We start from the raw sequence: 57,671 nt of genomic DNA, 5'->3' as shown, positions 1-57,671 counted from the left end.
GCCGGAGCCGGTCAGCGCCGCCCTGTTCGGCCTGGGCCTGGCCGGCCTGGCATGCGCGCGCCGCAAGGCGAAGCAGTCCGGCAACGCGTAATTCCCGCGGACGAGGGCCGGCTCCCGGCCCTGCCGCAGGGCATCCCGGCCGGCCGTAAAAGGTGCTACGCTACCGGGATGACAACACCGCAACCACCTTATACCGATCCGGCCCGCATCCCCGACGCGGTGCGCGACGATGGCTATGCCCTGCTGCGCCCGGCCGACGTGGCCCGGCTTTCCGGCTGCACGCTCGACGAGCTGATGGCGCTGGCGCCCAGCTGGGAACGCCTGGAGCTCGACAACTATCTCAAGGACGGCGGCCGCTATCGCCGGCGCCGGCACTCCTGCTTCGTCGACAGCGGCGACAACCTCACGCAAAGCCCGCACCGCGCGCACTGGCAGCCGGTCGAGTACAACGCCCTGCATGGCGGCATGCACCGCCTGTTCGTGCCCATCGAGCCGGCCACCATCGAACAGCCGGCCTGGCCCCGGCTGCTGCGCGCGTTGGGGGCCGTGTGCTCGCAAGTGCGCGGCCCGCAGACGTGGTACGTCGAGGCCCACCAGTTCCGCATCGACACGGCCGACGGCATCGGCCGCCCCACGCCGGAAGGCGCGCACCGCGACGGCGTCGATTTCGTCGCCGTCATCCTGATCGGCCGCGCGAACATCAAGGGCGGCGAGACGCGCGTGTTCGAAGCGAACGGTCCCAAGGGGCAGCGCTTCACGATGACGGAACCCTGGACCCTGCTGCTGCTGGACGACGCCGCCGTCATCCACGAATCGACGCCGATCCAGCCCGTCGGCCCCAACGGCCACCGCGACACGCTCGTGCTGACCTGGCGCACCGGCGCCTTCCAGGGCGACGACGCCGAAACGACGGGCGCCTGAGCTTTTCCGCCGCCTGCGCCCGCGCGCAGGCATCGCTGCGGCCGGAGATGTTATCGCCGGACAAATACTGATAAAAAAAAAGCCCGCATCCTTGCGGTGCGGGCTGAATCCAGGTTTTCGGAGAAAAACTGGAGGAGACAGGTACTACTATATTCCTATTTTTTGTGCACCGCAATACGGTAGAACTACGGTATCTAGAGGGCGGCCTCTAGAGCGGAAAGCAGAGACTCAGGCACCGACGATACGGAATCCCGCACGTTTTTGCGGCATTGCGGGAAAGACCTGTTCCAGGCGTTTATCGCCTAACATTAAATGTTCTTCAGAAATCTGCGCGAGCACCGAACGAAAATCGGTCGTGACGGGTAAATCGCGGCCCTCGTTCAGTTTCTCGTCCGCGACGCCTTCCCAATCACCATAAACCTTACCTCCGCGCACTGTTCCGCCCATGACCCACATCACGTTGCCGTGACCGTGGTCCGTGCCGCCGTTGCCGTTCTCGCGCGCCGTGCGGCCGAATTCCGACATCACGACGACGACCGTGTCGTCGAACAAGGGTCCCAGGCGGTCGGCCAGCACGGCCAGGCCCTGCCCCAGCGGCATGAGGCGGTTCGCCAGCTGGCCGCCGGCGGCGCCCTGGTTCGCGTGCGTGTCCCAGCCGCCCAGCGCGACGAACGCCAGCTGGATATTCGGGTCGTTGCGCATCAGGCCCGCCAGGCGGGCCGCGTCGTCGGGAAAGCCGTTCGGCAGCGGCGCGCCGCGGTCGGCGGCCTGCATCTCGTGGCTCTCCAGGGCGCCCATGACTTCGCGGTGCGCCGCACGGCCCTCCGCGTACGCGCGCCCGAAGCGGGGGTGGCCGTCGTACAGCTCGTCGAAGGCGGCCTTCACGGCGGGCCGGTCGAGCAGGTCGGCGCGCGCCGCGCCCGCGACGTTCGGCAGGTTCACGGCGGCGGCGCGGCCGGACAGGATACGCGGCAGCACGGGGCCGATGCCCAGCAGCCGGCTGGGCGACTGCGGACCGGGCAGCGCGGCCACGAGGCGGTTCATCCAGCCGTCCGGCGTGTTCTTGCGGCCGGGCGTCGCCGATTCCATGTAGTCCTGCGCGTCGAAGTGGGAGCGCGTCGGATCCGGCGACCCGCTGGCGTGCACGAACGCCAGCTTGCGCGCCTGCCACAGCGGCTGCAGGCTGGCCAGCGCGGGATGCAGGCCGAAATACCCGTCCAGGGCGAGCGCGCCGCCGTCCGCGCCGGGCGCCGCCAGGCCGATGGTCGGGCGCAGGCGCCGGTAGTTCGCGTCGCCGACGGGCGCGACGACGTTCAGGCCGTCGACGGCGCCGCGCAGCATCACGACGACGAGCTTTTTGCGGGTCGGGTTGGCGGGCGTGCTGACGGCCCAGGCGCTGCGCCCGACGGGCAGCAGGATGCCGGCGCCCAGCGCCAGCGTGTTGAGGAAGTGCCTGCGGTGCATGTCGATCTCCGAGGAATCAGCGCTGCATGAAATCGGGGCTGCCGAGCAGCATGGCCGCGCGCAGCTTGTCCGGATTGCGCTGGACGATGGCCTTCGTGCGCGTCGAAATCGAGCCGCCCAGCGTCGCCTGCAGGCGGACCGGGTCGACCGGCGCCGGCCGCGGCGGCGCCATCGTCGCCGGCGGCGCGGCGTCGACCGGCATTGCCGCCAGCGGCAGCCTGCCGGATGCGAGCGCGGTGGCGAACGCGATGCGCCGCGTCAGCGCGTCCGGATTGAGCCACGCGTCCTGCGTGTTCTTGTACCCGTCCGGCGTCTGGCAACCGTACAGCGGCATGCCCAACTGGTTCATCGTGTTCACGAGCGGCTGCACGTTCGCGACCGGCTCACCGCTCGCCCTGACCGCCGAGACGACGAACTGGTACGGCGTCTTGAACTTGGCGCCGACGGCGCCGGATGCCATGAATTCGCGGCTCCCGAACAAGGTCGCCAGCACCGCGCGGATGTCGCCCCGCGACGCGAGCCACGTGGCGGCCATGCGGTCGACGAGGGCCGGCGGCGGATCGTCGCTGACGAAATACTGGGCCAGCTCGCGGCTCACGTGATGGGCCGTCGCGGGATGCATGGCCAGCACGTCCAGCGCATACTCGCCTTCCTGCTCGCCGGCCGGCGCGATGGCTTGCCCGAGCCACGTCTTGGGGCCGGCGTCGTGGCGGCGCGCGTCGAAGCGGAACAGGTCGTCCGCGCGCGCAACGTGCAGGAACTTCGGGCGCTGCTCGAACGTCCAGCCGGTCAGCATGCGCGCCAGTTCCGTCACGTCGCGCTGTGTGTAGCCGCCGTCCGCGCCCAGCGTGTGCAGCTCCATCAGCTCGCGCGCATAGTTCTCGTTCAGGCCGCGCGCCTTGCCCTTCGCGTCGGGACGCGGCGCCGACGACACGGCGTTATCGAGGTAGAACAGCATCGCCGGATGCCTGGCCGTCGCGCCCAGCAGCGCGCGGAAGGAGCCCAGCGCGTACGGGCGGATCGCGTCGCGCTCGTAGCTCGTCACGAGCGCGCGGTCGATGCCCTTGCCGGCGAAGACGTTGAAATGGTTGTACCAGAAGTCGACCATGACTTCTTCCAGCTGGCGCGGACTCTCGACGGCGCGCAGCAGCCTGGCCTCGGCGGCCTGGCGCGCCACGCGCATCTCCACCTGATGGCGATGCTGTTTCGCGCCCTCGTCGTCCATCTTGACCTCACGCCGCAGCGTCAGGAATTCGTCCAGCGACTCGCCGGCGCTGCGGTTGACGGTATCCAGCGCCGCCAGGCGCGCCGTCAGGTCGGGCGGCAGCGGGATCGTTTCCGGATGCAGCTGCTGGTCGATCCAGCGCTGCACACCCATGCTCGCGACGCGCTCGACGTCGCCGGGGCGCGGCCCGAACGCGAGCCGGTTCAGCACGTGCAGCGCCTGCGTCTGCGCGTCCGGCGCGGGCGCGGCCGCGGACACGACGCCCGTCGCCATCAGGGCGGCGGCCAATACAACCATCGATGCGCGTTGGATCATGGTGAGCACTCCTCGTTGACCGCCATTAAACCGTGAATGGATGAGCGGGAGTGTCGATACGACGTTTCAGTGGTAAGGATTTGTAACGCGGCTTTGCTACACTGTCCGGATTTGGCTTCGCCCCTCTCCGCCATGTCCTGGATCGTCATCAAATACCTCGTCACCGCCGCCGTCGTCGTCCTCGTGTCGGAAGCCGCCGCGCGCTCCGACCGCCTGGGCGGCCTGATCGCCTCGCTGCCGCTCGTCACCGTGCTGACGCTGATCTGGCTGCACGTCGAGCGCCAGCCCCAGGAAAAGATCGCCAACCACGCCTGGTACACGCTGTGGTACGTGCTGCCCACCTTGCCGATGTTCGCCGCCTTCCCCTGGCTGCTGGCACGCTACGGCTTCTGGCCCGCGCTGGGCGCCGGCGTCGCGATCACGCTGGGCAGCATACTCCTGTTCGCCATCGTGCTGAAACGCTTCGGCATCCAGCTGCTCTGACGGCGGCGTAAATCCGTCCCCAGGAAAAACAAAGCCGGCGCGAAGCCGGCTTTGACAGGTGGGTGGAACTCCGATCAGTAATCGCGGCTGCGGCCGCCCAGCAGCTTGGCCAGCACGAAGCCGGCGGCGGCGGCGATGGCGATCGCGGTGCCCGGTTTCTGGCGCACGTACTCGAAGCTCGCTTCCTTCCACTGGCCATAGGCATCGGTCAGCTGCTGTTGGCGTTGGCCCAGGTTGACGGTGGCGCCGCTCAGCATGCCCTGCAGCTTGTCCACGCCGGCGTGCGCGCTGGTCGCCAGGCGGTCGACGACCGGACGGGCCGCGTCGGCGGCCTTGTCGACCATCGGACGGGCGGCATCGGCCGCCTTGTCGATCGACTGGTGCAGGCCTTGCGCGCGTGCGTTCACCTGCGCGCCCAGGTCCCTGGAATCGCCGCCCACGCCCGAGCCGGTAGCGGCGCCGGCGGCGCTCTGGCTGTTCTGGCTGCCCAGGCTGCTGCTGCCCGAACCGAGCGAGCTCCCGCCGATGCTCGAGTTCGTGCCGCTGGCGGTCGAGCCGCTCGCGCTCATCGACCCCATCGAACCCATGCCCGACGACGAGCTGCCGGCATTGCTGGTGCCGCCGCCGGTGCTGCTGCCGGTCGTCGAGCTCTGCTGGTCCTTGCCCTGGTTCAGGGGGCTGCTCTTGCCCAGGCTGCCCGAACCGGTGGTGCTACCCAGGTTGCCAGAGCCGCTGGCGTTCGGCAAGCCGCTGTCCTTGCCCTGGTTGCCGGCGCCCAGATTGCTGCCTTTTGCTTCGCTCGACTTCTGATTATCCATGATGAATTCCTCTTGTAAGATTTTGACCAACGCGGAGTAGACCGATCTTCTTGACCGTGCATCCGTACAAAAGTTCGACCGATAGGCGGTCCTTTCGCGTCGCGCTGCCGCGCGATGTCGGTGCGACACCGTCATTTTGCGGTGTCTCAATAAAAAAAATATAACTTTTTGTCAGTCCCGACTGTGCGCTGCATAACAAAGCAAGCCGGGACGATCATGAGGACATCAAGGAAGGAAGGGCGGGCGGCGGCGGCGCCGGAAAGCAAAAAGGGCCACCCTGCTGGGTGGCCCTTTTCACTGTGTTGGTGCCGCTGACCGGAATCGAACTGGTGACCTTCGCATTACGAATGCGCTGCTCTACCGACTGAGCTACAGCGGCTAAACCGGAACAACCGTTTAACCTGTATCCGCACTACCTGCCATCGGACTGCTGGCGGCTCGAAAGCCTTGCTGTTGCCCCGCTGAACGGGCTGCATCGCAAAGGAGCCCGCATTCTAACAACAACTTCGCAAACTTGCTAGTCCGGCTCGGCAATTTTATGCGGGCACGTTAAAAATCATTCCTGATGGTAGCTCGTCACGCGCTCCACCTCGCTCTTCGCGCCGAGGAAGACGGGCACGCGCTGGTGCAGTTTCTGCGGTTCGATGTCGAGGATGCGCTGGCGGCCGTCCGTCGCGGCGCCGCCGGCCTGCTCGACGATGAAGGCCATCGGGTTCGCTTCGTACATCAGGCGCAGCTTGCCCGGTTGCGACGGGTCGCGCTGGTCGGCCGGGTACATGAAGATGCCGCCGCGGTTCAGGATGCGGTGCACGTCGGCCACCATCGAGGCGATCCAGCGCATATTGAAATCCTTGCCGCGCGGGCCGGTCTTGCCGGCCAGCATTTCGTCGACGTAGCGCGTGACGGGCGGATACCAGTGGCGCTGGTTCGACATATTGATGGCGAATTCCTTCGTGTCGACGGGGATCTGCATGTCCTTCTGGGTGAGGACCCAGGAGCCCATCTCGCGGTCGAGCGTGAAGCAGTTGACGCCGTTGCCCGTCGTGAGCACGAGCATCGTCTGCGGGCCGTACACGGCATAGCCGGCCGCGACCTGCTTGCTGCCGGCCTGCATGAAGTCGGCTTCGGTCGGCTGCGACATGCCTTCCGGCGCCTTCAGCACGGAGAAGATGGTGCCGATCGACACGTTGACGTCGATGTTCGACGAGCCGTCCAACGGATCGAACAGCAGCATGTATTCGCCCATCGGGTAGCGGTTCGGGATCGGGTGGATGGATTCCATTTCTTCCGACGCCATCGCCGCCAGGTGGCCGCCCCATTCATTCGCTTCGAGCAAGATCTCGTTGGACAATACGTCCAGCTTCTTCTGCACTTCGCCCTGGATGTTCTCCGTGTTCGCGCTGCCGAGGATGTCGCCGAGCGCGCCCTTGCCGACCGAGTGGGAGATGGTCTTGCAGGCGCGCGCCACCACCTCGATCAGGAGGCGCAGCGACGCGGGGATGTTGTTGTGGAGACGCTGTTCCTCGACGAGGTATTGCGTCAGGCTGACACGTTTCATGGACTTCCTTCAGTTTGTGAAAATTCGTTGTTGCGGTGGCGGCGCAATGGTGGGCACAGGGTGCCCACCCTACCGCGCTCAACACGTAGGGTGGGCACCCCGTGCCCACCATGATCGACCAATTCAATTGGCGAGGGCCTTGCCCACCACCTCGCGCACGTCGTTCGACAGCTTCGCCTGCCCCGCCACCTGCTGCAGCGCCCGCTTCATGTGGGCCTGCAGGTCCGGCGTGTAGCGGCGCCAGCGGTCCATCGCGCGGGCCAGGCGGCTGGCCACCTGCGGGTTCAGCGCGTCCAGCGCGATCACCTGCTCGGCCCAGAAGGCATAGCCGTTGCCGTCCGGCGCGTGGAAGCCCACCGGATTGGCGGCACAGAACGTAGACACCAGGCTGCGCGCGCGGTTCGGATTACGCAGCGTGAAGGCCTGGTGCGTCATGAGTTCGCGCACGCGGCTCACGTCCGTCGTCGGGGCCGATGCCTGCATCGCGAACCATTTGTCCACGACCAGCGCCTCGCCCCGGAATTCGTCGTAGAAGCGTTGCAGGGCGTCGCTTGCTGCCGGCGCGCGCGCATGCACGAGGGCCGACAGGGCCGCCACGCGGTCCGTCATGTTCGTCGCCTCGTCGAACTGGCGTTGGGCCAGGGCCAGGCTGTCGTCGTCCGGCGCGGCGCACAGATAGGCCAGCGCCAGGTTTTTCAGGGCGCGCTTGCCGATCGATACCGCGTCGGGGCTGTATTCGCCCGGGGTCTGGTTCGCGTCGTACTGGGCCCGCAATTCGGTGCGCAGGCGCGCGCCGATGTCGGCGCGCACGAACTGGCGCGCCTGGTGGATGGCGAGCGGATCGACGACATCCGTCTGGTCGGCGATCATCGTTTCCGACGGCAGCAGCAGCGCCTGTTCGCGGAAGGCCGGGTCGAGCGTGTCGTCCGTGAGGATCTTGCGCATGGCGTCGACGAACACGTCGTCCAGGTCGAGCCTGACGTTCGCGTTGCCCGGGTTCGCGGCCACCTGGCCGGTCAGCTTGAGCAGGCGGCTCATCGCGAGGCGCTGGCCCGCTTCCCAGCGGTTGACGGGGTCGCTGTCGTGGCTGAACAGGTGCACGAGTTCGGCGTCGTTGTAGCCGTATTTCAGGATCACGGGCGCGGAAAAATCGCGCAGGATCGACGGCGTCGGCTGTTCCGTGACGCCCGTGAACGTGAAGGTCTGGTCCGCGTCCGTCAGCTCCAGCACGGCCGTCGTCCCGTAGTCCTTGCCGTCGACCGTCAGCGGCAGGTCGCGGCCGCCCTTGCCCAGCAGGCCGACGGCGACCGGGATGTGGAACGGCAGCTTGTCCGGCTGGCCCGGCGTCGGCGGGCACGACTGGATCAGGCGCAGGGTGTACGTCCGCGCCGACTCGTCGTAACGGGTTTCGGCCTGCACGACGGGCGTGCCGGCCTGGCTGTACCAGCGCTCGAACTGCGTCAGGTCGCGGCCGTTGGCGTCCGCCATCGCCATGCGGAAGTCGTCGCAGGTGACGGCCTGGCCGTCGTGGCGCTGGAAGTACAGGTCCATGCCCTTGCGGAAGCCCGCGCGGCCCAGCAGGGTCTGATACATGCGCACGACCTCGGCGCCCTTTTCGTAGACCGTGACCGTGTAAAAATTGTTGATTTCGACGAAGGAATCGGGACGGACCGGGTGCGCCATCGGGCCGGCGTCTTCCGGGAACTGGGCTTGGCGCAAGGTGCGCACCTGGTCGATGCGGGTGACGGCGCGGCCCGTGCTCGTGCCGATCATGTCGGCCGAGAATTCCTGGTCGCGGAACACGGTCAGGCCTTCCTTCAGCGACAGCTGGAACCAGTCGCGGCAGGTGACGCGGTTGCCCGTCCAGTTATGAAAGTATTCGTGGCCGACGACGGCCTCGATGCCCTGGAAGTCGACGTCCGTCGCGACGCGCGGATTGGCCAGCACGAACTTCGTGTTGAAAATGTTCAGGCCCTTGTTTTCCATCGCCCCCATGTTGAAATCGCCCACGGCGACGATCATGAAGCGGTCCAGGTCGAGTTCGAGGTCCCAGCGTTCCTCGTCCCAGCGGATGCTGTGCTTGAGCGACTGCAGCGCGTAGTCCGTCTTGTCGAGGTTGCCCTCTTCCACCCATACCTGCAGCAGCGCGGTGCGGCCGTCGGCCAGTTCGACGTCCTCTTCCTGGCACACGAGGCGCGCGGCGACGAGGGCGAACAGGTACGACGGCTTCTTGAACGGGTCTTCCCACAGCGCGTAGTGGCGGCCGTCCGGCAGCGGGCCTTCCTCGATCAGGTTGCCATTCGACAGCAGCACCGGATATTTTTCCTTGTCGGCGCGCAGCATGACGGTGTAGCGGGCCATGACGTCCGGACGGTCCGGGAAATAGGTGATGCGGCGGAAACCTTCGGCCTCGCACTGGGTATAAAAACTGCCATTGGACGTGTACAGGCCACTGAGAGTAGTATTGCTTTCCGGAACGCAGATGGTTTCGATTTCCAGCGTCGCCTCTTCCGGGGCGTTGGGGATGCGCAGCAGGGTGCCCTCGACGACGTAGTCCCCTTCGGCCAGCGTCCTGCCGTTCAGGCGCAGGGTCACGAGCTCGATGTCCTCGCCGTACAGCTCGATTTCGCGCTGGGCGCTGGCGGGATTGCGGCGCACCGTCATCCGGTTGGCGACGACGGTACGGGCGGGGTCGAGGTCGAAGCCGAGTTCCACGGTGTCGACCAGATAGCTGGGGGCAGTGTAATCCTTCCGGTAGATGGTCTGAGGCGTATCGGTGCGCATGGTCAGGGGTCCGCAAAGCCGTTGGTGGGATGCTTATTTTACCAACAGCTTCGTGCCGCACTCGGTGTTACCTGTCATTTGTATCGGCATGTACACCCAGTAACCGTACGTAAATGTCTCGACGAACATCACGCATCCGGAATAATATGGTTTTCTGAACAAGTCCGATCAGAGGAATGACACCCGGCATACGGGTTATCGAATACGAATAGATGGAGCGCATCATGAAACGTACCATGATCACGGCGGTCGCCGCGCTGAGCCTGTTGCTGGGCGGCTGTGCGACGACGATCCGCAGTGACGTCACCACCTTCAACCAGTGGCCCGCCCAGTTGTCCGACAAGAGCTATGCGTTCGAGACGCCGCCGCCGCAGGACAACACGCTCGAGCTGCAGAGCTACGAAAACCTCGTGCGCGCCCAGCTCGCCCGCCTCGGTTTCCACGAGGCGCAGGAATCGCCCGCGCTGAAGGTGTCGATGCGTTTCTCGACCATCGACGTGCCCACGCAAGTCATCTACCCGTCCTTCGCGCCGATGTACTCGCCCCGCTTCGCCTACTTCGGCTGGCGCCGGCGCTACTGGGGCGCCTGGCACAGCCCGTTCTACGACCCGTTCTGGGGGCCTTACCCGGACTATGACGTGCAGGAAGAACACCGCTACCACCGCCAGTTGCAGCTGTCGATCGCGTCGGCCAGGGACGGCAAGCACCTGTTCGACGTGACGGTGCGCAACGTGAGCAAGCAGATGTCGACCCCGGCCGTGATGCCGGCCCTCGTACAGAGCGCGTTCGAAGGGTTCCCCGGGCCGAACGGCGGGTCGCGCGTCATCGAGTTGAAGCAGGATCCGCGGCAGAACGGTTGAGTTCGCTCTGCGCATGGTGGGCTCGGAGAGCCCACCAAACCTTCACCCCAGATACGCTTCCGACAGGAACGTAATCCCCACGATCACCAGCACCGCCAGCATCAGCACCACCAGCAGCCGTCCGAAGCGCGGCGCCGTCGCCGGTTGCGGGTCGACCGGCGGTTCGTTATCGTCACTAAATTCTCTCATGGCAGCAGGATCGTCTTGCCCGTCGTGCGGCGCCCTTCGAGGGCGATGTGGGCCTGGGCCGCGTCGGCGAGGGGGTAGCGCTGGTGGATGTCGATGCTCACTTGTCCGCTCGCCACCACATCGAACAGATCGGCCGCCATCGTCTCGCGTTGCGCGCGCGTGGCCGCATAGGATTGCAGGGTCGGCCGCGTGATGTACAACGAGCCGCGCGCCGACAATTCGCTCAGCGCGAACGGCGGCACGGGCCCCGACGAGTTGCCGAAGCTGACCATCAGCCCGCGCGGCCGCAGGCAGTCCAGCGAGCGCGTGAACATGTCCTTGCCGACGGAATCGTAAACGACAGGCACTTTGTCTCCGTTCGTGATGTCCAGGACGCGCTGCACGACGTCCTCGGTGTTGTAGTTGATGACATGGGCGGCCCCGCGCTGCCGCGCCAGCGCCGCCTTGTCGTTTGACCCCACGGTGCCGATGAGGTTCACGCCCAGCGCGCGCGCCCATTGGCACGCGATCAGGCCGACGCCGCCGGCCGCCGCGTGGAACAGGATCGTCTCGCCCGGCTTGACCGCATAGGTCTGCTTGAGGAGGTATTGCACGGTCAGGCCCTGCAGCAGCATCGCGGCGCCCGTTTCGAACGAGATGGCGTCCGGCAGGCGCACGAGGACGTCGGCCGGCATCGTGCGCAGCTGGCTGTAGGCGCCGTTCGGACGCGCCGCATAGGCCACGCGGTCGCCCGGCTTGACGTGCGTGACGCCCGCGCCCACCGCCTCGACGACGCCCGCCGCTTCCTGGCCGAGACCGCTCGGCAGGTCGAGCGGATACAGGCCCGAGCGGAAGTACGTGTCGATGAAGTTCACGCCGATCGCGTGGTTGCGCACGCGCGCTTCACCGGGTCCGGGGTCGCCGACCTCGACGTCGACGTATTCCAGCACCTCGGGACCGCCCGTGCGCGAAAAACGGATCGCTTTTGCCGTCGTCATGGCCGGCCTCCCGCCGCTCAGTCGGCCGTCGACTGCAGCTGCGACAGCACCAGGTGGGCGCTCGCCACGTTGGTCGCGCACGGGATGTTGTGCACGTCGCAGGCGCGCACCAGCGCGTTGATGTCCGGCTCGTGCGGCTGCGGGGTCATCGGGTCGCGCAGGAAGATCACGCAGTCGATCTCGCCGTTGACCAGATGGGCGCCGATCTGCAGGTCGCCGCCGACGGGACCGGAATGCATGCGCGTCACGTCGAGCCCCAGTTCGTTGATCAGACGTCCGCCCGTGGTGCCGGTGGCCGACAGCGTGCAGCCGCGCAGGAAGTCCACGTATTCGGCGGCGAGCGCGATCATGTCGTCTTTTTTCTTGTCGTGGGCGATCAGGGCGATGCGAGGTTTCATGTTCCGTTCCGTTCTGGTTTCAAGGTTATTTTTTCAGCGACAGCAGATAGATCCCGCCCAGCACCAGGCCCGTTCCGGCCAGTTGCACGGTCGTGATCGGCTCCCCCAGGACGGCCCAGCCGAGGAACAGCGTCGACACCGGACCGACCATGCCGGCCTGGGATGCCGTCGTCGCACCGATGCGCTGGACCGCCGCCATCGTCATGAAGACAGGGAAGATGGTACAGAATATCCCATTCACGAGCGAGAGCCCGTAAACCGGCAGCGGCTGCACAAGCAGGCTGACGGGCCGCAGCACGAAGAACTGCGCGATGCACGCGATGCTGGACACGCACATCGCGTACGCGACGAGGCGCAGCGCGCCGATGCGGCGCACCATCTCGCCCGTGCCCAGCAGGTAGATCGCGTAGCATGCCGCCGAGCCGAGCACCAGCAGCGAACCCGTGACGGTGCTGCCCTCGCCACCCTTGAGGTCGTGCGCGAACACGAGCACGATGCCGCAGTACGACAACGCCAGCGCCAGCCATTCGATGCGCGCGATGCGGCGCTTGAACACCAGCGCCGTGATCAGGAGGACGAACGTGGGCGTGAGGAACAGGATCAGGCGCTCCAGGCCGACGGTAATGTATTGCAGGCCGCAAAAATCCAGGTAGCTCGACACGTAGTAGCCGATCAGGCCCAGTCCCGCGAGACGCCAGCGGTCGCGCACGGCGATCGGCGGTCCGGTTCGCGTCTTCCAGAACGCCACGGCCGCAAACACCGGAAACGCGACCAGCATCCTGAACCCGATCAATGTGACGGCATCGATGTGGTAGCGGTACAGCAGTTTGGCGACGATGGCCTTCACGGAAAACAGGACGGCGCCTCCGATGGCGATCGCCAGGCCGCCCAGCATGGCCGGGCGTGGGGTCGACGCAACGGGAATGTCTAGTGCAGATTTGCTCATCCGACGATTGTACGGGGAATCTGCATCTTCGGCTGAGGACGCCTCCGAACCCGGCCCGGTGCGCGCGGTCCAACCGGCATCACTGCTCAACGATTGACCGGAGGATGTCCATGGCACCTTGCTGCACCCTTTCGCGCCGCCCGCGGGCGCAACCGGCCGGAGCCCGCACGCGATGAACCGCGCCAGCGGCGTCGGCCGCCCCGGTGCCGACCGCACCGTCGTCCTCACCCTGCTGGCGCTGCTCGCGGCGTTGTGCTGGGCCTGTCTGCTGTTCCTGCTGTTCCGCGCCGGCCGCCTGTCGGCGCTGGGACTGGGCACCGGCGGCCCCGTCCGGGTCGGGCCGTACCGCGCGGCCGACCTGGCCGTCCTGCTGGCGCTGTGGATCGTCGTCATCGCCGCGATGATGCTGCCGGCCGCGGCGCCTTCCGTGCTGCTGTACGCGCGCGTCAAGCGGCTCGTGCGCGAGCGCTGGGTCTACCCGTCCACCTTCCTGTTCATGCTGGGCTATCTGTTCGTCTGGGTGTGCTGCGCCCTCGCCGCCACCTTGGCCGACTGGCAGTTGCACGACGCCGGCGCGCTCGACGAGACGATGGCCATCGCGCACCCGACGGTCGGCGCCCTCGCCCTCGTCGCGGCCGGCGTCTACCAATGGACGCCGGCCAAGCACGTGTGCCTGGACAATTGCCGCGCGCCGCTGGCATTCGTCCTGACGCACTGGCGCCGCGGGATGTGGGGCGCGTTCCGCATGGGCGTCACGGATGCCCGCTACTGTACGGGCTGCTGTTGGCTGCTGCTGGCGCTCGTGCTGCCGGCCGGCGTCTTGAACCTGCCCGTCATCGCCGGCCTGATCGCCCTGATCCTGGCCGAAAAACTGCTGCCCGGCGGGCATGTGGTGGCGTGCGCGACGGGGCTCGGACTGGTCGGGCTGGGCACGGCATTGTTGTTTCCCTGACAGTATTTAGACGGGGGCGCTATGATAAAATGTCGAGGATTATCATACCCGGGGCCTCGATGCTTGCAATCCAGCGAGGTCCTCTGCCTAAGGAAGACTCGACATGGCTGGACACAGCAAATGGGCCAACATCAAGCACAAGAAAGCCGCAACTGACGCCAAGCGCGGCAAGATCTGGACCCGACTGATCAAGGAAATCACCGTCGCCGCCCGCATGGGTGGCGGCGACGCCAATACCAACCCGCGCCTGCGCCTGGCCATCGAAAAGGCGGCCGACGCCAATATGCCCAAGGATAACGTCAACCGCGCCGTCCAGCGCGGCTCGGGCGGCCTGGAAGGCGTCAACTACGAAGAAATCCGCTACGAAGGCTATGGCATCGGCGGCGCCGCCGTCATCGTCGACTGCATGACCGACAACCGCGTGCGCACGGTGGCCGAAGTCCGCCACGCGTTCAGCAAGTTCGGCGGCAATATGGGCACCGAAGGCTCTGTCTCGTTCATGTTCAAGCACGTGGGCCAGTTCCTGTTCGCGCCGGGCGTCGACGAAGACAAGCTGATGGAAGCGGCCCTGGAAGCGGGCGCCGACGACGTGATCGCGGACGACGAAGGCGGCTTCGAAGTGCTGTGCGATCCGAACGCCTTCGCCGGCGTCAAGGACGCGCTGGAAAAGGCCGGCTTCAAGGCCGATTCCGCCGAAGTCATCATGAAGCCGGACACGGAAACGGTGTTCACCGGCGAAGACGCGCTCAAGATGCAGAAACTGCTCGACGCGCTGGAAAACCTGGACGACGTTCAGGAAATCTATACGAACGCAGTCATCGAAGAGTAATCAAGCATCCATGAAAATCCTGGTAGTCGGCTCTGGCGGCCGTGAACATGCCATGGCCTGGAAACTGGCCCAATCCGATCGCATCCAGATGGTCTATGTCGCACCGGGCAATGGCGGCACCGCGCGCGATGCGCGCCTGGTCAACATCGACATCACCGACCCGGCCGCGCTGGCCGATTTCGTCGTCGCGGAACACGTCAACCTGACCCTCGTCGGCCCGGAACAGCCGCTGGCGGCCGGCATCGTCAACCTGTTCCGCGCGCGCGGCCTGAAGGTCTTCGGCCCGACGAAGGAAGCGGCCCAGCTGGAAAGCTCGAAGGACTTCGCGAAGGCCTTCATGCACCGCCACGGCATTCCGACGGCGCAGTACCAGACGTTCACCGACGTCCAGCAGGCCCACGCCTACATCGACGAACAGGGCGCGCCCATCGTCATCAAGGCCGACGGCCTGGCCGCCGGTAAGGGCGTCGTCGTCGCCATGACCCTGGAAGAAGCGCACCAGGCCGCCGACGACATGTTGTCGGGCAATCGCTTCGGCGACGCCGGCGCGCGCATCGTCATCGAGGAATTCCTGGCCGGCGAGGAAGCCAGCTTCATCGTCATGTGCGACGGCAAGAACGTCGTGGCCCTGGCCACGTCGCAAGACCACAAGCGCCTCAAGGACCACGACCAGGGCCCGAACACGGGCGGCATGGGCGCGTATTCGCCGGCACCGGTCGTCACGCCGTCGATCCACGCGCGCGTGATGCGCGAGATCATCAACCCGACCATCCAGGGCATGGCCAAGGACGGCATCCCGTACAGCGGCTTCCTGTACGCGGGCCTGATGATCGACGCGGCCGGCGTTCCGAAGGTTATCGAATTCAACTGCCGCATGGGTGACCCGGAAACGCAGCCGATCATGACGCGCCTGAAGAGCGACTTCGTGACCGTGCTGGAACACGCCTGCAGCGGCACGCTGGACAAGGTGGAACTGGAATGGGACCGCCGCACCGCGGTGGGCGTCGTGATGGCGGCGGCCGGCTATCCGGACGCGCCCGCCAAAGGCGACGTCATCGACGGCATCCCGGCGGACACGGCGGAATCGATCACCTTCCACGCCGGCACGCAACTGGTCGGCGGCACCCTGCAGACGTCGGGCGGCCGCGTGCTGTGCGTCGTCGGCCTGGGCGACAGCGTCAAGATGGCGCAGAAGCAGGCGTACGAAACGGTCGAGAAGATCCACTTCAACGGCGCGCAGTACCGGCGCGACATCGGCTGGCGCGGGATCAAGCAGGCGTGACGACTGAGCGCCGCGCAGCATGAAAAAACGGGACAAAGTCGATGACCTTGTCCCGTTTTTGTTTGGCCGCGCTCGCCGCGTGCGCGTGTACTCAGTCCTGCCAGCGCACGTGCACGACCTTGTAACCGTTGTCCTTCAGCGCCTTGAGCATGGCGGGCAACGCCTGCGCCGTCGGCCCGTTCGCGTCATGCATCAGGATGATGCCGCCGCCTTTGGCCTTCAGGTTATCCAGCAGGCGGCGCACCAGTGCGTCGACGCTCATGTCGTTCGGCGCCCAATCGTCGATCCCCAGGTCGACCGACATGACCGTCATGCCCTTCGCCTTCAGCGCGTCCAGCATGGTGGGCGTCTCGCCCAGGAACGGAAAACGGTAAGCCGGCGGTGTCCTTCCGAACGCAGCGACATAGGCCTGGATGCCTTGCTCGAGGTCCTGCAACTGCGCGTCCGGCGTCATCTGGGGAAGTTGAGGATGCCGGAAGCTGTGCGACGCGGTCGCATGCCCCCTGGCCGCTACCTGGCGCGCCAGCTCCGGGTACGCGGCGAGATTCTGGCCAACCATGAAGAAGGTGGCGCGCACGCACTGATCGGCCAGCGCGTCCAGCACCTTGGGCGTGGATTCCGGACGCGGGCCGTCGTCGAAGGTCAGCACGACTTCGCCCTTGGCGAGCGGCAGCGGCGCATGCTGCACGGTGCCGTAGGCGGCATATTCGCGCTTGAGCGTCAGGGTACGGGTGGTGCCCAGCCTGTCGGCCGGACAGGTGCCGGCAGCGGGCCCGGACGCGGACGCGGTGACCGGAGCGGGCGCTGCCGCTCGAGTGGCATCGGCCGTCGTCCCGAAACCGGCGCATCCGGACAGGGCAACGACGAGTGCGAGGGACGACATACAGGACATGCGGCGCATCTGCCAAATCTCCATGTTGCGCTTGAGATTCAACCCGGCGGGGCCGCGGCCCCGCCGGCAACGCTCAGCCCCGGCGGCGGCGCGCAAGGCTTCCGGCGGCCAGGCCGCCCGCCATCAGCGCCAACGTACCCGGCAGCGGCACCGAACCGCTCGGACCGGCCGCTTCCACGTTGACGTTGTCGATCTCGTTGAAGGCGCCCGAGCTCAGGCGCAGTTCCGTGATGCCGGTGAGCTGCGTGCTCCACGTGCCCGAGTCCTGGATCGAGCCGACCACGGTGCCGTCCGCCGACACGTCGCTCGTGTCCAGGAAATAATCGAAGCTGTTCAGGTTGAACTTGCCGCCGCCCACGCGGCTCACGGTCACGAACGAACCCGCACCGTTTTCCATGCCGTCGTGCCAGTTGTAGGTGGACGGATCGAACGTACTGTCGCCGATGTGCGCCGCGCCGGCGTCCGCATTGGGCGCGTTCAGGGTCACCTGGAAGCCGGACTCCACATACGTCAGGTTCAGGCCGTCATACGTCATGGTGTCGGCCAGGGGAAAGCCGTCGCCGTACATCATCTCGGTCAGGCCGTCGAAGGTCAGGACGGTGGCGCCGGCGCTGCCGGCCGCCATCAGGGCGACGGCGGCGAGGATGGATTTGAATTTCATGAGAATCTCCGAAAATATTCGATACTGCCGGCGCCACCCGGGGCGCCGGCCTTGCCATCATCAATAGGTGAACAACACGCCGCGGCCCGCGCCGGCGGCATACACGCGTCCGGGGATGGACTGGTCGGCCGCCAGGTTGCTGATGCCGGCGTACTGGTGCTGGTCGTTGTTGATGCGCGTCCAGGTCGTGCCGCCGTTATCCGAGCGGTACACGCCCCACACGCCATTGATCACGCCCACGATGTAGATCGACGACGAGTACGTCGCGCCGGCGGGCGCCTTGCCCAGCGCGATGGAGGTCGCGCCGTACACTTCCGGGAAGTACCAGGAGGCATTGTTGCCCCAGTCCGACGCGGTCACGTTCAGCTTGCTCCAGGTCACGCCCGAGTCCGTCGAGTGCAGGATGTTGTAACCGTCGACCACCCACACATCGCCTTCGGCGTTCGGATTCACGGCGATCGACGAGTTGCCGAATTCCGCCACCTGCGCGCCCGCGCTCACGAACGTCGTGCTCTCGGTGAACGTGTGGCCGCCGTCCGTCGAATACCAGAGGTGCGCCGTGTCCGACCAGCGGTTCCACCATGCGCCGCCCGAGTCGAAGGCGTAGACCTTGTTCGGGTTCTTGCGGTCGGCGACGATGCGGTAGGTACGGCTGTAACCGATGTCCTTCAGGGCCGGCAGATTCGTGTACGTCCAGGTCGCGCCGTTGTCGGTCGTGTAGGCCGGCTGTGCACGGCCCGGTGCCCAGATGACGTTGTTCGGCTTGGTCACGGCGACGTAGGACTGCTCGGACTGGTTGGTCAGCGCATCCGGGTGGTTGGTCGCAAACGGCGTCCAGGTCACGCCCGAATCGGTCGAGTAGGCGCCGACGCGGGTCGGGGTATCCCACTGCGGGCGGCCGATCGCGACCATATAGGCCGGATTCGACCAGGCCATGTCCGCGCTGTAGCCGCTGCCGAACCAGTGGAGCGGGCCGCGCGTCGGCTTCTTCAGCAGTTCGGTCTGGACGTGCGTGCCGATGTCGCCCGAGCTGCGCAGCAGCAGGTAGTTGGCGCCCTTCGGCGGCGTCGCCAGGGCCAGCGTGGCCGTTTCCTCGAGGCCGACCACGTCCAGGTTCCAGCTCGGCGTCGGATCCGACGCATTCTTCGTATCCCAGATGCCGCCGCCGTACACGTGCAGGATGTGGTCGGGGTTGTTCGGATCGATCTCGACGTCGTCGATCCAGCCGTCGAAGCCCTCATCGGAGTTGTGCGGGGTCATCGACGCGATCTCGCGCCAGGTCTGGCCGTCGTCGTCGGAGATCTGGACGATCGGCTGGCCCTGCCAGTTGCCCCACGAGTTCGTGACGCCCAGGGCGATGCGGGTGGTCGGGCCGGAACCGGACACGGACAGGCCGCCCATGCCGAAGTTCACCCATTGCTGCGTATCGTAGCTCTTCAGCAGCGTCCAGTTGCTGCCGTCGAATTTATACAGGCGAGCCGGACCGCCGGCGCCCGGGCCCATGTCGCGGGTGAACGCCATGTAGATCATGCCGTCCTTGGCGCGCACCATGTGCGGGATGTGGTAGCCCGACACCGGGGTCGGCACGCCGGTCCAGGTCGCACCGCCGTCGGTCGACTTGTACAGGTTGAAGCTCAGGCCGGCGGCGTTCGCGTAATCCGGCGCCACGGTCGTGTAGATGGTCTGCGTGGCCGTGCCGCTGCCCGTGCTCGACGTGTCGTACAGCACGCCCTCGATGCCGGCCGCGCTGCGTCCCGGCAAGGCCGAGATCTGGTCGCCGGTGAACTGGAACGACGACAGCGACGTCACCTGGTTCCAGGTCTGGCCGTAGTCCTCGCTCTTCCACAGGCCCGCCGCGCGCGACGCGTAGAACATGACCGACGGCTTGTTCGGGTCGACCATCAGGCGCTCGCCGATGGCGCGACCCCAGTCGTTGGAACCGACGCGGAACGGCAGGTCGACGTGCGTCCAGTGATCGCCGCGGTCGGTGGACGTGTACAGGCGGCCATTGTGGCCATCCCAATCGTACATGCCGGTGACGAGGTACACGCGCTGGTCGTCGGTCGCATCGAGACCGATGCTTTCGGCGCCGTTGAAGAATTGCTCGCGAACGCCGAAGCCGTCCGTGATCGGCACCCACGCCGAGGTCGCCGCGTTCCAGCGGTAGACGCCGCCCATGTCGGTGCGCGCGTACAGGACGTTGGGGCTGGTCGGGTGGAAGACCAGGCCGGGCACGTAGCCGCTGCCGCCGTATTTCACGTTCTGCCAGCGGGTGCCGATCGCGACCGAGGCGCCGCCGCCGGAGGCGCTGCCGGTCATGGCGGCAAATGTCGGCGATTGCGAGGACGGGCTGCTGCCGCCGCCGCAGGCTGCCACCAGGCCGGCCACGGCGCAGGCAAGGGCGAGAGTTTGCTTCTTCATGCGTGAACTCCAAAAAAGTGATGAATCGTGGTCGCCGGTACGGCGCACAAACCGCCGCTCGGATCGACGCACGCCGACCGGCGCGGCGTGCGTTTATGGCAATGCACCGCCCGCCGGGCACGGCCGAACCCGGTCCGTTCGTGCGGAAGGTACGAATGCTTGAAAGAAAGATGGATGGCGTCGCCGCCGTGGCGCGGTGGGCGCTACGCTCGTGAGCGGGGGGGGATGGTTGGCTGCATGGCGGTCTCCGGTCGATGTCGTGTTATGTCTTTCCGATGCGGCAGGCATGGAAAGCGTTTTGTTGAGGCCAAGCGTATTAGCAAAAACTATCCAATGCTTGCATTCGCGACTATAAAACCTAGAAATGTGCAGAATTTTGTATAGATTTACATAGCATTAATAGAGACTTAACGCAGAAACAGCCGACGGCGCGGCTGGAATGTGCTAGCAATTTCCAAGCGGAAACTAAAAACGGGATCGGCTGCCCATCATGGGAGCACGATCCCGTTCTCTTTTGGGGACCTGGCGGGCACGCGGCCCGCCGGCAAAGACTCAGCCCCGGCGGCGGCGCGCCACCCCGCCCGCGGCCAGCCCGCCCAACATTAACGCCAACGTACCGGGCAGCGGCACGGCACCGCTCGGACCGGCCGCTTCGACGTTGACGTTGTCGATCTCGTTGAAGGCGCCCGAGCTCAGGCGCAGTTCCGTGATGCCGGTGAGCTGCGTGCTCCACGTGCCCGAGTCCTGGATCGAGCCGACTACGGTGCCGTCCGCCGACACGTCGCTCGTGTCCAGGAAGTAATCGAAGCTGTTCAGGTTGAACTTGCCGCCGCCCACGCGGCTCACGGTCACGAACGAACCCGCGCCGTTTTCCATGCCGTCGTGCCAGTTGTAGGTGGACGGATCGAACGTGCCGTCGCCGATGTGCGCCGCGCCGGCGTCCGCATTGGGCGCGTTCAGGGTCACCTGGAAGCCGGACTCCACATACGTCAGGTTCAGGCCGTCATACGTCATGCCGTCGGCCAGCGCGAAGCCGTCGCCGTACATCATCTCGGTCAGGCCGTCGAAGGTCAGGACGGTGGCGCCGGCGCTGCCGGCCGCCATCAGGGCGACGGCGGCAAGAATGGATTTGAATTTCATGAAAGTCTCCGAAAATAATGGATATTGCCGTCATCAGTAGCTGAAGATGACGCCACGGCCCGCGCCGCTGGCATACACGCGTCCGGGGATGGACTGGTCGGCCGCCAGGTGGCTGATGCCGGCGTACTGGTGCTGGTCGTCGTTGATGCGCAGCCACGTTGCGCCGCCGTTATCCGAGCGGTACACGCCCCACTTGTTATTGATCACGCCCACCACGTACACGGACGACGAGTACGTCGCACCGGCCGGTGCCCGGCCCAGCGCGATGGAGCTGGCGCCGTACACGTCCGGCTCGCGCCAGGTCGGGTTCTTGTCCCAGATCGCCTGTGCCGCATCCAGCTTGGTCCAGGTCACGCCCGAGTCGGTCGAGTGGAGGATGTGCTGGCCGTCGGCGACCCAGACGTCACCTTCCATGTTCGGATTGACGGCGACGGACGAATCCCAGTAATCGGTGACGACCGAGATCTTGTTGAAGGCCGCGCTTTCCGTGAACGTGTGGCCGCCGTCCGTCGAGTACCAGAAGTGCGACGTGTCAGACCACTGGTTCCACCATGCGCCGCCCGAGTTGAAGGCGTAGACCTTGTTCGGGTTCTTGCGGTCGGCGACGACGCGGTAGCCGCGGTTGATGCCCACGCCGGGCAGCGCCGGCAGGTTCGTGTACGTCCAGGTCGCGCCATTATCGGTCGAGTAGGCCGGCACCGAGTTGGCCGGCGCCCAGACGAGCTTGCCCGGCGCCGTCACGGCGATGGAATCCTCCGAGCCCTGGTTCGCCATCGCGTCCGGGTGCTTGCCGGCGAACGCCGTCCAAGTCACGCCGGAGTCGGTCGAGTAGGCGCCGCGGGGATTGTTCCCGACCCAGCCGCCGGAGCCGACCGCCGCGATATAGGCCGAATTGGTCCAGGCCACGTCCGTGCTGTGGCCATTGCTGAAGAAACCGCGCGGGCCGCGGGTGGCTTTCTTGAGCAGTTCGGTCTGGACGAGCGTGCCGACGTCGCCCGAGCTGTTCAGCAGTGCGTACGATGCGCCCTTGGGCGGCGTCGTCAGGCCCAGCGTGACGGTTTCCTCGAGGCCGGTGACGGCCAGGTTCCAGGTCGGGGTCGCCGCGGACGCGTTACGCGTTTCCCACACGCCGCCGCCGAACACGTGCATGATGTGATCCGGGTTGTTCGGGTCGATCTCGACGTCGTCCACCCAGCCGGAGAAGTCCACGTCGGTCGGGGTGTGCGGCATCGTCGCCTCGATTTCGCGCCAGGTCTGACCGTCGTCGTCGGACAGCTGGACGATCGGCTGGCCCTGCCAGTTACCCCAGCTGTTCGACACCGCCAGCGCGATGCGGGTGGTCGGGCCCGAGCCGTACACGGACACGCCGCCGATACCGAAGTTCACCCATTGCTGCGTCTCGTAGCTCTTCAACAGCGTCCAGTTGCTGCCGTCGAACTTGTACAGCGAACCGGGGCCGCCGGCGCCGGGGCCCATGTCCTTCGTGAAGGTGATGTACATGACGCCGTCCTTCGCCCGCACCATGTGGGGGATGTGGGAACCCTGCACCGGGGTCGTCACGCCGGTCCAGGTCGCGCCGCCGTCGGTGGACTTGTACAGGTTGAAGCTCAGGCCCGCCACGCCGGCGTAGTCGGGGGCGATGGCCGTGTAGATAGTCTGGGTGGCGGTGCCGGAGCCGTTCGTGCTGGTGTCGAAGATGATGCCTTCGACGCCGGCCGCGGCGCTGAACGGTCCATTGTCGATTTGCGCCTGGGTCATCTTGGCCGACGACAGCGACGTCACCTGGGCCCAGGTCTGGCCGTGGTCGGCGCTCTTCCACAGGCCGGCCGTGCGCGAGCCGTAGAACAGGATGGACGGATCGTTCGGGTCCACCATCATGCGTTCGCCGATGGCGCGGCCCTGGTTGTTGCTGCCCACGCCGAACGGCAGGTCGACGTGCGTCCAGCTGTTGCCGCGGTCGGTGGACATATACAGGCGGCCGGTGGAGGTCTCCGACGCGTACAGACCCGTGCTCATATAGACGCGCTGGTCGTCGTTCGGGTCCAGCGCGATGCTTTCGGCGCCGTCGAAACCCGCCTCGGTGGGGCCGAAACCATCGGTAATCGGCACCCAGGACGACGTCGCGGCATTCCAGCGATAGGAACCGCCGACGTCCGTGCGTGCATACAGGACGTTCGGGCTGGTCGGGTGGAAGATCAGGCCCGGGACGTAGCCGCCCCCGCCGAACTTCACGTTCTGCCACCGGGTGCCCAGCGCGACGGACGCGCCGCCGCCGGACACGGTGCCGGTCATCGCGGCAAAGGAAGGCGACTGCGACGATGGGCTGCTGCCGCCACCGCAGGCTGCCACGAGGCCGGCCAGGACGCAGGCAAGGGCGAGAGTTTGCTTCTTCATGCGTTAACTCCAAGAAAGTGATGAGTCGTGATTGCCGGTATGGCGGACACGCCGCCCGCCGGTGCGCGGCGCCCCGACCGGCCGGCGCGCCGTTTTGCATTGCACCATTCCGCTGGGCCGGCACGGCATGCGGAACGCGGCCGTGACGGGTCCGGGGCACGGACGATGCCGTACGCCTGCGGAAAATCAGTGTCGATGTAGAGGAAGATGAGCGGGTCGGTCACGGTGCCGGACGCCATGGCGTACCGACAGGCGGACCTGCCCGGCGCGGGAAGCCGCGCTAAGGCCGAGGCCAGTGGGGGGTCGTGCGTTTCATATTATCTCCGATCATTTTTATATCGCTTTTCCGCGTCCGGCTCATCGAGGAGCGCGGATCGTTGACCGGCCGGGAGCCGGTGGAAAGCGTTGTGCTTATGATCAAGAGTATTGACAAAACATATTGACTGCTTGCATTCCCGTCCAGAAAAACTTGGAAAGTGCAGAAAATTGAAGATGTTTATCCGATTTTGATAAAACGCGGGCGGCGATGAGACAGTGCGCGCACCGGTCATCACACGGATCGCATGAAAAGATGCCAGAAGGAAACTTGCATGTTGTTATCAGGATTCTGTCACGATCCACCGCATCAGTGTACAATCCCCGTTCGCTTTTTTTCTCTCACATTTCCACGTTTCAATATGAGCACCCCGAACCCCGCCGCCGTCAAGGCCTGGCTGCTCGACCTGCAGGCGCGCATCGTGCAGGCGCTGGAAGACGTCGACGGCAAGGCCTTCCTGCGCGATACGTGGGAGCGGGCCGAAGGTGGGGGTGGCGTCTCGCGCCTCGTCGAGGAAGGCAATGTGATCGAACGGGGCGGCGTGAATTTCTCGCACGTGCGCGGCGCCAGCCTGCCGCCGTCGGCGATGGCCGCGCGGCCGGAACTGGCCGGACGGGCATGGGAAGCGATGGGCGTGTCGCTCGTGCTGCACCCGCACAATCCGTATGCGCCCACCGTGCACATGAACGTGCGGTTTTTCGAAGCGACGGCCGAAGGAAAAGACCCCGTCTGGTGGTTCGGCGGCGGCATGGACCTCACGCCGTATTATGGCGACGAGGGCGACGCCCGCCACTTCCACCAGGTCTGCCGCGACGCGCTGGCACCTTTCGGGGACGACCTGCATCCACGCTTCAAGCGCTGGTGCGACGATTATTTCTATGTAAAGCACCGCAAGGAAGCGCGCGGCGTCGGCGGCATCTTCTTCGACGATTTCAACGAACTGGGGTTCGACCGGTCTTACGCGCTGGTGCAGAGCGTCGGCAACGGCTTCCTCGACGCCTACCTGCCGATCCTGCGGCGCCGCAAGGACCAGCCCTACGGCGAACGCGAACGCGATTTCCAGGCGTACCGGCGCGGGCGCTACGTCGAGTTCAACCTCGTGTGGGACCGCGGCACGCTGTTCGGCCTGCAGTCGGGCGGCCGGACGGAGGCGATCCTGATGTCGATGCCGCCGCTCGCCAAGTGGCGCTACGACTGGCATCCGGAACCGGGCAGCCCGGAAGCAAAACTGTATTCCGACTTCCTTCCCCACCGGGATTGGCTCGCCCCGTGACGCGCCGCATTTCCTCCTGCGTCGCTTTGCTGGGAGGCAGTTTCGACCCGCCACATCATGGCCACGTCGCGCTGGCCGAATTGTTTGCGCGCCAGCTCCATCCGGACGAGCTGCGCGTGCTGCCGGCCGGCCGGCCGTGGCAGAAAGCGAACGGCCTGGAAGCGGACGATGCCGACCGCGTGGCGATGCTGGAACTGGCGTTCGCGGGCAGCGGCGTGCCCGTGACGATCGATACCCGCGAAATCGACCGCCACGGCGCGACGTACACGGTCGAGACGCTGCGCGACGTACGCGCCGAAGTCGGCCCGGACGCCTCCATCGTGTTCGTGATGGGCGCGGACCAGCTGCAAAAACTGGACACCTGGCGCGACTGGCACGACCTGTTCGCGCTGGCCAATTTCGGCGTCGCCGCCCGTCCGGGCTACCGGCTCGACGATGCCGCGCTGCCGCCCGCCGTGGCGGCGGAACTGGCGCACCGGCGCGCGTCGTTCGAGGACGTGCGCGCCAGCCCGGCGGGCAAGGTCTGCCTGGCGCACACGCTGGCCGTCGACGTGTCGGCCACCCAGGTGCGCGAGGCATTGCACGCGGCGTCTCGTACCGGCCAGGTATCGGACCTAGGCGCGCTCGTTGCGCCGCAAGTGCTAGACTATATTCAACAACATAACTTGTACAAAAACTAATGGATATCAAGAAACTGCAAACAGTCGTCGTCGACGCCCTCGAAGACGTCAAGGGCCAGGAAATCGTCCTGTTCGACACGACGCACCTGACCAGCCTGTTCGACCGCATCGCGGTCGTGTCGGGCACGTCGAATCGCCAGACCAAGGCGCTGGCCGCCTCGGTGCGCGACAAGGTCAAGGAAGCAGGCGGCGACGTGGTCGGGCTGGAAGGCGAAGAGACGGGCGAATGGGTCCTCGTCGACCTGGGCGACATGATCGTGCACATCATGCAGCCGGCCATCCGCCAGTACTACCGTCTGGAAGAAATCTGGGGCGACAAGCCCGTGAAACTGGGCGCCGCCAAGCGCAAGTCGACGGCCGAAGGCCTGGAAGCGGCAGCGCCGAAATCCAAGTCGAAGCACCTGGCCGCCAACCAGGAACAGGAAGACGCGAAGCCGGTGCGCGAGCGCAAGCCCGCCGCGAAGAAATCCGCGGCCGCCGATGGCGCAGCCAAGCCCGCGCGCAAGGCCGCCGCGAAAAAGATCCCGACCGGCGCCACCGTGAAGGTCGCCGTGCCGAAGGCCGCCGCCGCCGAGGCGAAGGCCGCGAAAGCCGCGAAAGCCGCCAACGCTGCCGCTCCCAAGCGTGCGACCAAGGCCGCGGCCGAAGGCGAAGCGCCGGCCAAGAAAGTCATCCGCCGCATCAAAAAAGCCGACGAATAAGCGGCGATGCAGTTGCTCATCGCCGCCGTCGGCCACAAGATGCCGGCCTGGATCGAGACCGGCTTCGCGGAGTACGCCAAGCGCATGCCGCCCGAGCTGCGCATCGTGCTCAAGGAAATCAAGCCGGTCGAACGGTCCGGCAGCAAGACGGCGGCCACCGCGATGGCCCTGGAGCGCGAGCGCATCGAGGCCGTGCTGCCGAAGGGCGTGCGCATCATCGCCCTCGACGAGCGCGGCCGCGACCTGACCAGCGTCGGCCTGTCGCAGCAGTTGGAAGCGTGGCAGCAGGACGGGCGCGACGTGGCGTTCCTGATCGGAGGCGCCGACGGTCTCGACCCGGAACTCAAGGCGCGGGCCGATGGCCTGATCCGCATCTCGAGCATGACGCTGCCGCATGGTATCGTGCGCGTGATGCTGGCGGAACAGTTATATCGTGCCTGGTCGATTACCCAAAACCACCCCTACCATCGGGTATGAGCCGATGAAACAGCCCGACAAGAAAATCTACCTCGCTTCGAAGAGCCCGCGCCGGCGCGAACTGCTGCGCCAGGTCGGCATCGACTTCGAGATCCTCAGCCTGCGCGCCGACCCGGCACGGGGCATCGACGTCAGCGAAGACACGTTCGCGGGCGAGCCCGCGCTGGACTACGTGGCCCGCGTCGCGCGCGAAAAAGGCGCGTTCGCATGGAACGTGCTGCACCTGCGCCGCATGCCGCTGCGTCCCGTGCTGTCGGCCGACACGACCGTCACCATCGACGGCGAGATCCTCGGCAAGCCGGCCGACCGCCACGAGGCCATCGCGATGCTGGAGCGACTGTCGGGCCGCACGCACCAGGTGCTGACGTCGGTCGCCCTGCACTACACGGACGTGTTCGAACAGGTGACGCAGGTGTCGGACGTCCGGTTCGCGAAGCTGACCCCGGCCGCGATCCAGGCGTATTGCGCCACGCCCGAACCCTACGACAAGGCCGGCGCCTACGGCATCCAGGGCCTCGCCGCCTTGTTCATCGAGCATATCGAGGGCAGCCATTCCGGCATCATGGGATTGCCCGTATTCGAGACGGCGCAGCTGCTGCAGAAGGCGGGGCTCTCCATCTTGTGATGCCCTAACCCGCACATCCGGCCACGCGTCCACCGTGTATGATGTGACTCTGAACAATAAAACACGGCCCGGGCTCATGACTGAAGACATCCTGATCAATATCAACCCGCAAGAAACACGCGTCGCGCTGGTGGTACAGGGTGCCGTACAGGAGCTGCACATCGAGCGCACGCTCACCCGCGGCCTCGCGGGCAATGTCTATCTCGGCAAGGTCGTGCGCGTGTTGCCGGGCATGCAGTCGGCCTTCATCGACATCGGCCTGGAACGGGCCGCCTTCCTGCACGTGGCCGACATCTGGGAAGCGCGCCCGCACGACGGCGCCAACGGCGCGAGCAGCGCGCCGCCGACGCCCATCGAAAAAATCCTGTTCGACGGCCAGGTGCTGACGGTGCAAGTGATCAAGGACCCGATCGGCACCAAGGGCGCGCGCCTGTCCACGCAGATCTCGATCGCGGGCCGCATGCTCGTCTATCTCCCGCAGGACAAGCACATCGGCATCTCGCAGAAGATCGAGAAGGAATCCGAACGCGAAGCCCTGCGCGCGCGCCTCGCGAGCCTGCTGCCGCCGGACGAGAACGGCGGCTACATCGTGCGCACCCAGGCCGAGGAAGCGTCCGACGCCGACCTCGCCGCCGACATCGACTACCTGCGCAAGACGTGGGGCGCCATCACGAAGGGCGCGCGCACCCGTCCCGCGACGAGCCTGCTGTACCAGGACCTGAGCCTGGCCCAGCGCGTGCTGCGCGACTTCGTCCACGACGAGACGGCCGCGATCCTCGTCGACTCGCGCGAGAACTACCTGAAGCTCGTCGAATTCGCCCAGGTGTACACGCCCAGCGTGCTGTCGCGCCTGCAGCACTACACGGGCGAACGGCCGCTGTTCGACCTGTACGGCGTCGAGGAAGAAATCCTGCGCGCGCTGGGCCGGCGCGTGGACCTGAAGTCGGGCGGCTACCTGATCGTCGACCAGACCGAGGCGATGACGACGATCGACGTGAACACCGGCGGCTTCGTCGGCGGACGCAATTTCGCCGACACGATCTTCAAGACGAACCTGGAAGCCGCGCACGCCATCGCACGCCAGCTGCGGCTGCGCAACCTGGGCGGTATCATCATCCTCGACTTCATCGACATGGAGAACAACGAGCACCGCAACGCCGTGCTCGCGGAGCTCAAGAAGACGCTGTCGCGCGACCGCACGAAAGTATCCGTGAGCGCGTTCTCGGCGCTGGGGCTGGTCGAAATGACCCGCAAGCGCACGCGCGAATCGCTGGCCCACATCCTGTGCGAGCCCTGCCCCGCCTGCGCCGGCCGCGGCCAGGTCAAGACGAGCCGGACGATCTGCTACGAAATCCTGCGCGAACTGCTGCGCGAAGCCAAGCAGTTCAACCCGCGCGAATTCCGCATCGTTGCCTCTCAGGAAGTGGTCGACCTGTTCCTCGAGGAAGAATCGCAGCACCTGGCCATGCTGGGCGACTTCATCGGCAAAAAGATCTCGCTGCAGGTCGAGCGGGGCTATCATCAGGAGCAGTACGACGTCATCCTGATGTAAACAGGCCGAGGATGTGAAATTTATACGCCAGTTTCGCGGTCTAAAAGACAAGCATTTGTCATCCTGTTCAGTTCATGTTGCTCACACAGGACAATGCGTCTAAAAATATTGCCGGGGGCAACGCAATGTCCCGGTTTGGACTACAATTCGAGACAATTTGTTGAAGATTTCGAGAGTTGGCGGTAGTGTGCATCCACCACGCAGATGCACGGCCAGCCGACCGGTTAGCGCTGCTGATCGCAGACCCTGAACCTCCGCTGGCGGCGTCGGACAACAACTGGCAGGCGACCCGTAAGAGACAATGAACGTACCTCTCATTCCTTCCGATCTGCTGAAGAAATCGGACAAGATCCTGTTCATCGCCCACCTGGCGTTGGGCGACTACACCTATTTGCAGAACTGCTTCCAGGCGTTCGCGCGCGCCTATCCGCACCTGAAGCTGCATCTGTGGGTGGACGAGGTCCGGCGCACGAGCGACGCGTCGCAGTGGCCGCACCTGAAAAAGAACGTCCTGTACGACTGGCTCGACGCCTGCGATTTCATCGACAAGGTCTACCGGCAGAATTACTCGCCCGAACTGTTCCGCGCGTCCATCCAGGAAGCCCAGCGGGAACACTACCCCATCGTCGTCTCGCTGTGCACCCTGCGTCCCCATTTCTATGCCGACCTCGCGCGCGAGATCAGCCCGGACGGCTTCGTGTTCGGCCTGAAGAAGCCGCATGGCCTGCCGGGCCTGCTCCACTGGTTCAGCTACCGCAAGCTGGACGCCAGCCTCGACCCGGACGTGGCCGACCGCGCGAGCGCGCCGCACATCAGCGACGTGCACGCGGCATGGTTCCGCCAGCTGGCCGCCGTCGAGATCCCGCCGGCCGAGCGCATTCCGTTCGTGCACATCCCCGAGCAATTCGTCCTCGGCGCCAAGGCCCGCCTGCACGACTGGGGCTTCGACCGCCGCCAGGGCAAGCTCGTATTCATCAATCCGTTCGCCAAGACGCGCAAGCGCTGCTGGCCCGTCGAGCGCGTGGCCGAGCTGATCGAAACGATGCGCGCCCAGCCGGAATGGCGCGACGCCTGCTTCGTCGTCAACGCGGTGCCGCAGGAAGTGGACAACGTGAAGGCCATGCTGACCCGCCGCCAGCTCGACCGCACGGAACTGTTCAGCGCCAACGAAAACTTTTTCCAATTGCCGGCGATGCTGGCCGAATGCGACCTGATCGTGTCGGTGGAAACGGCCGTGATGCACCTGGCGAACGCCGTCGGCGTGCCGGTCGTCGCCCTGATGCGCCAGAAGACGCCGGAATGGGCGCCGGTCGACAAGGCCAACAGCACCGTCATCACGGCGGATCAGCGCCGGGATTGGGTCAAGGCGATTCCGGTGGATGCCGTCATGCACGCGTTGGCGTGATATCGCCGCATGGCCGTCCGTTATTTCGCGTCCGGGAAAAATAACTGTTCCCCCGCCGGCTTGAACGAGGCAATCTTCGCCTGCCCCTCCGGCGACGTGATCCACCGGATCAGCGCCGTCGCCCCCTGGTAATTGATGCCCTTGTGCTTCGCCGGATTGACGGCGATGATCCCGTACGGATTGAACATGCGCTTGTCGCCCTCGACGAGGATGGCCAATCCCGTCTTGGCCTTGTACGCGCCGTATGTCGCGCGGTCCGTCAAGGTGTAGGCGTTCAGCTCCGCCGCCATGTTCAGCACCTCGCCCATGCCGCGGCCGGCCGAGACGTAGTTGCTGCCGGCCGGTTTCGTGCCGGCCTGCTGCCAGTAGGCCTTCTCCATCACGTCCGTGCCGGAATTGTCGCCGCGCGAGATGAACTTCACGTCCGCGGCCGCGATCTTCTTGAAGGCCGCGATGACGTCGTGGCTGCCCTTCACGCCCGCCGGGTCGCTCGCGGGCCCGGCGACGATGAAGTCGTTGTACATCACGTCGTGGCGGTCGATGCCCCAGCCCGCGGCCACGAACTTGTCTTCCAGCTTGCGCGCGTGGACGAGCGCGACGTCGACGTCGCCGTTCTTACCCAGCTCCAGCGCTTTGCCGGTGCCGACGGCGATCACGTCGACCTTGATGCCCGTCTTGGCCTCGAACGCGGGCAGCAGGTATTTCAGGAGGCCCGAGTTCTCGGTGCTGGTGGTGGTCGACAGGCGCAGCACCTTGGCGGACTGCGCCTGCGCGAACGGCGTCGCGACGGCCAGGCAGGCGATGAAGGCGAGGATGGAACGGCGTTGCATGGGGTCTCCTTGTCGTGTCAGCGGTATTCGAGATGCCCGTCGCGCAGCTTGAGCCGCTGCACACCGGGCAGGTTGATCAGGTCGCGGTCGTGGCAGGCGATGACGATGCTGCTGCCCGCCTCGACCATCGTCGGAATCAGCGCGATGACCTGTTCGCGCGCGGCGCCGTCGAGGTTCGCGGTCGGTTCGTCCAGCAGCAGCAGGCGCGGTTGCAGGACTTTCGCGCGGGCCAGCGCCACGCGCTGTTTTTCGCCGCCCGACAGCCGGGTGGGATCCGTGTCGCGCAGGTGCGTCACGCCGGCCCAGGCCATCGCGGCCTCGACGAGAGGACGCACGACTGCGGGCGGCTCGCCGCGCACGACGAGGCCGTAGCCGACGTTGTCGGCGACGCTCGTCGAGAACAGGATCGGATGCTGGTGCACGTAGACGATGGCCCGGCGCAGCGCGCGCGGGTACGGGTGCGCGCGCGGCACCGCCTCGCCGGCGAAGCGCAGGCTGTCGATCTCGGCCCGTTCCAGGCCGCCCAGCACGCGCAGCAAGGTGCTCTTGCCGGCGCCGTTCATCCCCGTCAGCACGTAGGCGCCATGCGTCGCGATCTCGAGCACGTCGATGTCGAACAGCGTGCGCTCGCCGTGGCGCTTGCGCAGGCCGCGCACGCCCAGCAGCGACTTGCGGCGTTCGTCGTGCCGGGGCACATGCACGCCGGCGCTCTCGTGCACGGCCGCCGCGATCCGCGCGTCGATGCCGGTGGTCATGCGCGCTCCCGGACCGTGTGGGCGTCGCCCTGCAGCAGCATCAGCGCGCCGTTCATCAGCAGCGCGATCGACACCAGCACGATGCCGAGCGCGATGCCCTGCGCGAACTCGCCCTTGCTCGTCTCCAGCGCGATGGCCGTCGTGATCGTGCGCGTCTCGCCCTCGATGTTCCCGCCCACCATCAGCGCGCAGCCGACCTCGGAGATCACGCGGCCGAAGCCGGACAGCACGGCCGCCATCACGCCGAAGCGCGCCTCGTGCAGCACGCGCACCATCACCTGCATGGGCGACGCGCCCAGGGCGATCGCGGTTTCGGCATAGCGCGGATCGAGCCCCTGCACGGCCGCCAGCGTAAAGGCAAGCAGCACGGGCAGCGCGACGATGCACTGGCCGAACACCATGCCGGGCCGCGAGAACAGCCATTGCAGGCCGCCGAGCGGCCCGTGGCGCGACAGCAGCAGGTACAGCAGGAGGCCGATCAGGACGGTCGGCAGCGACAGCGCCGCCTGCGCCAGCCAGATGACGATGCGCCGCCCGCGGAACTTGCGCATGGCGACGACGTAGCCGATCAGGATCGCGGGCGGCGTGGCCAGCAGGAGACCGACGATGGTCGTCTCGAGCGAGACCCAGACGATGCGCCACAAATCGGGATCGCCCCTGAACAGCAGCGCGAAGGCCCGTGCGACGGCATCCGCGATGTCGCTCATGCCGTGCGCAACGTGCGCGCCGTCTCCAGCGCGGCGAGCCAGTCCGGCTCGAACACGAGGCGCCGTTCGCCGGACAGCAGCAGGAAGTGGTGGCCGCTGCAGCGCGCCAGCAGCGCCATGCCGACCTGCTCCGCCACCGCATGCCCCATCTGCGTCGTGCCGGAGCGCGACAGCAGGAACGGGATGCCCATCTGCGCGCCCTTGATCACCATCTCGGACGTCAGGCGCCCGGTCGTATAGAACACCTTGTCGGCGCCCTCCATCCGTTCGAGCCACATCAGGCCCGCGATGGCGTCGACGGCGTTGTGGCGGCCCACGTCCTCGATGAACCACAGCAGTTCGCCCGCGTTCGTGAACAGCGCGCAGCCGTGCACGGAGCCGGCCTGCTTGTACACGGATTGCTGGGTGCGCACGGTCTCGACGATGCGATGCACGACGGACTGGCGCAAGGTCGCGTCGGGCGGGAGCGCGATGCGGTCGACCTCGTCCATCAGCCCGCCGAACACGGAGCCCTGGCCGCAGCCCGTCGTGACGACCTTCTTCGCGGTGCGCGCCTCGACGTCGGCAATGCCGCCACGCGTGACGACGGCCACGGCGTCCACGGACCAGTCGACCTGCACGGACACGATGTCCTCCAGCGAACGCACGAGGCGCTGGTTGCGCAGATAGCCGAGGGTCAGCGCTTCCGGCGCCGCGCCCAGGGTCATCAACGTGACGAGCTCGCGCTTGTCGACATAGACCGTCAGCGGGCGCTCGGCCGGGATGTGCAGGGTCGCGCGGCGTCCACGCTCGTCGATGCCCGTCACGGGATGCGTGAGGCCGGCGCTGGCGTGGGACAGCTGGGGACGATAAGTAGAGGTCATGCGCGATGTCATACTTGCAATTGTGCCATGTCTCCCAAAATCTGGCCGCCACCGTAGGAACCCTGGTGCGCGACCTGCCCGCCCAGGCGCACGCGCACGGCGCAGTACTTGAATTCCGGGATCTTGCCGAACGGGTCGAGAGCCGCGTTCGTCAGCCGGTTGATCGCCGCCTCGTAATAGCAGAACGGGACGAACACGGCGCCGCGCGGCGTGCCGTCGTCGGCCCGGGCGTACAGCGACACTTCGCCGCGGCGCGACGCGATCGTGATCACGTCGCCCGGCCGGCCCCCCAGCGCCTCCAGGTCGAGCGGGTGCACGAGCGCGACCGGGTCCGGCTCGAGCGCGTCGAGCACGCCGGCGCGGCGCGTCATGCTACCCGTGTGCCAGTGCTCGAGCTGGCGGCCCGTGATCAGCACGACGGGATACTCGGTGTCGGGACGCTCGTCGGCCGGGATGATGTCGGCCGGGACGAAGCGCGCGCGGCCGCCCTCGCGCGGGAAGTCGCGGGTGAAGACGACGGGCTCGCCCGGATCGCCCTCGGCGCGGCACGGATACGTGACGGCGCCGTCGCGCTCCAGGCGGTCCCACGTGATGCCGGCGATGCTGGGCATCAGGTGCCGCATCTCGTCGAACACGGCGGCCGGCCCGGCGTAATCCCACGGCAGGCCGAGGCGGCGCGCCACCTGCTGGATGATCCACAGGTCCTGGCGCGCCTGGCCCGGCGGATCGAGCGCCTGGCGGCCCAGCTGCACGACGCGGTCCGTGTTCGTGAAGCTGCCCGTCTTTTCGGCGAAGGCGGACGCCGGCAGGATCACGTCGGCGAGGTACGCCGTCTCGGTGAGGAAGATGTCCTGCACGACGAGGTGTTCCAGCGCGGCCAACGCTTCACGCGCATGGTTCGCATCCGGGTCGGACATGGCCGGGTTCTCGCCCATGATGTACATGCCCCGGATTCGGTCCTCGCCCCCGGCGAGGATGTCGTCCATGATCTCGACGACGGTGAGGCCCGGCTTGCCGTCCAGCGGCCGCCCCCACGCGGCCTCGAAGGTCGCCTGCGCGGCCGGATCGTCCACGCGCCGGTAGTCCGGATACATCATCGGAATGAGCCCCGCGTCCGACGCGCCCTGCACGTTGTTCTGGCCGCGCAGCGGATGCAGGCCCGTGCCGGGACGGCCGATCTGGCCCGTCATCAGCGCGAGCGCGATCAGGCAGCGCGCGTTGTCCGTGCCGTGCACGTGCTGCGAGACGCCCATGCCCCACAGGATCATCGACCCTTTCGACGTGGCGTACAGCCGCGCCACGTAGCGGATCGTATCGGCGTCGACGCCGCAGATGGGCGCCATCGCTTCGGGGCTGTAGTGCGCCACGTTGGCGGCCAGCGCGTCGTAGCCGCTCGTGCGGTCGGCGACGAATGCCGGATCCACCAGGCCTTCTTCGACGATCGTGTGCATCATCGCGTTGAGCAGCGCGACGTCCGTGTCCGGCTTGAACTGCAGGAAGCGGTGCGCGTGGCGCGCGAGGTCGGAGCGGCGCGGATCCATCACGATGAGTTTCACGCCCGTTCTCGCCGCGTTCTTCATCCACGTGGCGGCAACAGGGTGGTTGACGGTCGGGTTGGCGCCGATGACGACCACGACCTCGGCGCGCGTCACGTCCATCACCGGGTTCGACACGGCGCCCGAGCCGATCCCCTCCAGCAGCGCGGCGACGGACGACGCGTGGCACAGCCGCGTGCAGTGGTCGACGTTGTTGCTGCCGAAGCCCGTGCGCACGAGCTTCTGGAACAGGTACGCTTCCTCGTTGCTGCCCTTGGCCGAACCGAAGCCGGCCAGCGCGCGCCCGCCGTGCGCATCGCGGATGCGCGCGAGGCCGCCGCCGGCCGCGGCCAGGGCTTCTTCCCACGTCGCCTCGCGGAACACGTCCAGCACGCGGCTCGGATCCATCGTGAAGTCGCCCCGTTTCGGCATGCCTTCCCTGCGGATCAGCGGCGTCGTCAGACGCTGCGGGTGGTGCGCGTAATCGTAGCCGTAGCGGCCCTTCACGCACAGGCGGCCGTGGTTGGCGGGGCCGTCGCGGCCTTCCACGCGCACGATGCGGTTGTCCTTCACGTGGTACGTCAACTGGCAGCCGACGCCGCAATACGGGCAGACGGAATCGACCTCCTTGTCGGGCACGACGAGTGCGGCGCCGCGCGCCGGCGCCAGCGCGCCCGTCGGGCAGGCCTGCACGCATTCGCCGCACGCGACGCACGTCGAGGCGCCCATCGGGTCGCCCTGGTCGAACACGATGCGCGCGTTCTCGCCGCGGCCCGCGAGGCCGATCACGTCGTTGACCTGCTCGTCGCGGCAGGCGCGCACGCAGCGCGTGCACTGGATGCAGGCGTCGAGGTTGACTTCGATCGCGGCATGGCTCGTGTCCGGCGGCGGCACGGTGCGCGTGGCGGGAAAGCGCGGCTTGCCCACGCCGAGTCTGCGCGCCCACTCCGCGACCTCGTCGTCGCGCGTGTACGTCGTGGCCGGCAAGTCGGACAGCAGCAGTTCCACCACCATCCTGCGCGCGGCGACGGCGCGCTCGCTGTCCGTGCGCACCTTCATGCCGGGCGCCGGATGGCGGCAGCACGACGGCGCCAGGGTACGCTCGCCATCGACTTCGACGACGCACGCGCGGCAGTTACCGGCCGGCTCCAGGCCATCCTTGTGGCACAGGTGCGGCAGGGCGATGCCGGCGCGCGCGGCGGCATCGAACAGCGTGTCGAAAGGCTGGGCCGCCACTTCGCGGCCGTCGATCTCGAACGTCACGGTCGGCACATTCGCGTTCATTTCGCCTCCAGCTCGTGCGGAAAATATTTCACGACGCAGTCGAACGGATTCGGCGCGGCCTGGCCCAGGCCGCAGATCGACGCGTCGCGCATCACCTGCGACAGTTCGGCCAGCAGCGCCGTGTCCCACGTGTCGCCCTCCATCAGCGCGACGGCCTTCGCGGTGCCGGCGCGGCACGGCGTGCACTGGCCGCAGGATTCGTCGCGGAAGAAGCGCAAGGTGTTCAGCGCGGCCGCGCGGGCGCTGTCGCGGTCGGACAGCACGACGACGGCGGCGGAACCGATGAAGCAGCCATGGCGCTGCAGGGTGTCGAAATCGAGCGGGATGTCGGCCATCGATGCGGGCAGGATGCCGCCCGACGCGCCGCCCGGCAGATAGGCGTAGAACGCGTGGCCGTCCTGCATGCCGCCGCAGTATTCGTCGAGGAGTTCCCGCATCGTGATGCCGGCCGGCGCCAGTTTCACGCCCGGCTCGCGCACGCGGCCCGACACGGAAAACGAGCGCAGCCCGCGGCGGCCGTGGCGGCCCTGGTTCGTGAACCATTCCGCGCCCCGCTCCAGGATGTCGCGCACCCAGTGCAAGGTCTCCAGGTTGTGTTCCAGCGTGGGCCGGCCGAACAGGCCGACCTGCGCGACGTACGGCGGGCGCAGGCGCGGCATGCCGCGCTTGCCCTCGATCGATTCGATCATCGCGGATTCTTCGCCGCAGATGTACGCGCCGGCGCCGCGCCGCAGGACGATCTCCGGCAGGTCGGGCACGGGCGGATCGGCGCGCAGCCGGTCCAGCTCCGCCGCCAGCATGGCGCGCAGGCCGTGGTATTCGTCGCGCAGGTACAGGTAGATCGTCTCGATGCCGACGGCCCACGCGGCGACGAGGGCGCCTTCCAGGAAGCGGTGCGGATCGCGCTCCAGGTAGTGGCGGTCCTTGAACGTGCCCGGCTCGCCTTCGTCGATGTTGACGGCCATGAGGCGCGGGCCCGGCTCGTTCTTCACGATGCGCCACTTGCGGCCGGCCGGGAAGCCCGCGCCGCCCAGGCCGCGCAGGTTCGAGGCCATCATCGTCACGATCACGCTTTCCGGGTCGAAGCGCCCGTCCGTGCAGGCGCGCAGCAGGCGGTAGCCGCCGCCGTCGCGGTAGGCGTCGTAATCGATGTGGTCCTCGTGGCGGTCGGTCGTCGCGCGGGCGCTCACGGCGGCGAGCACCGACTCGAGGCCCGCGCGCGCGACGGGCCGCTGCCCGACAAGCGCCGCGGGGGCCGTGTCGCAGCGGCCGATGCAGGGTGCGGCCAGCACGCGGACGTCCGTGCCGAGGATGGCCGGCAGGCGGTCGAGCAGGTCGCGCGCGCCGGCCAGTTCGCACGACAGGCCGGCGCACACGCGCACCGTGAGCGCCGGCGGCGCATCCTCGCCGTCGCGCCTCACGTCGAAGTAGTGGTAGAAGGTGGCCACCTCGTAGACCTCGGACTGCGCCAGCTTGAGTTCCTGCGCGAGGGCGGCCAGGTGGGCGGCGGACAGGCAGCCGTGGCGGTCCTGGATCCGGTGCAGGTGCTCGATCAGGAGGTCGCGCCGGCGCGGATTGTCGCCCAGCGCGGCCTGGACCTCGGCGAGGGCCTGCGGATCGACGCGCCTGCCCTTGGGTGCCTCGCGCTTGCGCTGGCGGCTCGGGCCGTGCGCGGCGATGGGGATGACGGGGTGGTTCATGGTCAAGCCTGTCTTACGTTGAATGATCGATGTTCGCACGTCCGTTGAACAGGTGGGCGCCCTGCGCCCACCATGCACCCCGATGCAACCGCGTCACTTGAACAACACGATAGCCTTCTGCAAGGTGATCCAGACGCCAATCAACAACGGCACGCCGACCACGGCCCAGGCCAGCGCGGCGACGAGCGGATTGGCGCCCGCCACCGGCACCGCCACGGCCGCGCCGCCGGCAATGCCCGCGACGCCGGGCGCGCTTGTGGACGGCCGCCCAGCCGCGCCATCGCGCTCGTGCGCCAGGCGCCTTTCCTCGGCCAGCTCCTGCTCGCTCATGAAGTGGCGCGCGGCCACCGGGCCCACCAGCAGGTTGCACAGGAAGCCCAGCACCAGGAGGCCGGCCAGCACGTACATCACCGTATCATACGCCTGCGCCTTCGGTACGCCATGGGCGATCTGGTATTCGCGGATGTAGTTGATCAGGCTGGTGCCGACGACGCCGGCCGCGGCCCACGCAGTCAGCAGGCGGCCGTGGATCGCGCCCACCATCTGCGTGCCGAACAGGTCCGCGAGATAGGCCGGCACGGTCGAGAAACCGCCGCCGTACATCGACAGGATGATGCAGAAGAACACGACGAACAGGGCCAGGTGGCCGCCGTGCGCCAGCGCGGGAATCGCCGCGTACAGCACGAAGCCCAGCACGAGGAACACGAAGTACGTGGCCTTGCGCCCGATGTAATCCGAGCACGACGCCCACGCGAAACGGCCGCCGATGTTGAACAGCGAGAGCAGCCCCGTGAAACCGGCCGCGATCGTCGCGATCTGGGCCTTCTGCGCCGCGTCCAGCTCGTTGAACGAGGCCGCCACGCCGATCAGGCGGCCGCCGAACACTTCCTGCAGCAGCGGCGACGCCATCGCCAGGATGCCGATGCCGGCCGAGACGTTCAGGAACAGCACCAGCCACACGAGCCAGAACTGCGGGACCGACAACACGCGGTTCACGTGCACGTGGCGGTGGGTGATCATCGCGTTGGCGCCCTTGGCGGCCGGCGGGGTCCAGCCTTCCGGCGTCCAGCCCGGGGCGGGCACGCGATACGCCAGCGCGCCGCCCATCATGAACACGAAGTAGATGGCGGCCAGGGCGAGGAACGTCTCCCACACGCCCACCGACGTGGCGGTGGCGAAGTGCTTCATGAGGCGGTCGGCCAGCGGCGCGCCGATCATCGCGCCGCCGCCGAAGCCCATGATGGCCATGCCGGTCGCCATGCCGCGCCGGTCGGGGAACCATTTGATGAGGGTGGAGACGGGCGAGATGTAGCCGAGCCCGAGGCCGACGCCGCCGATGACGCCCGAGCCGAGCCACATCAGCCAGATCTGGTGCAGATAAATGCCCAGCGCGGAGATCACGAGGCCGCCGCACCAGCACACGGCCGACACGACGCCGGCCTTGCGCGGTCCCGCATGTTCGAGCCAGCCGCCGAACAGCGCGGTCGACAGGCCCAGGAACACGAAGAACAGCGTGAACATCCAGCCCAGCATCGAGATCTTCCAGTCGCAGGCCGTCGCCGTGATCTCGGCCAGGAAGCCCATGCCGGCCGGGCAGGCGACCGACTCCTTGATGCCGACCGCCTTCGACAGCGGCAGCCAGAACACCGAGAACCCGTAGGCCATGCCGATGCACAGGTGGATCGCGAGCGCGGCGGGCGGCACGAGCCAGCGATTGAAACCCGGCTGCGCCACGGTGTGTTCCTTGTCCAGCATATTCAGTAAAGCCATTTCCCCTCCGTGAATGTCGTTTTTCATAACATATACTTCTGGAAACATTTACTGCACCGCGAGCGTAACACGAGTGGTCGCATTGCCCAATATTTACCGCGGTTGGCGGGCCCCGCCCGCCCGGTTATCATCGCGGCATGATCGACATCCCTGCCCTGCTTGCCGCGCTGCCCGCGCGCATCGACGCGATCCCGACGACGGGCGCCGCCCGCACGCCGGACGCGCCGGCCCTCGTCGACGCCGGCCGCACGCTGACGTACCGCGACCTCGCCGCCCTCGTCGACCGCCGCGCCGACCTGCTGCGCGCGCGCGGCGTGCGGCAGGGCGACCGCGTGCTGCTGGCCAGCGAGAATTGCGCGGACCAGGTCGCGCTGATCTTCGCCGCCGCGCGGCTGGGCGCGTGGATCGTCAATGTCAATCCGCGCCTGACGGCGCCGGAGCTGGACGCGATCCGCGCGCATTGCGGCGCCCGCATCGCGCTGTACACGGCGGCCGTGTCGCCCGAAGCCGAGGCGCACGCGGCACGCGCGCGGGCGTCGTTCGACGACGGCCTGATGGTCGGCCCGCTGAACGAAGATTGCGTGCCGGAAGAGGACGGCGACGTCGCCGCGCTCGTCTACACGACGGGCACCACGGGCAAGCCGAAAGGCGTGATGCTGAGCCACCGCAGCCTGCTGTTCGTGGCCGCCGTGTCCAGCCGCCTGCGCGGCCTCGGGCCTGCCGACCGGGCCTGGGGCGTGCTGCCCATCTCGCACGTGTACGGCCTCACGTCCGTGATGCTGGGTACGCTCAGCGCGGGCGCCTGCCTGCACCTGGCGCCCCGCTTCACGCCTGCGGGCATGTTGCACGCGATCCGCGCCGACGGCTTGTCCATCGTGCAGGGCGTACCGGCGATGTATGCGCGGCTGCTGGAACACGTGGGCGACGGCGCCCGGCTGGACTCGCGCCTGCGCTTCGCCTACGCGGGCGGCTCGCCGCTCGACCCGGCATTGAAAATAGCCGTCGAGCGCCTGCTGGGCGTGCCGCTGCACAACGGCTACGGACTGTCCGAGGCGGCCCCCACCGTCAGCCAGACCCGCCTGGACGCGCCGCGGGCCGACACGTCCGTCGGTCAGACGATTCCCGGCGTCGAGGCGCGCGTCGTCGACAAGACCGGCCGCGACGTGGCGGATGGCACGGCGGGCGAATTGTGGGTGCGCGGGCCGAACCTGATGCGCGGCTACTATCGCGACCCGCAGGCAACCAGCGCGGCGCTGCGTCCCGGCGGCTGGCTGAACACGGGCGACATGGCGCGGCGCGATGCGGACGGCGCTTTATTCATCGTCGGCCGCACGAAGGAATTGATCATCCGGTCGGGCTTCAACGTGTTCCCGCTGGAAGTGGAGACGGTGCTGAACGCGCATCCGGGTGTGACGCAGTCGGCCGTCGTGGGCCGCGCGGTGGCCGGCGGCAACGAGGAAGTGATCGCCTTCGTCCAGCCCGATCCGCGCCGCGCGCCGCCGGAAGACGAACTGCGCGCGTGGGCCACGGCACGGCTGGCGCCCTATAAGCGGCCGGCGCGGATCGTGATGATGGATGCGCTGCCGGCCGCGCCGAACGGGAAGGTGCTCAAGCACGTGCTGCAGGGCATGGCCGCGCAGCTGTAGTTACCGCCGCCGCTTCTTCCAGTTGTAATCCGGCCCCGTCACGTCCACGCCCGGATGCCCGACCACGTCCGGATGCTCGGAACACATCGTCACGAAACGCACGCCCTCGCCTTCGCGCTGGCGCCGCCGCAGGTCTTCCATGAAGCGCATCGCCTCCACCATCGCGGTGGTATCGAACGCCTGCGCGTGCGGGACCCGGCCTTCCGCCTCCTCGATCGTCCAGTACACCATGTACATGTTTCATCCCTCCTGACCACATCATAACGAATACCGCTGGTCAGTAGAGTACGTAGGACTTGTCCTAAATCCGGTCCATATGTTCGCTATCCAACACAAGAAGCCGGGCTCGCCGTCTAGGCTTACGTCTTGGATCAACAGCCGGACAATGCACATGAATTTCAACAGCCATATCCAGCCAGTAAGCTCTCCGCTCCAACTGTGGGGCGGCCTCGAATGCACCGTCAACCGCGTACGCGATCAGTACTTCTCCCAAATGGAACGCAACGGCCATGCCGAACGGCTTCAGGACCTGGAGCGGTTCGCGTCGCTCGGCATCCGCGCCATCCGCTACCCCGTCCTGTGGGAGCGGACGGCGCCCGACGGCATCGAATCGGCCGACTGGTCATGGTCGGACGAGCGCCTGCCCGTCCTGCAGCAGCTGGGCGTGACGCCCATCGTCGGCCTCATCCATCACGGCAGCGGCCCGCGTCACACGAGCCTCGTCGCCCCCGACTTCGCCGACAAACTGGCCGAGTACGCGGGCGCCGTCGCGCGCCGCTATCCGTGGGTCGAGTACTGGACGCCCGTCAACGAACCGTGCACGACGGCCCGCTTCTCCGGCCTCAACGGCGTCTGGTATCCGCACGACACGCGCGAGGAAGGCTTCATCCGCGCCCTCGTCAACCAGTGCCGCGCCGTCGTGCTGGCCATGCGCGCGATCCGCGCCGTGAATCCGAACGCGAAGCTCGTGCAGACGGACGACTTGTCGCGCACCTACGGCACCCCGGAGATGGCGGAAATCGCGAATTTCTTCAACGAACGCCGCTGGCTGGCGTGGGACATGTTGTGCGGGAAAATCGACCCCGGCCATGCGCTGTGGGACTACCTGCTGGAAAACGGGGCGGACGCCGATGAACTCCTGTGGTTCAAGGACAATCCCTGCCCGCCGGACATCATCGGCGTCAACTACTACATCACGAGCGAGCGCTGGCTCGACCATCGCGCCGAGCGCTATCCGGCAACCCACCGCACGCAGTACCGCGGCATCCCGCACGCGGACATCGAATGCCCGCGCGTGCTGGCCACGCCGACGCCGGGCATCGGCCCGCTGCTGCAGGAGACGTGGGACCGCTACGGCCTGCCCGTCGCCGTCACCGAGGCGCACATCGACGCGAACCGCGAAGATCAATTGCGGTGGCTCGTGGAGATCTGGAACGCGGCGAAAAAAGTGCGGCAGGGCGGCGCCGACATCCGCGCCGTGACCGTGTGGGCCCTGCTCGGCTCGTTCGACTGGAACTGCCTCGTCACCGAATGCCGCGGCTATTACGAATCCGGCCCGTTCGACGTGCGCGGTCCGCAGCCCCGTCCGACGGCGGTCGCCACGCTGATGCGCGAACTGGCGAGCGGCCGGCCGCTGTCGCATCCGGTGCTGCAGGGCCAGGGCTGGTGGCGCCGGCCGGGCCGCTTCCTCGCGAAGCCCGTCGCGACGAGCACGGCCGTCGCCGACATCGCCGAACGGGGCGCCCTGCGCTCGACCTTCCCGCAGCCTGTCCTGATCACGGGCGCGACGGGCACGCTGGGCCGCGCCTTCGCCCGCATCTGCGAGCGGCGCAACCTCGCCTGCCACGTGCTCACGCGCCAGGAGATGGACATCGCCGATCCGGCCTCGGTCGAGGCGGCGATCGTGCGCTTCAAGCCGTGGGCCATCATCAACGCGGGCGGCTATGTGCGCGTGGACGATGCCGAGGGCGACGTCGACCGCTGCATGCGCGAGAACGCCCACGGCCCGACCGTGCTGGCGCTGGCCGCCATCCGCCACGCGCTGCGCTTCATGACGTTCTCCAGCGACCTCGTGTTCGACGGCACGCAGGACCGCCCGTACGTGGAATCGGACCCGACGGCGCCGCTGGGCGTGTACGGCCGCAGCAAGGCCGACGCGGAGCGGCGCGTGCTCGACGCCGACCCGCAGGCCCTCGTCATCCGCACCAGCGCCTTCTTCGGTCCGTGGGACGAGCACAACTTCGTCACGCAGGCCCTCGACGCGCTCGACGCGGGCCGGCCGTTCGCGGCGGCCTCCGACCAGGTCGTGTCGCCGACCTATGTGCCGGATCTCGTCAACGCCTGCCTCGACCTGTTGATCGACCGCGAATCCGGCCTGTGGCACCTGACCAACGGCGCCGCGCTGAGCTGGGCCGGGCTGGCGCGCCGGGCCTGCGCGGCGGCCGGCGTCGACGACGGCCGGCTGGAAGAACGGACGAGCACCGAACTCGGCCTGCGCGCCCCGCGCCCGAGCAACAGCGCCATGAGCAGCGAACGGGGCCTGCTGCTGCCTTCCTTCGAGGATGCGCTGGCCCGCTACCTGCGCGAGCGCGAGCTGGCGGCGCAACGGGCGGACAACGTGGAATCGGCGCACTACGCCAGCTGAATGGCCGCGGCCACGGCCGCGCGCACCCCGCGCGCGGCTTCATTACCATTTCATTAAATCTGTTGCCATGTATTTACCAGAGGAATTTCTTTAGTTACACTACGTTACTTAGCGTTACTTTACGCAACCGTGGTGTGACCGACATGTCCGACTTCCCCCGCCAGTACGCAGGCGACCGTCCGCTTTTCCTCCTCGCCGCGGCCGGGCGATAGTCATGAAACTCACCCGCGAAGAAACCGGCTGGAGCGAGCGGCTGATCGCATCCGCCGCCCCGTCCGTCACGCTGCGCTCGGCCGTGCCGCCGCACCTGGCGGGTTTCAAGTCGGTGCGCGAGTTCGCCAAGATCCGGCTGCGCGCCCTCCTGCATCCGCGCCAGACGCCCCGCTGGCTGCACCTGCTGAATTCGCATCCGGCGTTCTCGGAATACGTGCGCAACTGCCCGCGCTTCCTGTACAAGGTCTACCGTCCCTACATCAGCCACACGCTGGATGCAGACGCGCGCCTGGACGCGATCCGCGCGCATTACGATTTCATGTTCCGGCGCGGCTTGGGCCAGGTACTGGCGCGCGCCAGCCTCGGTCCCGTCGTGCTGGCCGAGGCGGCCGGCAAAAGCGGCCTGCCCTACCAGATCCAGCTGCGCACCGTGAACATGTTCGACCGCGAGGGCGAGCTGGTACTGCAGCTGACCCAGGCCGACCGCGCGTTGTACACGGTGGCGTTCACGGTGGCGCCGCGCGACGGTAGTCTCGCCGTCAGCGTCGGCTGCATCCAGGGCGGCAAGACGGTCGATGCGCGCGACGCGATCCGCACGGCCACGCGCGAACTGCACGGCATCCGGCCCAAGCAACTGATGGCGACCCTCGTGCGCCAGCTGGGCCACGAATACGGCTGCGCGCGGATGCTGATGGTGTCGAACCGCAACCGCGTGATCTACAAGGCGATCCGTCACGGCCGCGTGCTGGCCGATTACGACCAGTTGTGGGAAGAGCTGGGCGCGCGCAAGCGCCCGGACGGGGATTGGGAACTCGATTGCTGCTTGGTGCCGGCGCCGGATCTGGACGGCATCCCGTCGAAGAAGCGGTCGGAGGCGCGCAAGCGGCACGAAGTCGTGAGCCGGCTTGCAGATGATGTATGTGAGAGCCTGAGAGCCCGGTAGCGCTCAACGTCCGCCGGCGCCGACGCGAATCATTGAATGTCGCGTATCACCGCGTGGGCACAGGAGTGCCCACCCTACGGTAATCGCGCACCGGCACCAGGATCGGCACCAGCTCGCTCCACACCCGCTCCACGCTCATCTTGTTCATGCAATCGTGGTGCCCGAGCGGGCACTCGCGCTTGCGGCACGGCGAGCATTCCAGGCGCAGCGACACCGTCCGCGCCACTTCCGACAGCGGCGGCGCGTAATCCGGATCCGTCGACCCGTACAACGCGACCACCGGGCGGTTCAGCGCCGACGCGATGTGCAGCAGGCCGGAATCGTTGGAGACGACGGCGCTCGCCTGCGCCAGCAGGGCGATGGCGTCGTCGAGCGACGTCTGGCCGGCCAGGTTCAACATCGCGGAACCGGCCGCGCCGGCATGCCGCTGCACCTGGTCGCAGGTTTCGCGGTCGTTCGGGGAGCCGAGCAGCAGCACCTGCACGCCCGCCACGGCATCGACCACCCGGGCCGCCAGCGCGCCGTAGTGCGCGGGCGGCCAGCGCTTGGCGATGCCGAATTCCGCGCCCGGCGCGAAGGCGACGAGGGGACGCGTCAGGTCCACGCCGAGGCGCTTGCCGACCTGTTCCGTTTCTTCGCTGCCGACGATGAGATAAGGGCGCGACAACTTTCCCGGCAGCGGCACCTCGGGCTCGCGCGCGAGGGCCGCGTAGAACGGCACCATCGAACGGGGCGGCTGCTCGTCGTGGTGCATGACGTTGACCATCCCGTAGCGCATCTCGCCCTTGTAGCCCACGCGGCGCGGAATGCGCGCCAGCCACGGGATCAGCGCGTATTTCAGCGTGTTCGGCAGCACGTACGCGTCGCTGTAGCCGCGCTCCTTGAGGATGCGCGCATAGCGCCAGCGCTCGCCCAGCTGCAGGGCGCGGTGGCGGAACGGCGTCACCAGGATGTCGTCCGCCTCCTGGATGCGGCGCCACACGGGCACCACCTGCGGCGGCGCCAGCACGTCGATGGCGCGCTCAGGGTGGGCCTGCTTGAGGAGGCGCAGAAGGGGCTGGGCCATCACGGCGTCGCCGATCCAGTTCGGCGAAATGACGAGGGTGCGCGCCTTATCGCTCATGTCGCGTCCCGCTCAAGTTGCTTCCGCCAGCGCGGAGAACTGCAGGCGGTACAGGTTGGCGTACATGCCGCCCCTGGCCAGCAATTCGTCGTGCGTGCCCTGCTCGACGATGCGGCCGTGTTCCATCACGACGATCAGGTCGGCGCCTTCGATGGTCGACAGGCGGTGCGCGATCACGAACGTGGTACGGCCGGCCATCAGGGTGTCGAGGGCGGCCTGCACGGCGCGTTCCGATTCGTTGTCGAGCGCCGACGTGGCCTCGTCCAGGATCAGGATCGGCGCGTCCTTGTAGATGGCGCGCGCGATGGCCACGCGCTGGCGCTGGCCGCCCGACAGGCGCATGCCGTTCTCGCCGATCATCGTGTCGACGCCGTCCGGCAGGCGCGCCACCACGTCGTCCAGGTGCGCGGCGTGGACGGCGGCCGCGAGGCGCGCCTCGTCGACGTGCTCGACGCCATAGGCGATGTTGGCGCGCAAGGTGTCGTCGAACAGCACGACGTTCTGGCTCACGAGCGCCAGCTGGGCGCGCAGCGACGCCATCTTGATGTCCTGGTACGGGACGCCGTCCAGCAGGATGCGGCCCGATTCGGGCTCGTAGAAACGGGTGACGAGATTCACGAACGTCGACTTGCCGCCGCCCGACATGCCGACCAGCGCGACGGTCTGGCCCGGCTTCACGTCCAGCGAGACGTCGTCCAGCGCGAGCGCGTTCGCGTTCGGGTAGCGGAACTTCACGTGCTCGAACCGCATATGGCCTTGCGCACGAGAGAGCATGCGCGTGCCGGGGTCCTGCTCGGGCGGCGTGTCGGTCAATTCGAACACGGTTTCGGCGGCCGCGATCCCGCGCTGCATCGGGCCGTTCACCTCGGCCAGGGCCTTCAGGGGCGTGAGCAGCATCAGCATCAGCGTGACGAACTGGTAGAACTGGCCGGCCGTCAGGTCGGCCTGCAGGGCCAGCACGACGACCACCGACAGCGACACCGAGGTGGCCACCTGGGTCACGGGAGTCGTGGCGGCGAACGCCACCGTCATGCGTTGCGAGAAGCCGCGCAGCGCCTCGCTGCGCGCGAAGAAGCGGCGGCTCTCGTAGCGCTCGCCGGAAAACACGCGGATCACCTGGTGGCCGCGCGCCGCCTCCTCGACGACCTGGGTCATCTCGGCGGTCACGCGCTGGTTCTCGCGGTTCAGGTGGCGCAGGCGGCGGCTGGTGCTGCGCACGATCACGGCCGTCAGCGGCACGACGACGAGCGCCACCAGGGTCAGCTTCCAGTTCAGCCACAGCAGCGATCCCACGAGCCCGATCACGACGAGGGCGTCGCGCACGAAGGCGACGAACACGGACTGGATCATGTCCACGACCTGGCGCACGTCGCCGACGACGGTGTTGATGATCTTGCCGGTCGACTCTTCGTGGAAGCGCGCCACCGGCAGGCGCAGCACCCGGTCGAACACCTGGGCGCGCAAATCGTTCGTCACCCGGGAAAGCACCCAGTTGTTGTAATACGCGGTGGCGAACGTGCCGATGCCGCGCAGCACGAACAGCGACACGAGCGCGGCCGGGATCCACCACATGGGGAACGCGACCTTCTGCTTGAAGCCGTAGTCCGTCAGCAATTGCAAACCCTTGGCCAGCAGCGGCTGGGTGGACGCCGTCAACCCCATCGCGAGCAGCGACAGGAACGCGCGTCCGCGATACGGTTTCAGGATCGCCCACAGGCGCTTGATGATGACACTGTTATCCAATTTTTTCTTTCGCATTCAGGCAGAAGCCCATGAGCAGGAACACCATGAGCGCATAGAACAGACTGCCCTTCATAGACCAGAAAATCACTTCCGTCAGGCCGAAGCCGATATAGCCGAGCACCACCAGCGCCCCGCCCAGCGCGACCGCGAACTGCGGCGCGCGCGCATCGTCCCCGCCATCCCGCCCCAGCCGGCGCAGGAAAAACCGCAAGGGCGCGAGCATCGTGGCGGCCCAGACGGCGAAACCGATCACGCCGCCCGTCGCCAGCGCCTGCAACCCGTCATTATGCAGGTGCGGCAGCTCGAGCACCATCGGATCGAGCCGGCCGGCCTGCGCAAACTCGGCCAGGCGCGCGCGGCAGGCATCGAAATCCATGCCCAACAGCGGGTGCTCGCGGATCAGCATGGCGGCGCCCTTCCACAATTCCAGCCGGGTGCCGACATTGGTCCACACCGTGCCGCCCTCGTACCAGGCGCGGGCGTCGTGCACGCCTTCGGCGAAGCGTTCCTGCACGCCCAGCGCCGGCGTGAACCAGGCCGCGGCCAGCACGGCCACGCCGGCCGCCAGCAGCGCACGTCCGCGGCGGCTGTCGATCCGGCGCAGATGCCGCCCCAGCACGAGCGCCGCCAGCACCAGCGCCGCCCACCCGCCGCGGGTGCCGGACAGCACGGACGCGGCAAGGCCCGCCAGCGCGCCGGCGCCGGCCAGCAGCGCGTCGCGCGGGCGGTCGCGCATGTCGATCGCGCCGGCCAGCGCCAGCAGGGCCAGCAGCATGGCGAGGTCGCCGAACGTGATCGAATTGACGAATCCGCCCGGCCGTTCGATGTGCAGCGCGAAGCGTTGCCAGGCGATGAACGGCAGCGCCGCCACCGCGCCGGCACTCGCGCCCCACCACAGCGCCCGGCGCGGCGCACGGCTTGCCGCCACGGCGGCCAGCACGGTGACGGACAATAGCGTACGCACGGGCTTTTCGACCACATTCATCTTGTCGCCGCGCAGCAGCGCACAGGCGAGCATGAACAGGAAATGCAGCAGGAAGGCTAGCACGACCCAGCGCACCTCCGGCCAGTGGCGCACGAGCGCATCACGGCACGGCTTGAAGAATATCAAAGCGCTGACGAGGAAGAGAAAACTCGCAAGATTCACGCCGAACGAGGTGACGAGGCTCAGAAAGGGTAACAGGAAGGCCAGGGCGCCGATCCAGACCCGCATCGGCTCCCTCGTGTTCGTCGGATTGCTGTTCATCGATGTTCTTGTGGGATACTCTTGCCCCTGAATACGGCAGTGTACATGGACCTTATGACGCGCGCACAGACAATCTCGGTCGTGATCACCACCTATAACCGGCCAGACGCGCTGGAGGCGGTGGTGCGGGCATGTTTTATGCAGAACGACAAGAATTTCGAAATCATTATCGCTGATGACGGCTCGACTGCCAACACGCGTGCCTGCGTGGAGCGACTGGCCGCAACGTCACCGGTGCTTCTGCGCCACGTTTGGCAACCCGACCAGGGTTTTCGCGCCGCGATGGCCCGCAACCGCGGCACCCTGGCCGCCACCGGTCAATACATCGTTTTCCTGGACGGCGACTGCATCCCGCAGCGCGATTTCATCGCCCGCCACCGCGCGCTGGCGCGGCCCGGTTGTCTCGTATCGGGCAGCCGCATCCTGATGTCGGAGGGGCTGACGCGCCGCGTGCTTGAAGAACAGATCGATCTCGCCGCCACGTCGCCGCTGACGCGCCTGGGCTGGCGCTTGCGCGGCGACCTGAACAAGACCCTGCAGCCGCTGGGGCTGCGCTGGCCCGACGTGGGCCGCACGTCGCGCAAGTTTTCCTGGCGCCGCATCAAAAGCTGCAACCTGGCCGTGTGGCGTAGCGATCTGGAGCGGGTAAACGGGTTCGACGAAAGCTTCACGGGCTGGGGCCACGAGGATTCCGACCTCGTCGTGCGCCTGTTCCATGCGGGCGTGCAGCGCAAGGACGGCGCCTTCGCGACGGAGGTATTCCACCTGTGGCACCGCGAGGCGCAGCGCGACCAGGAGACGAGCAACCGCAAGGTCGTCCTGGAACGCGCCGCGAACAAGGTTACGCAGGCAACGATCGGGTTGCGCGAACACGCGCGGCCGGCAGCGTAGCGCCGGCCTGCGCGGACGACACGCGGAACACGCCCACGACCTCGGCCAGCTTCGCGGCCTGTTCCTGCATCGCTTCCGACGCCGCCGCCGCTTCCTCGACGAGCGAGGCGTTCTGCTGGGTCACCTCGTCCATGTGGACGATGGCCCGGTTGACGTGTTCGATGCCCTCGCCCTGCTCGCGCGTGGCGTGGCTGATCGCGCCGATCATCGCGCTGACCTTGTTCACGCTGGCGACGATGTCCGTCATCGTCGCGCCCGCTTCCGCCACCAGCTTGGCGCCGTCGTCCACGCGCGCGACGGAATCGCCGATCAGGGCCTTGATTTCCTTCGCCGCGGCGGCGGACCGCTGTGCCAGGTTGCGCACCTCGCTCGCCACGACGGCAAAGCCGCGGCCCTGCTCGCCCGCCCTGGCCGCTTCGACGGCCGCGTTCAGCGCAAGGATATTGGTCTGGAACGCGATGCCGTCGATGACGCCGATGATGTCGACGATCCGGTTCGACGACGCGTTGATGGCGGCCATCGTATCGACGACGCGCGCGACCACGGCGCCGCCGCGGCCCGCCACGTCGGCGGCCGACTCGGCCAGGCGGCTCGCTTCGCGCGCGCTCTCGGCGCTGTTCTTCACGGTCGACGTCAGCTGCTCCATCGACGCGGCCGTCTCTTCCAGCGAACTGGCCTGTTGTTCCGTGCGGCTCGACAGGTCCAGGTTACCGCTGGCGATCTCGCGCGACGCCGTCGCGATCAGGTCCGTTCCCGTGCGCACGTTGCCGACGATGCCCGCCAGCGCGTCGCGCATGCGCTTCATGGCGGCCATCAGGCTCGCGTCGTCCCCGGCGCGCACGGTGACGCTCATGCCAAGGTCGCCCGCCGCGATGCGCTGCGCCACCGCGACGGCGTCGACCGGGTCACCGCCGATCGAGCGCTCGACGCTGCGCACCACGAGCCACACGAACCCCGTGAGCAGCACACCGATCACGGCCAGCCAGATGGCGGCCCTGGCCAGCTGGGCGCGGAAGGCCTGGTTCAGGTCGTCGATGTACAGGCCGTTCATGAAATACCAGCCCCACGGTCGAAAGGCCTGGATATACGTCAGCTTGGGCTGAGGCTGCTCCGAGCCCGGCTTGGGCCACAGGTAGTGGATGAAACCCCGGTCGCCGCCCTGCGCCGCGGCCATGCCGTCGAAGTAGGGATTGTGGCCTTCCGGGTCGACGACCGTGCCGATCGAGGTACCGATCAGTTTCGGTATGATCGGGTGCATCAGCACGGTCTTGTTGTCATAGATGGTGAAGTAGCCGCTGGCGCCGTAGCGCAGCGCCCGGACACGTTCGATGGCCTGCTTTTTCGCCTCGTCGAGCGTCAGGGTGCCGTTGGCGGCGAGGGCCGCGTAGTCCTTGGCGATGGACACCGCGATCTCGCCCTCATTCGACAGCTGGATCTTGCGCTCCTCGAGGCGCAGCGTGCGGCTCTGCAGGGCATTCACCGCAAACACGGCAAGAAGACAGGTCAGACTGAGCAATAACGGAAGGAATAATTTTTGGCGGAATGTAATTTTCATGTTGATCTGCGCCGTTATCCGGGCGCACCTAGCTCGGAAAGTGTCCGTAGATCAATATTTACCAACGAATATCGGTAAACTCAAACATTTCGTTGCAACTGCAGTGAGTGTTAGCGCTCTCGTCCGTGCGAACGCGGCGGCGGCACAACACATTATCGAATTGCCCTGCCGACTCACATCGATTTGCGATCATCACCTCGGGCCTGATCCGGAAGGCGGGCGCCTGCTGGACATGGGCTGCGGCACGGGCTGGTCATGCGGGAATTCGGCACGACGGAGCGCGGCCTGCTCGGCAAGGTGATGCGCCTCCCCGGCATGCGCGCGCTCGTGGGCGCGTGCACGGTGCTGTTTTCCAGGCACCAGGCGGGGATCGTCGTGCCGCGCAAGCAAGGGGCCCCGTCGCAATGGTGGGTGTTTGATGCCGGGGGCATCAAACACGGGTGCCCACCCTACGTATGGACGCGGACCGTAGGGTGGGCGGCCCTCCGCCCACCATGCAACGTATCCCGGCCGCGGTCAGTATTCGACCGCGACTTCCTTCGCGCCGAGATGCAGCTCGAGCGCGTATTTCAATTCGTCCGACGGCGCCACGCGCCACGCGTCGCCCAGTTGCAGGGTGCACGGGATGCCCTGCGGCGTCACGCGCAGGCTGACCGGCAAGCCGTTCTCGTGGCGGTAAGGCTGCAGGATCTCGGCCAGCTTCGCGGGCGCGATCGTGCACGCCACGTCCATCTCCAGCTTGTGGCCGTACTGGATGCGCGCGGTCGCGATGTCGAACACCTTCTCGGCCGTGATGCGCAGGCCGCCGTTGAAGCGGTCTTCCGACACCTTGCCGACGACGAGCAGGAACTCGTCTTCGCGGAAGATGTTCTTGTGCAGCTCGAACAGCTCGTTGTAGATCGTGACTTCGACGACGCCGGACTTGTCGTCCAGCGCGACGATGAGGATCTTGCCGCGCTGCGTGAGCTGCGTGCGCACGCCCGTGATCACGCCGCACAGCATGCGCGGATCGCGCGACGGTTCCAGGTCCTTCAGCTTGGTCTTGGCGAACCGGCGCACCTCGGCCGCATACGAGTCGAACATGTGACCCGACAGGTAGTAGCCGAGCGCGGTCTTTTCCTCGGACAGCTTCTGGCGGTCCGTCCAAGGCGTCGCCTTCACGTAGTCCGGCGGCGCGACGAGGTCGGAATCGTCGCCGCCGAACAGGCTGACCTGGTTGGCGGACGCCGCGGCCTGGTCGGCCACTTCGACCGCGAACGCGACGGACGCCAGCAGCACGGCGCGGTCGACGCCGAAGCAATCCATCGCGCCCGCGCGGATCAGGGATTCGATCGTGCGGCGGTTGATCTGCTTGCGGTCGACGCGTTTGCAGAAGTCGAACAAGTCCTTGAACTTGCCGCCCGATTCGCGCGCCGCGATGATCGCCTCGATGGCGCCCTGCCCCGCGCCCTTCACGCCGCCCAGGCCGTAGCGGATGTTTTTCACCTGCTTGCCCGTGACGGACGGCGGCGGGCCTTCCGGCGTGAAGCGGAACTGCGATTCGTTGACGTCCGGCGGCAGGATCGTCAGGCCGCACATGTCGATCGAGTCCTCGACGAGGATCTTGATCTTGTCCGTGTCTTCCATGGCCAGCGACATGTTGGCTGCCATGAACGCGGCGGTGTGGTGGACCTTCAGGTACGCCGTGTGATACGACAGCAGCGCGTACGCGGCCGCGTGCGACTTGTTGAAGCCGTAGCCCGCGAACTTCTCCATCAGGTCGAAGATCTCGTCGGCCTTTTCGGTCGACAGGCCGTCCTTCGCGGCGCCGGCGCGGAAGATCGCGCGGTGCTCGGCCATTTCCTCGGCCTTCTTCTTGCCCATCGCGCGGCGCAGCATGTCCGCGCCGCCCAGCGAGTAGCCGCCGACGATCTGCGCCATCTGCATCACCTGCTCCTGGTAGACCATGATGCCGTAGGTCTCGGACAGGATCGACTCGGTACGCGGATCGGGGTAGTCGAACTTTTCGCCGTGCTTACGCTTGCAGAAATCGGGGATCAGGTCCATCGGGCCCGGACGGTACAGCGCCACGAGCGCGATGATGTCCTCGAAGCGGTCGGGCCGCGCATCCTTCAGCATGCCCTGCATGCCGCGGCTTTCAAGCTGGAACACGGCGACGGTCTTCGCATCCGTCAGCAGCTTGTAGGTCGGCCGGTCGGTCAGCGGCAGCTTGGCCAGGTCGAAGTCCTTGTCGGCCGGATCGAGCGCGCGGATGTAGTTGACGGCGCGGTCGAGGATCGTCAAGGTGGTGAGACCCAGGAAGTCGAACTTCACCAGGCCGGCCGCCTCGACGTCGTCCTTGTCGTACTGTGACACGACGCCCGCGTCGCCGCCCTGCGTGTACAGCGGGCAGAAGTCCGTCAACTTGCCGGGGGCGATCAGCACGCCGCCCGCGTGCATGCCGATGTTGCGGGTGATGCCTTCGACCTGCTGCGCGAGCTCGATCAGCTGCTTCACTTCTTCCTCGTTCTCGAGGCGTTCCTTGAGCATCGGTTCTTCTTCGATCGCCTCGGCGATCGAGACCTGCTTGCCCGGCTTGAACGGGATCAGCTTGGAGATGCCGTCGCAGAAGTTGTAGCCGAAATCGAGCACGCGGCCCACGTCGCGAATCGCGCCCTTCGCCGCCATCGTGCCGAACGTGGCGATCTGCGAGACCGCATCCCTGCCGTACAAATCCTTCACGTGCTGAATGACCAGTTCGCGCTTTTCCTGGCAGAAGTCGATGTCGAAGTCGGGCATCGAGACGCGTTCCGGGTTCAGGAAACGCTCGAACAGCAAGTTGTACTTCAGCGGATCGAGGTCGGTGATCTTGAGCGCGTAGGCGACGAGCGAACCCGCGCCCGAACCGCGGCCCGGGCCGATCGGCACGCCGTTGTTCTTGCCCCACTGGATGAATTCCGCCACGATGAGGAAGTAGCCCGGGAACTTCATCTTGATGATGGTGTTGTTCTCGAACTCCAGGCGGGCTTCGTAGCGGGGGCGCTCCTTCTCGCGCTGTTCCGGGTCGGGGTAGAGCTCGACGAGACGCGCTTCCAGGCCCTTCTTCGTTTCCGCGATGAGGTATTCGTCGATCGTCATGCCCGGCGTCGGGAAGTTCGGCAGCTGCGGCTTGCCGAGCGAGAGCGTCACGTTGCAGCGCTTGGCGATCTCCACGGAGTTGGCGAGCGCGCCCGGCAAGTCCTTGAACAGCTCGGCCATCTCGGCCTGCGACTTGAAGCACATGCCTTCGTTGAAGCGGCGCACGCGCTTGGCGTTGGCCAGCATCTCGCCCTCGGCGATACAGACGCGCGCCTCGTGGGCGACGAATTCGTCCTTGCTGATGAATTGCACGGGATGCGTGGCGACGACCGGCAGGCCCAGCCGGTTCGCCAGCGCCACCGAATGGCGCACCTGCTGTTCCTGGTTCGGCTGGCCGGCGCGCTGGATTTCCACGTAAAAATGGCCGGGGAAGATATCCGCCCAGCGGCGGGCACACGCCTCGGCCTTGTCCAGGTCGCCGTTGTCGATGGCCTGGCCGATGTCGCCGAACTGCGCGCCCGACAGCACGATCAGGGCGTTCGACTGCGGCACGTCCGGCTCCAGGGTGGAAACGGAGGTCGCGAGCGCTTCCAGCCACTCGACGCGGATCTCGGCCCGGCCCTTGTACTGGTTCGTCAGCCACGCCTTGGACAGCAGTTCGCACAGCTGCAGGTAGCCGGTCTTGTTCTTGCACAGGATCAGCAGGCGGAACGGCTTGTCGCGGTTCTCGTCGTTCGTGATCCAGGCGTCGACCCCGACGATCGGCTTGATGCCCTTGCCGCGCGCCGCCTTGTAGAAGCGCACGAGGCAGAAGGCATTGGCCAGGTCGGTGACACCCACCGCCGGCTGCTGGTCCTTGAGGGCGGCAGCCACGAGGTCGTCGATACGGACGAGGCCGTCGACGATCGAGTATTCGGTATGGACGCGGAGGTGGGTGAAGATCGGCGAAGTCATCCTGTCATTTTACCTCGGACGGCCGGAACGGAGGGTTGCATCCAGGCACGGTGACGCGCTTGACAAGACCGGGGGCGTATTTTAGAACGCATAATTGATGGCCCCGCCGAACACCCACTGGTTGGCACTCCCGCGCCGATCGACGATCGGGCTGTCCTTCGCATCCCCCAGCAGCCTTTCGTAGCGTCCGGCCAGCGTCAGCCCCCAGTGCCGGTCGAACTGCGACGTCACCTGGAACGGGATCCGGATCGACGTCAACCCGCCTTGGGCCCGGTAAGGTGTTCCGCCCCGTTCCGGGAACGCGGCCAGGTCGGCGCCGTTGATGCCGAAATACCGGTCGTTGAAATGGTCGCTCGCGAAGAACAGGTCGAACCCGGCCGAGCCGAGCAGCGGGCGCCCGCCGATGCCCTGCGGGAATGGATAGAAATACGTCGCCTTGATATTGGCCGTGGCGCCCACGTACAGATTGTTCGTGTTCCACGCGACGTCGCCGCTGAACACGATCTTGTGCAGCGGATCGCCGGACATCGGCATGTCGTAGCTGGCAAAGATGCCGAGCTCGGACGCCGCGGGAATCCGGCGCATCCGGCGGACGACGGCGTCGTCGACGTCCGGGTCGCGGGTCGGCCGCGCGCGGTACAGGAAGCCGGCGCGCAGGCTACGAAGTTGCCCGAAATTCATTTGCTGGTCCAAGGTCGACGGCACGACGTTCAGCTTGACCTCCGGCCCGATCACGCGCAGCCACATGCCGTTGCCGAAGTTGGCATGTAGAAATCCCGCACCTTCGGGATGGTAATCCTCGGACCCGTAGAAATCCGGCAGCCCGAACGCGCCCGCCCCCACCATATTGACTTCCTGCGGCATCTCGACCGGGATGACTTCCTGCGCGCCGGCGCCCGCGGTGAACAGCACGGCACCGGCCGCCGCGAGACCCGCCCTGAGAAACGTTGGTTTCATGACTCGCCCCCTGATGAATGATGCAAACCATCCTACGGGGAGACGTCAATACGGCTGTTTGCGACGCCTCATATGCGTCGTCGAACTTTTATGAGCCGACTTTGTCGGACCAATCGCGACAGTGGTGCTCTGTGGCGCATCCGCCACGCGACGATTATTGCCGCCCAGCCGGCGGACTCCGCCATCGACCAGAAGATCGGGGCCGTGTCCCGCACGACGAGTGCGGCGACCGCCGCGATAATGCCAATTGCCGCGAAGATGACGTCTTCGGGGCTCAGCTGCTCTATAATAGCGGGCTTCCTGCCATCCTTTCCCGCTTTAACGATCATGCACGTCAATATCGCCGCCTACAAGTTCGTCAGCCTCGACAACCTCGACGAGATGCGCTCGCAATACCAGGCGCTGTGCAACGAGCTGGGCCTCAAAGGCACCGTCCTGCTGACGCCGGAAGGCATCAATATGTTCGTGTCCGGCCCGCGCGAAGCGATCGACCGGTATCTCGCCTGGGTGCGCAGCGACGCCCGCCTGGCCGACCTGGAGTGGAAGGAAAGCCTGTCGAACGAGCAGTCGCACCGCCGCATGCTCGTGCGCATCAAGAAGGAAATCATCACGATGCGCATGCCCCTGATCAAACCGGAGCTGGGCCGCGCGCCGTCCGTGGCGCCGAAGACGCTCAAGCGCTGGCTCGACCAGGGCCATGACGACGACGGCGTCCCC

General features: G+C 67.0%; 47 protein-coding genes and 1 tRNA gene (2 of these 48 cut by a window edge). 19 read left to right on the top strand and 29 right to left on the bottom strand.

Translation table 11 applies throughout. The features are described 5' to 3' along the window. Positions 1–91: the end of a PEP-CTERM sorting domain-containing protein gene (locus ISF28_RS12755; protein WP_198117559.1), read on the top strand. The gene continues 551 nt to the left of window position 1, outside the view; only the last 91 of its 642 coding nucleotides appear in the window; its start codon lies beyond the left edge, outside the window; it ends in the stop codon at positions 89–91. A gap of 77 nt (positions 92–168) precedes the next feature. Next, a complete protein-coding gene (locus tag ISF28_RS12750; RefSeq protein WP_198117558.1) occupies positions 169–921 on the top strand; it encodes a 2OG-Fe dioxygenase family protein in 753 nt (250 codons plus the stop codon). 228 nt (positions 922–1,149) lie between these two features. Here ISF28_RS12750 and ISF28_RS12745 read toward each other — a convergent pair whose 3' ends face one another. Beyond that, positions 1,150–2,385, bottom strand: a complete 1,236-nt coding sequence (locus tag ISF28_RS12745; RefSeq protein WP_198117557.1) for a DUF1501 domain-containing protein — start codon at positions 2,383–2,385, stop codon at positions 1,150–1,152. Between the two features lie 16 nt (positions 2,386–2,401). Beyond that, positions 2,402–3,925 carry a DUF1800 domain-containing protein gene (locus tag ISF28_RS12740; protein WP_229519052.1) on the bottom strand — a complete coding sequence of 508 codons (1,524 nt, stop codon included), beginning with the start codon at positions 3,923–3,925 and terminating at the stop codon, positions 2,402–2,404. 132 nt (positions 3,926–4,057) lie between these two features. Between ISF28_RS12740 and ISF28_RS12735 the strand changes: the two genes are divergently transcribed. Continuing rightward, a complete protein-coding gene (locus ISF28_RS12735) occupies positions 4,058–4,408 on the top strand; it encodes a DUF3147 family protein (RefSeq protein ID WP_198117556.1) in 351 nt (116 codons plus the stop codon). Between the two features lie 74 nt (positions 4,409–4,482). Here the strand turns inward: ISF28_RS12735 and ISF28_RS12730 are convergent, their stop codons facing one another. The 4 genes from ISF28_RS12730 to pepN all read right to left on the bottom strand — a co-directional run bounded on the left by ISF28_RS12730 (position 4,483) and on the right by pepN (position 9,568). Beyond that, entirely contained in the window at positions 4,483–5,226 is a 744-nt protein-coding gene (locus ISF28_RS12730) for a hypothetical protein (protein WP_198117555.1), read from the bottom strand. A gap of 303 nt (positions 5,227–5,529) precedes the next feature. Then, positions 5,530–5,605 (bottom strand) — tRNA-Thr (locus tag ISF28_RS12725). A 177-nt stretch (positions 5,606–5,782) separates the two neighbouring features. Further along, positions 5,783–6,784, bottom strand: coding sequence for a class 1 fructose-bisphosphatase (locus ISF28_RS12720; RefSeq protein WP_198117554.1), 1,002 nt, complete (start codon positions 6,782–6,784; stop codon positions 5,783–5,785). A gap of 123 nt (positions 6,785–6,907) precedes the next feature. Further along, positions 6,908–9,568: an aminopeptidase N gene (pepN, locus tag ISF28_RS12715; RefSeq protein WP_198117553.1), complete on the bottom strand. Its 2,661-nt coding sequence runs from the start codon at positions 9,566–9,568 to the stop codon at positions 6,908–6,910. 224 nt (positions 9,569–9,792) lie between these two features. Here pepN and ISF28_RS12710 point away from each other — a divergent pair, with 224 nt between their 5' ends. Beyond that, positions 9,793–10,428: a DUF4136 domain-containing protein gene (locus ISF28_RS12710; protein WP_198117552.1), complete on the top strand. Its 636-nt coding sequence runs from the start codon at positions 9,793–9,795 to the stop codon at positions 10,426–10,428. Between the two features lie 42 nt (positions 10,429–10,470). Here ISF28_RS12710 and ISF28_RS12705 read toward each other — a convergent pair whose 3' ends face one another. Genes ISF28_RS12705 through ISF28_RS12690 form a run of 4 tightly spaced genes read right to left on the bottom strand, consistent with a single transcriptional unit; the run spans position 10,471 to position 12,938 of the window. Further along, positions 10,471–10,617 carry a hypothetical protein gene (locus tag ISF28_RS12705; RefSeq protein WP_198117551.1) on the bottom strand — a complete coding sequence of 49 codons (147 nt, stop codon included), beginning with the start codon at positions 10,615–10,617 and terminating at the stop codon, positions 10,471–10,473. Further along, positions 10,614–11,594 (bottom strand): quinone oxidoreductase family protein, encoded by a 981-nt coding sequence (locus ISF28_RS12700; protein WP_198117550.1) that lies wholly within the window; start codon positions 11,592–11,594, stop codon positions 10,614–10,616. The genes ISF28_RS12705 and ISF28_RS12700 overlap by 4 nt, the downstream gene beginning before the upstream one ends. A 17-nt stretch (positions 11,595–11,611) precedes the next feature. Continuing rightward, a complete protein-coding gene (locus ISF28_RS12695; RefSeq protein WP_198117549.1) occupies positions 11,612–11,992 on the bottom strand; it encodes a methylglyoxal synthase in 381 nt (126 codons plus the stop codon). Between the two features lie 25 nt (positions 11,993–12,017). Further along, the gene (locus ISF28_RS12690) at positions 12,018–12,938 is read right to left on the bottom strand and encodes a DMT family transporter (RefSeq protein WP_198117548.1); all 921 of its coding nucleotides are present in this window, start codon (positions 12,936–12,938) and stop codon (positions 12,018–12,020) included. Positions 12,939–13,110: 172 nt separating this feature from the next. On the opposite strand from ISF28_RS12690, the gene ISF28_RS12685 reads away from it, so the two are divergent. From ISF28_RS12685 to purD, 3 genes are all read left to right on the top strand, one after another. Then, on the top strand, positions 13,111–13,890 hold the full coding sequence (locus ISF28_RS12685; RefSeq protein WP_198117547.1) for a DUF2182 domain-containing protein: 780 nt from the start codon (positions 13,111–13,113) through the stop codon (positions 13,888–13,890). A gap of 103 nt (positions 13,891–13,993) precedes the next feature. Then, positions 13,994–14,719, top strand: coding sequence for a YebC/PmpR family DNA-binding transcriptional regulator (locus ISF28_RS12680; RefSeq protein ID WP_198117546.1), 726 nt, complete (start codon positions 13,994–13,996; stop codon positions 14,717–14,719). Positions 14,720–14,729: 10 nt separating this feature from the next. Further along, a complete protein-coding gene (gene purD / locus ISF28_RS12675; protein WP_198117545.1) occupies positions 14,730–16,001 on the top strand; it encodes a phosphoribosylamine--glycine ligase in 1,272 nt (423 codons plus the stop codon). A gap of 91 nt (positions 16,002–16,092) precedes the next feature. Here the strand turns inward: purD and ISF28_RS12670 are convergent, their stop codons facing one another. From ISF28_RS12670 to ISF28_RS12650, 5 genes are all read right to left on the bottom strand, one after another. Further along, positions 16,093–16,884: a polysaccharide deacetylase family protein gene (locus tag ISF28_RS12670; RefSeq protein ID WP_198117544.1), complete on the bottom strand. Its 792-nt coding sequence runs from the start codon at positions 16,882–16,884 to the stop codon at positions 16,093–16,095. 82 nt (positions 16,885–16,966) lie between these two features. After that, the gene (locus ISF28_RS12665; protein WP_198117543.1) at positions 16,967–17,554 is read right to left on the bottom strand and encodes a PEP-CTERM sorting domain-containing protein; all 588 of its coding nucleotides are present in this window, start codon (positions 17,552–17,554) and stop codon (positions 16,967–16,969) included. 60 nt (positions 17,555–17,614) lie between these two features. Then, positions 17,615–19,975, bottom strand: a complete 2,361-nt coding sequence (locus ISF28_RS12660; RefSeq protein ID WP_198117542.1) for a sialidase family protein — start codon at positions 19,973–19,975, stop codon at positions 17,615–17,617. 552 nt (positions 19,976–20,527) lie between these two features. Further along, the gene (locus tag ISF28_RS12655) at positions 20,528–21,115 is read right to left on the bottom strand and encodes a PEP-CTERM sorting domain-containing protein (RefSeq protein ID WP_198117541.1); all 588 of its coding nucleotides are present in this window, start codon (positions 21,113–21,115) and stop codon (positions 20,528–20,530) included. Positions 21,116–21,148: 33 nt separating this feature from the next. Further along, a complete protein-coding gene (locus ISF28_RS12650) occupies positions 21,149–23,509 on the bottom strand; it encodes a WD40/YVTN/BNR-like repeat-containing protein (protein ID WP_198117540.1) in 2,361 nt (786 codons plus the stop codon). 677 nt (positions 23,510–24,186) lie between these two features. Here ISF28_RS12650 and hemF point away from each other — a divergent pair. The 7 genes from hemF (at position 24,187) to ISF28_RS12615 (ending at position 30,538) form a co-directional block, all read left to right on the top strand. Further along, positions 24,187–25,098, top strand: a complete 912-nt coding sequence (hemF, locus tag ISF28_RS12645; RefSeq protein ID WP_198117539.1) for an oxygen-dependent coproporphyrinogen oxidase — start codon at positions 24,187–24,189, stop codon at positions 25,096–25,098. Then, complete coding sequence (locus ISF28_RS12640) at positions 25,095–25,778, top strand: nicotinate-nucleotide adenylyltransferase (protein ID WP_370663427.1); 684 nt, start codon at positions 25,095–25,097, stop codon at positions 25,776–25,778. Before hemF ends, ISF28_RS12640 begins: the two co-directional genes overlap by 4 nt. After that, entirely contained in the window at positions 25,778–26,479 is a 702-nt protein-coding gene (gene rsfS, locus ISF28_RS12635) for a ribosome silencing factor (RefSeq protein WP_198117538.1), read from the top strand. Before ISF28_RS12640 ends, rsfS begins: the two co-directional genes overlap by 1 nt. A 6-nt stretch (positions 26,480–26,485) precedes the next feature. Next, positions 26,486–26,956: a 23S rRNA (pseudouridine(1915)-N(3))-methyltransferase RlmH gene (gene rlmH, locus ISF28_RS12630; RefSeq protein ID WP_198117537.1), complete on the top strand. Its 471-nt coding sequence runs from the start codon at positions 26,486–26,488 to the stop codon at positions 26,954–26,956. Positions 26,957–26,960: 4 nt separating this feature from the next. After that, entirely contained in the window at positions 26,961–27,581 is a 621-nt protein-coding gene (locus ISF28_RS12625) for a Maf family protein (RefSeq protein WP_198117536.1), read from the top strand. Between the two features lie 76 nt (positions 27,582–27,657). Beyond that, entirely contained in the window at positions 27,658–29,133 is a 1,476-nt protein-coding gene (gene rng, locus ISF28_RS12620) for a ribonuclease G (protein WP_198117535.1), read from the top strand. A gap of 301 nt (positions 29,134–29,434) precedes the next feature. Continuing rightward, a complete protein-coding gene (locus ISF28_RS12615; RefSeq protein WP_198117534.1) occupies positions 29,435–30,538 on the top strand; it encodes a glycosyltransferase family 9 protein in 1,104 nt (367 codons plus the stop codon). 20 nt (positions 30,539–30,558) lie between these two features. Here the strand turns inward: ISF28_RS12615 and ISF28_RS12610 are convergent, their stop codons facing one another. The 7 genes from ISF28_RS12610 to ISF28_RS12580 all read right to left on the bottom strand — a co-directional run bounded on the left by ISF28_RS12610 (position 30,559) and on the right by ISF28_RS12580 (position 39,982). Next, positions 30,559–31,368, bottom strand: a complete 810-nt coding sequence (locus ISF28_RS12610) for an ABC transporter substrate-binding protein (RefSeq protein WP_198117533.1) — start codon at positions 31,366–31,368, stop codon at positions 30,559–30,561. A 17-nt stretch (positions 31,369–31,385) separates the two neighbouring features. Then, positions 31,386–32,123 (bottom strand): energy-coupling factor ABC transporter ATP-binding protein, encoded by a 738-nt coding sequence (locus ISF28_RS12605; protein WP_198117532.1) that lies wholly within the window; start codon positions 32,121–32,123, stop codon positions 31,386–31,388. Further along, complete coding sequence (locus ISF28_RS12600; protein ID WP_198117531.1) at positions 32,120–32,830, bottom strand: ABC transporter permease; 711 nt, start codon at positions 32,828–32,830, stop codon at positions 32,120–32,122. Before ISF28_RS12600 ends, ISF28_RS12605 begins: the two co-directional genes overlap by 4 nt. After that, on the bottom strand, positions 32,827–33,693 hold the full coding sequence (locus tag ISF28_RS12595; RefSeq protein ID WP_198117530.1) for a formate dehydrogenase accessory sulfurtransferase FdhD: 867 nt from the start codon (positions 33,691–33,693) through the stop codon (positions 32,827–32,829). The genes ISF28_RS12600 and ISF28_RS12595 overlap by 4 nt, the downstream gene beginning before the upstream one ends. A gap of 8 nt (positions 33,694–33,701) precedes the next feature. Beyond that, complete coding sequence (gene fdhF / locus ISF28_RS12590; RefSeq protein ID WP_198117529.1) at positions 33,702–36,512, bottom strand: formate dehydrogenase subunit alpha; 2,811 nt, start codon at positions 36,510–36,512, stop codon at positions 33,702–33,704. Beyond that, positions 36,509–38,212 carry an NAD(P)H-dependent oxidoreductase subunit E gene (locus ISF28_RS12585; RefSeq protein WP_198117528.1) on the bottom strand — a complete coding sequence of 568 codons (1,704 nt, stop codon included), beginning with the start codon at positions 38,210–38,212 and terminating at the stop codon, positions 36,509–36,511. Before ISF28_RS12585 ends, fdhF begins: the two co-directional genes overlap by 4 nt. Before the next feature lie 93 nt (positions 38,213–38,305). Beyond that, on the bottom strand, positions 38,306–39,982 hold the full coding sequence (locus tag ISF28_RS12580) for an OFA family MFS transporter (RefSeq protein WP_198117527.1): 1,677 nt from the start codon (positions 39,980–39,982) through the stop codon (positions 38,306–38,308). Positions 39,983–40,119: 137 nt separating this feature from the next. On the opposite strand from ISF28_RS12580, the gene ISF28_RS12575 reads away from it, so the two are divergent. Further along, on the top strand, positions 40,120–41,628 hold the full coding sequence (locus ISF28_RS12575) for a class I adenylate-forming enzyme family protein (protein WP_198117526.1): 1,509 nt from the start codon (positions 40,120–40,122) through the stop codon (positions 41,626–41,628). Here the strand turns inward: ISF28_RS12575 and ISF28_RS12570 are convergent, their stop codons facing one another. Continuing rightward, complete coding sequence (locus ISF28_RS12570; RefSeq protein WP_198117525.1) at positions 41,629–41,865, bottom strand: hypothetical protein; 237 nt, start codon at positions 41,863–41,865, stop codon at positions 41,629–41,631. A gap of 154 nt (positions 41,866–42,019) precedes the next feature. Between ISF28_RS12570 and ISF28_RS12565 the strand changes: the two genes are divergently transcribed. Further along, on the top strand, positions 42,020–44,272 hold the full coding sequence (locus ISF28_RS12565; protein WP_198117524.1) for a family 1 glycosylhydrolase: 2,253 nt from the start codon (positions 42,020–42,022) through the stop codon (positions 44,270–44,272). A 214-nt stretch (positions 44,273–44,486) separates the two neighbouring features. Then, complete coding sequence (locus tag ISF28_RS12560) at positions 44,487–45,428, top strand: DUF535 family protein (protein ID WP_198117523.1); 942 nt, start codon at positions 44,487–44,489, stop codon at positions 45,426–45,428. Between the two features lie 46 nt (positions 45,429–45,474). Here ISF28_RS12560 and waaF read toward each other — a convergent pair whose 3' ends face one another. Genes waaF through ISF28_RS12545 form a run of 3 tightly spaced genes read right to left on the bottom strand, consistent with a single transcriptional unit; the run spans position 45,475 to position 49,540 of the window. Continuing rightward, positions 45,475–46,551, bottom strand: a complete 1,077-nt coding sequence (gene waaF, locus ISF28_RS12555; RefSeq protein WP_198117522.1) for a lipopolysaccharide heptosyltransferase II — start codon at positions 46,549–46,551, stop codon at positions 45,475–45,477. Between the two features lie 12 nt (positions 46,552–46,563). Further along, positions 46,564–48,294, bottom strand: a complete 1,731-nt coding sequence (msbA, locus tag ISF28_RS12550) for a lipid A export permease/ATP-binding protein MsbA (protein ID WP_370663426.1) — start codon at positions 48,292–48,294, stop codon at positions 46,564–46,566. Next, positions 48,287–49,540 (bottom strand): O-antigen ligase family protein, encoded by a 1,254-nt coding sequence (locus ISF28_RS12545; RefSeq protein ID WP_198117520.1) that lies wholly within the window; start codon positions 49,538–49,540, stop codon positions 48,287–48,289. The genes msbA and ISF28_RS12545 overlap by 8 nt, the downstream gene beginning before the upstream one ends. Positions 49,541–49,585: 45 nt before the next feature. On the opposite strand from ISF28_RS12545, the gene ISF28_RS12540 reads away from it, so the two are divergent. Beyond that, a complete protein-coding gene (locus tag ISF28_RS12540; protein ID WP_307727438.1) occupies positions 49,586–50,431 on the top strand; it encodes a glycosyltransferase family 2 protein in 846 nt (281 codons plus the stop codon). Here the strand turns inward: ISF28_RS12540 and ISF28_RS12535 are convergent. From ISF28_RS12535 to ISF28_RS12525, 3 genes are all read right to left on the bottom strand, one after another. Continuing rightward, a complete protein-coding gene (locus tag ISF28_RS12535) occupies positions 50,382–51,911 on the bottom strand; it encodes a methyl-accepting chemotaxis protein (protein ID WP_370663425.1) in 1,530 nt (509 codons plus the stop codon). The two genes, ISF28_RS12540 and ISF28_RS12535, sit on opposite strands and share 50 nt — an antisense overlap. Before the next feature lie 591 nt (positions 51,912–52,502). Then, positions 52,503–55,997 carry a DNA polymerase III subunit alpha gene (gene dnaE / locus ISF28_RS12530; RefSeq protein WP_198117517.1) on the bottom strand — a complete coding sequence of 1,165 codons (3,495 nt, stop codon included), beginning with the start codon at positions 55,995–55,997 and terminating at the stop codon, positions 52,503–52,505. Between the two features lie 81 nt (positions 55,998–56,078). Then, the gene (locus ISF28_RS12525; RefSeq protein WP_198117516.1) at positions 56,079–56,954 is read right to left on the bottom strand and encodes a MipA/OmpV family protein; all 876 of its coding nucleotides are present in this window, start codon (positions 56,952–56,954) and stop codon (positions 56,079–56,081) included. A 324-nt stretch (positions 56,955–57,278) separates the two neighbouring features. Between ISF28_RS12525 and ISF28_RS12520 the strand changes: the two genes are divergently transcribed. Next, positions 57,279–57,671: the 5' portion of a sulfurtransferase gene (locus ISF28_RS12520; RefSeq protein ID WP_441295207.1), read on the top strand. The gene runs 438 nt beyond the window's last position; the window shows 393 of its 831 coding nt (coding positions 1–393); the start codon lies at positions 57,279–57,281; its stop codon lies beyond the right edge, outside the window.

It is taken from the genome of Massilia rhizosphaerae (genome assembly GCF_016093545.1).
In the GTDB taxonomy this organism is placed as follows: domain Bacteria; phylum Pseudomonadota; class Gammaproteobacteria; order Burkholderiales; family Burkholderiaceae_D; genus Telluria; species Telluria rhizosphaerae.
This window is presented reverse-complemented; position numbering and strand designations above follow the sequence as displayed.

Excerpts from the sequence above, each read along its gene's own strand:
- ISF28_RS12750 (WP_198117558.1), top strand. The coding sequence starts at position 169 with ATGACAACACCGCAACCACCTTATACCGATCCGGCCCGCATCCCCGAC.
- ISF28_RS12745 (WP_198117557.1), bottom strand. The coding sequence starts at position 2,385 with ATGCACCGCAGGCACTTCCTCAACACGCTGGCGCTGGGCGCCGGCATC.
- ISF28_RS12740 (WP_229519052.1), bottom strand. The coding sequence starts at position 3,925 with ATGATCCAACGCGCATCGATGGTTGTATTGGCCGCCGCCCTGATGGCG.
- ISF28_RS12735 (WP_198117556.1), top strand. The coding sequence starts at position 4,058 with ATGTCCTGGATCGTCATCAAATACCTCGTCACCGCCGCCGTCGTCGTC.
- ISF28_RS12730 (WP_198117555.1), bottom strand. The coding sequence starts at position 5,226 with ATGGATAATCAGAAGTCGAGCGAAGCAAAAGGCAGCAATCTGGGCGCC.
- ISF28_RS12720 (WP_198117554.1), bottom strand. The coding sequence starts at position 6,784 with ATGAAACGTGTCAGCCTGACGCAATACCTCGTCGAGGAACAGCGTCTC.
- pepN (WP_198117553.1), bottom strand. The coding sequence starts at position 9,568 with ATGCGCACCGATACGCCTCAGACCATCTACCGGAAGGATTACACTGCC.
- ISF28_RS12710 (WP_198117552.1), top strand. The coding sequence starts at position 9,793 with ATGAAACGTACCATGATCACGGCGGTCGCCGCGCTGAGCCTGTTGCTG.
- ISF28_RS12705 (WP_198117551.1), bottom strand. The coding sequence starts at position 10,617 with ATGAGAGAATTTAGTGACGATAACGAACCGCCGGTCGACCCGCAACCG.
- ISF28_RS12700 (WP_198117550.1), bottom strand. The coding sequence starts at position 11,594 with ATGACGACGGCAAAAGCGATCCGTTTTTCGCGCACGGGCGGTCCCGAG.
- ISF28_RS12695 (WP_198117549.1), bottom strand. The coding sequence starts at position 11,992 with ATGAAACCTCGCATCGCCCTGATCGCCCACGACAAGAAAAAAGACGAC.
- ISF28_RS12690 (WP_198117548.1), bottom strand. The coding sequence starts at position 12,938 with ATGAGCAAATCTGCACTAGACATTCCCGTTGCGTCGACCCCACGCCCG.
- ISF28_RS12685 (WP_198117547.1), top strand. The coding sequence starts at position 13,111 with ATGAACCGCGCCAGCGGCGTCGGCCGCCCCGGTGCCGACCGCACCGTC.
- ISF28_RS12680 (WP_198117546.1), top strand. The coding sequence starts at position 13,994 with ATGGCTGGACACAGCAAATGGGCCAACATCAAGCACAAGAAAGCCGCA.
- purD (WP_198117545.1), top strand. The coding sequence starts at position 14,730 with ATGAAAATCCTGGTAGTCGGCTCTGGCGGCCGTGAACATGCCATGGCC.
- ISF28_RS12670 (WP_198117544.1), bottom strand. The coding sequence starts at position 16,884 with ATGTCGTCCCTCGCACTCGTCGTTGCCCTGTCCGGATGCGCCGGTTTC.
- ISF28_RS12665 (WP_198117543.1), bottom strand. The coding sequence starts at position 17,554 with ATGAAATTCAAATCCATCCTCGCCGCCGTCGCCCTGATGGCGGCCGGC.
- ISF28_RS12660 (WP_198117542.1), bottom strand. The coding sequence starts at position 19,975 with ATGAAGAAGCAAACTCTCGCCCTTGCCTGCGCCGTGGCCGGCCTGGTG.
- ISF28_RS12655 (WP_198117541.1), bottom strand. The coding sequence starts at position 21,115 with ATGAAATTCAAATCCATTCTTGCCGCCGTCGCCCTGATGGCGGCCGGC.
- ISF28_RS12650 (WP_198117540.1), bottom strand. The coding sequence starts at position 23,509 with ATGAAGAAGCAAACTCTCGCCCTTGCCTGCGTCCTGGCCGGCCTCGTG.
- hemF (WP_198117539.1), top strand. The coding sequence starts at position 24,187 with ATGAGCACCCCGAACCCCGCCGCCGTCAAGGCCTGGCTGCTCGACCTG.
- rsfS (WP_198117538.1), top strand. The coding sequence starts at position 25,778 with ATGGATATCAAGAAACTGCAAACAGTCGTCGTCGACGCCCTCGAAGAC.
- rlmH (WP_198117537.1), top strand. The coding sequence starts at position 26,486 with ATGCAGTTGCTCATCGCCGCCGTCGGCCACAAGATGCCGGCCTGGATC.
- ISF28_RS12625 (WP_198117536.1), top strand. The coding sequence starts at position 26,961 with ATGAAACAGCCCGACAAGAAAATCTACCTCGCTTCGAAGAGCCCGCGC.
- rng (WP_198117535.1), top strand. The coding sequence starts at position 27,658 with ATGACTGAAGACATCCTGATCAATATCAACCCGCAAGAAACACGCGTC.
- ISF28_RS12615 (WP_198117534.1), top strand. The coding sequence starts at position 29,435 with ATGAACGTACCTCTCATTCCTTCCGATCTGCTGAAGAAATCGGACAAG.
- ISF28_RS12610 (WP_198117533.1), bottom strand. The coding sequence starts at position 31,368 with ATGCAACGCCGTTCCATCCTCGCCTTCATCGCCTGCCTGGCCGTCGCG.
- ISF28_RS12605 (WP_198117532.1), bottom strand. The coding sequence starts at position 32,123 with ATGACCACCGGCATCGACGCGCGGATCGCGGCGGCCGTGCACGAGAGC.
- ISF28_RS12600 (WP_198117531.1), bottom strand. The coding sequence starts at position 32,830 with ATGAGCGACATCGCGGATGCCGTCGCACGGGCCTTCGCGCTGCTGTTC.
- ISF28_RS12595 (WP_198117530.1), bottom strand. The coding sequence starts at position 33,693 with ATGACCTCTACTTATCGTCCCCAGCTGTCCCACGCCAGCGCCGGCCTC.
- fdhF (WP_198117529.1), bottom strand. The coding sequence starts at position 36,512 with ATGAACGCGAATGTGCCGACCGTGACGTTCGAGATCGACGGCCGCGAA.
- ISF28_RS12585 (WP_198117528.1), bottom strand. The coding sequence starts at position 38,212 with ATGAACCACCCCGTCATCCCCATCGCCGCGCACGGCCCGAGCCGCCAG.
- ISF28_RS12580 (WP_198117527.1), bottom strand. The coding sequence starts at position 39,982 with ATGGCTTTACTGAATATGCTGGACAAGGAACACACCGTGGCGCAGCCG.
- ISF28_RS12575 (WP_198117526.1), top strand. The coding sequence starts at position 40,120 with ATGATCGACATCCCTGCCCTGCTTGCCGCGCTGCCCGCGCGCATCGAC.
- ISF28_RS12570 (WP_198117525.1), bottom strand. The coding sequence starts at position 41,865 with ATGTACATGGTGTACTGGACGATCGAGGAGGCGGAAGGCCGGGTCCCG.
- ISF28_RS12565 (WP_198117524.1), top strand. The coding sequence starts at position 42,020 with ATGAATTTCAACAGCCATATCCAGCCAGTAAGCTCTCCGCTCCAACTG.
- ISF28_RS12560 (WP_198117523.1), top strand. The coding sequence starts at position 44,487 with ATGAAACTCACCCGCGAAGAAACCGGCTGGAGCGAGCGGCTGATCGCA.
- waaF (WP_198117522.1), bottom strand. The coding sequence starts at position 46,551 with ATGAGCGATAAGGCGCGCACCCTCGTCATTTCGCCGAACTGGATCGGC.
- ISF28_RS12545 (WP_198117520.1), bottom strand. The coding sequence starts at position 49,540 with ATGAACAGCAATCCGACGAACACGAGGGAGCCGATGCGGGTCTGGATC.
- ISF28_RS12540 (WP_307727438.1), top strand. The coding sequence starts at position 49,586 with ATGGACCTTATGACGCGCGCACAGACAATCTCGGTCGTGATCACCACC.
- dnaE (WP_198117517.1), bottom strand. The coding sequence starts at position 55,997 with ATGACTTCGCCGATCTTCACCCACCTCCGCGTCCATACCGAATACTCG.
- ISF28_RS12525 (WP_198117516.1), bottom strand. The coding sequence starts at position 56,954 with ATGAAACCAACGTTTCTCAGGGCGGGTCTCGCGGCGGCCGGTGCCGTG.